Source organism: Curtobacterium sp. ER1/6 (assembly GCF_001742745.1).
GTDB classification, from domain to species: Bacteria; Actinomycetota; Actinomycetes; order Actinomycetales; family Microbacteriaceae; genus Curtobacterium; species Curtobacterium citri.
In genome coordinates this window covers 224274-281789 of record NZ_MJAK01000003.1, presented here as the reverse complement: position 1 = coordinate 281789, position 57516 = coordinate 224274, and the positions used below count along the sequence as shown (strand labels likewise).

General features: G+C 72.0%; 46 protein-coding genes and 1 pseudogene (2 of these 47 running past the window's edge). 17 read left to right on the top strand and 30 right to left on the bottom strand.

Annotated features, from left to right (window positions below; all coding sequences use genetic code 11):
• Positions 1-276, top strand: the end of a protein-coding gene (locus Cus16_RS07555; RefSeq protein WP_189319555.1) for a heparan-alpha-glucosaminide N-acetyltransferase domain-containing protein. 942 nt of this gene lie to the left of the window's left edge; 276 of the gene's 1218 nt are visible here — the last part of the coding sequence; its start codon lies off the left edge, out of view; its stop codon occupies positions 274-276.
• Between the two features lie 101 nt (positions 277-377).
• Here the strand turns inward: Cus16_RS07555 and tatA are convergent, their stop codons facing one another.
• The 3 genes from tatA to Cus16_RS07540 all read right to left on the bottom strand — a co-directional run bounded on the left by tatA (position 378) and on the right by Cus16_RS07540 (position 5181).
• Positions 378-662 (bottom strand): twin-arginine translocase TatA/TatE family subunit, encoded by a 285-nt coding sequence (tatA, locus tag Cus16_RS07550; protein ID WP_069712031.1) that lies wholly within the window; start codon positions 660-662, stop codon positions 378-380.
• A gap of 220 nt (positions 663-882) precedes the next feature.
• Positions 883-2349: a sugar transferase gene (locus Cus16_RS07545; RefSeq protein ID WP_069712030.1), complete on the bottom strand. Its 1467-nt coding sequence runs from the start codon at positions 2347-2349 to the stop codon at positions 883-885.
• Between the two features lie 72 nt (positions 2350-2421).
• Positions 2422-5181: a glycoside hydrolase family 2 protein gene (locus tag Cus16_RS07540; RefSeq protein WP_069712029.1), complete on the bottom strand. Its 2760-nt coding sequence runs from the start codon at positions 5179-5181 to the stop codon at positions 2422-2424.
• 279 nt (positions 5182-5460) lie between these two features.
• On the opposite strand from Cus16_RS07540, the gene Cus16_RS07535 reads away from it, so the two are divergent.
• Positions 5461-5859, top strand: a complete 399-nt coding sequence (locus tag Cus16_RS07535) for a pilus assembly protein CpaE (protein WP_069712028.1) — start codon at positions 5461-5463, stop codon at positions 5857-5859.
• 53 nt (positions 5860-5912) lie between these two features.
• Here Cus16_RS07535 and Cus16_RS16630 read toward each other — a convergent pair whose 3' ends face one another.
• Positions 5913-9932 carry a hypothetical protein gene (locus Cus16_RS16630; protein ID WP_189319554.1) on the bottom strand — a complete coding sequence of 1340 codons (4020 nt, stop codon included), beginning with the start codon at positions 9930-9932 and terminating at the stop codon, positions 5913-5915.
• Positions 9933-10239: 307 nt separating this feature from the next.
• Between Cus16_RS16630 and Cus16_RS07525 the strand changes: the two genes are divergently transcribed.
• Positions 10240-11070 carry an aldo/keto reductase gene (locus Cus16_RS07525; RefSeq protein ID WP_069712026.1) on the top strand — a complete coding sequence of 277 codons (831 nt, stop codon included), beginning with the start codon at positions 10240-10242 and terminating at the stop codon, positions 11068-11070.
• Between the two features lie 194 nt (positions 11071-11264).
• The gene (locus tag Cus16_RS07520) at positions 11265-13232 is read left to right on the top strand and encodes a hypothetical protein (RefSeq protein WP_069712025.1); all 1968 of its coding nucleotides are present in this window, start codon (positions 11265-11267) and stop codon (positions 13230-13232) included.
• 57 nt (positions 13233-13289) lie between these two features.
• Here Cus16_RS07520 and Cus16_RS07515 read toward each other — a convergent pair whose 3' ends face one another.
• Positions 13290-14438 (bottom strand): class I SAM-dependent methyltransferase, encoded by a 1149-nt coding sequence (locus Cus16_RS07515; RefSeq protein ID WP_069712024.1) that lies wholly within the window; start codon positions 14436-14438, stop codon positions 13290-13292.
• A 146-nt stretch (positions 14439-14584) separates the two neighbouring features.
• Here Cus16_RS07515 and Cus16_RS07510 point away from each other — a divergent pair, with 146 nt between their 5' ends.
• Positions 14585-15241: a GntR family transcriptional regulator gene (locus Cus16_RS07510; RefSeq protein WP_189319553.1), complete on the top strand. Its 657-nt coding sequence runs from the start codon at positions 14585-14587 to the stop codon at positions 15239-15241.
• Positions 15242-15496: 255 nt separating this feature from the next.
• Here Cus16_RS07510 and Cus16_RS07505 read toward each other — a convergent pair whose 3' ends face one another.
• From Cus16_RS07505 to dnaK, 5 genes are all read right to left on the bottom strand, one after another.
• Positions 15497-17203 (bottom strand): hypothetical protein, encoded by a 1707-nt coding sequence (locus Cus16_RS07505; RefSeq protein WP_069712022.1) that lies wholly within the window; start codon positions 17201-17203, stop codon positions 15497-15499.
• Between the two features lie 70 nt (positions 17204-17273).
• Complete coding sequence (locus Cus16_RS07500; protein ID WP_069712070.1) at positions 17274-17684, bottom strand: heat shock protein transcriptional repressor HspR; 411 nt, start codon at positions 17682-17684, stop codon at positions 17274-17276.
• 125 nt (positions 17685-17809) lie between these two features.
• Positions 17810-18811 (bottom strand): DnaJ C-terminal domain-containing protein, encoded by a 1002-nt coding sequence (locus Cus16_RS07495; protein ID WP_069712021.1) that lies wholly within the window; start codon positions 18809-18811, stop codon positions 17810-17812.
• A 23-nt stretch (positions 18812-18834) separates the two neighbouring features.
• Positions 18835-19482: a nucleotide exchange factor GrpE gene (locus tag Cus16_RS07490; RefSeq protein WP_141718865.1), complete on the bottom strand. Its 648-nt coding sequence runs from the start codon at positions 19480-19482 to the stop codon at positions 18835-18837.
• Between the two features lie 2 nt (positions 19483-19484).
• The gene (gene dnaK, locus Cus16_RS07485; RefSeq protein ID WP_069712020.1) at positions 19485-21356 is read right to left on the bottom strand and encodes a molecular chaperone DnaK; all 1872 of its coding nucleotides are present in this window, start codon (positions 21354-21356) and stop codon (positions 19485-19487) included.
• Between the two features lie 230 nt (positions 21357-21586).
• Between dnaK and Cus16_RS07480 the strand changes: the two genes are divergently transcribed.
• Both Cus16_RS07480 and Cus16_RS07475 read left to right on the top strand, forming a co-directional pair.
• Positions 21587-23620, top strand: a complete 2034-nt coding sequence (locus Cus16_RS07480) for a hypothetical protein (protein ID WP_069712019.1) — start codon at positions 21587-21589, stop codon at positions 23618-23620.
• Between the two features lie 85 nt (positions 23621-23705).
• Positions 23706-24164, top strand: a complete 459-nt coding sequence (locus Cus16_RS07475; protein ID WP_069712018.1) for a DUF3060 domain-containing protein — start codon at positions 23706-23708, stop codon at positions 24162-24164.
• Between the two features lie 677 nt (positions 24165-24841).
• On the opposite strand, the gene Cus16_RS07470 is transcribed toward Cus16_RS07475, so the two are convergent.
• On the bottom strand, positions 24842-26239 hold the full coding sequence (locus tag Cus16_RS07470) for a polysaccharide biosynthesis tyrosine autokinase (RefSeq protein ID WP_069712017.1): 1398 nt from the start codon (positions 26237-26239) through the stop codon (positions 24842-24844).
• Positions 26240-26310: 71 nt separating this feature from the next.
• On the opposite strand from Cus16_RS07470, the gene Cus16_RS07465 reads away from it, so the two are divergent.
• Together Cus16_RS07465 and Cus16_RS16625 are read left to right on the top strand one after the other, a co-directional pair.
• The gene (locus tag Cus16_RS07465; protein ID WP_069712016.1) at positions 26311-27885 is read left to right on the top strand and encodes a hypothetical protein; all 1575 of its coding nucleotides are present in this window, start codon (positions 26311-26313) and stop codon (positions 27883-27885) included.
• Complete coding sequence (locus Cus16_RS16625; RefSeq protein WP_069712015.1) at positions 27792-28508, top strand: ankyrin repeat domain-containing protein; 717 nt, start codon at positions 27792-27794, stop codon at positions 28506-28508. The genes Cus16_RS07465 and Cus16_RS16625 overlap by 94 nt, the downstream gene beginning before the upstream one ends.
• A 76-nt stretch (positions 28509-28584) precedes the next feature.
• Here Cus16_RS16625 and Cus16_RS07455 read toward each other — a convergent pair whose 3' ends face one another.
• The 7 genes from Cus16_RS07455 to Cus16_RS07425 form a co-directional block, all read right to left on the bottom strand.
• Positions 28585-29781 carry a family 1 glycosylhydrolase gene (locus Cus16_RS07455; RefSeq protein WP_141718873.1) on the bottom strand — a complete coding sequence of 399 codons (1197 nt, stop codon included), beginning with the start codon at positions 29779-29781 and terminating at the stop codon, positions 28585-28587.
• A gap of 8 nt (positions 29782-29789) precedes the next feature.
• A complete protein-coding gene (locus Cus16_RS07450) occupies positions 29790-30665 on the bottom strand; it encodes an alpha/beta fold hydrolase (protein ID WP_069712014.1) in 876 nt (291 codons plus the stop codon).
• Positions 30662-32431: an ABC transporter ATP-binding protein gene (locus Cus16_RS07445; protein WP_083263795.1), complete on the bottom strand. Its 1770-nt coding sequence runs from the start codon at positions 32429-32431 to the stop codon at positions 30662-30664. The genes Cus16_RS07450 and Cus16_RS07445 overlap by 4 nt, the downstream gene beginning before the upstream one ends.
• Positions 32428-33387: an ABC transporter permease gene (locus tag Cus16_RS07440; RefSeq protein WP_069712013.1), complete on the bottom strand. Its 960-nt coding sequence runs from the start codon at positions 33385-33387 to the stop codon at positions 32428-32430. The genes Cus16_RS07445 and Cus16_RS07440 overlap by 4 nt, the downstream gene beginning before the upstream one ends.
• On the bottom strand, positions 33384-34364 hold the full coding sequence (locus Cus16_RS07435; protein WP_066651916.1) for an ABC transporter permease: 981 nt from the start codon (positions 34362-34364) through the stop codon (positions 33384-33386). The genes Cus16_RS07440 and Cus16_RS07435 overlap by 4 nt, the downstream gene beginning before the upstream one ends.
• Positions 34361-36091: an ABC transporter substrate-binding protein gene (locus tag Cus16_RS07430; RefSeq protein WP_223246554.1), complete on the bottom strand. Its 1731-nt coding sequence runs from the start codon at positions 36089-36091 to the stop codon at positions 34361-34363. The genes Cus16_RS07435 and Cus16_RS07430 overlap by 4 nt, the downstream gene beginning before the upstream one ends.
• Positions 36092-36230: 139 nt before the next feature.
• Positions 36231-37334 carry a LacI family DNA-binding transcriptional regulator gene (locus tag Cus16_RS07425; RefSeq protein WP_069712012.1) on the bottom strand — a complete coding sequence of 368 codons (1104 nt, stop codon included), beginning with the start codon at positions 37332-37334 and terminating at the stop codon, positions 36231-36233.
• A 205-nt stretch (positions 37335-37539) separates the two neighbouring features.
• Here Cus16_RS07425 and Cus16_RS16620 point away from each other — a divergent pair, with 205 nt between their 5' ends.
• Entirely contained in the window at positions 37540-37695 is a 156-nt protein-coding gene (locus tag Cus16_RS16620; RefSeq protein WP_189319552.1) for a hypothetical protein, read from the top strand.
• Positions 37696-37771: 76 nt separating this feature from the next.
• Here Cus16_RS16620 and Cus16_RS07420 read toward each other — a convergent pair whose 3' ends face one another.
• Positions 37772-38512, bottom strand: coding sequence for a GntR family transcriptional regulator (locus Cus16_RS07420; protein ID WP_223246553.1), 741 nt, complete (start codon positions 38510-38512; stop codon positions 37772-37774).
• 133 nt (positions 38513-38645) lie between these two features.
• On the opposite strand from Cus16_RS07420, the gene Cus16_RS07415 reads away from it, so the two are divergent.
• On the top strand, positions 38646-39794 hold the full coding sequence (locus Cus16_RS07415) for an MFS transporter (RefSeq protein ID WP_069712064.1): 1149 nt from the start codon (positions 38646-38648) through the stop codon (positions 39792-39794).
• Between the two features lie 153 nt (positions 39795-39947).
• On the opposite strand, the gene Cus16_RS07410 is transcribed toward Cus16_RS07415, so the two are convergent.
• Together Cus16_RS07410 and Cus16_RS07405 are read right to left on the bottom strand one after the other, a co-directional pair.
• Entirely contained in the window at positions 39948-41114 is a 1167-nt protein-coding gene (locus Cus16_RS07410; RefSeq protein WP_069712011.1) for a Vms1/Ankzf1 family peptidyl-tRNA hydrolase, read from the bottom strand.
• Entirely contained in the window at positions 41114-41449 is a 336-nt protein-coding gene (locus tag Cus16_RS07405) for a hypothetical protein (RefSeq protein ID WP_069712010.1), read from the bottom strand. The genes Cus16_RS07410 and Cus16_RS07405 overlap by 1 nt, the downstream gene beginning before the upstream one ends.
• Positions 41450-41711: 262 nt before the next feature.
• Between Cus16_RS07405 and Cus16_RS07400 the strand changes: the two genes are divergently transcribed.
• From Cus16_RS07400 to Cus16_RS07385, 4 genes and pseudogenes are all read left to right on the top strand, one after another.
• Entirely contained in the window at positions 41712-43049 is a 1338-nt protein-coding gene (locus Cus16_RS07400; RefSeq protein WP_141718864.1) for an ABC transporter substrate-binding protein, read from the top strand.
• Positions 43046-43969, top strand: a pseudogene (locus tag Cus16_RS07395) (carbohydrate ABC transporter permease); the annotation flags it as partial. The gene Cus16_RS07400 and the pseudogene Cus16_RS07395, both read left to right, overlap by 4 nt.
• A gap of 188 nt (positions 43970-44157) precedes the next feature.
• Positions 44158-45066: a carbohydrate ABC transporter permease gene (locus tag Cus16_RS07390; protein WP_083263805.1), complete on the top strand. Its 909-nt coding sequence runs from the start codon at positions 44158-44160 to the stop codon at positions 45064-45066.
• On the top strand, positions 45063-48077 hold the full coding sequence (locus Cus16_RS07385) for a glycoside hydrolase family 2 TIM barrel-domain containing protein (RefSeq protein WP_069712007.1): 3015 nt from the start codon (positions 45063-45065) through the stop codon (positions 48075-48077). Before Cus16_RS07390 ends, Cus16_RS07385 begins: the two co-directional genes overlap by 4 nt.
• A 141-nt stretch (positions 48078-48218) precedes the next feature.
• On the opposite strand, the gene Cus16_RS07380 is transcribed toward Cus16_RS07385, so the two are convergent.
• Positions 48219-48644: a DUF3151 domain-containing protein gene (locus Cus16_RS07380; RefSeq protein WP_069712006.1), complete on the bottom strand. Its 426-nt coding sequence runs from the start codon at positions 48642-48644 to the stop codon at positions 48219-48221.
• A 285-nt stretch (positions 48645-48929) separates the two neighbouring features.
• On the opposite strand from Cus16_RS07380, the gene Cus16_RS07375 reads away from it, so the two are divergent.
• Entirely contained in the window at positions 48930-50504 is a 1575-nt protein-coding gene (locus tag Cus16_RS07375) for an ABC-F family ATP-binding cassette domain-containing protein (RefSeq protein ID WP_069712005.1), read from the top strand.
• Positions 50505-50510: 6 nt separating this feature from the next.
• Here the strand turns inward: Cus16_RS07375 and Cus16_RS07370 are convergent, their stop codons facing one another.
• From Cus16_RS07370 to Cus16_RS07360, 3 genes are all read right to left on the bottom strand, one after another.
• Positions 50511-51209, bottom strand: coding sequence for an SDR family oxidoreductase (locus Cus16_RS07370; RefSeq protein ID WP_069712004.1), 699 nt, complete (start codon positions 51207-51209; stop codon positions 50511-50513).
• Between the two features lie 67 nt (positions 51210-51276).
• Positions 51277-52338, bottom strand: coding sequence for a YihY/virulence factor BrkB family protein (locus tag Cus16_RS07365; RefSeq protein ID WP_189319551.1), 1062 nt, complete (start codon positions 52336-52338; stop codon positions 51277-51279).
• Positions 52339-52341: 3 nt separating this feature from the next.
• Positions 52342-52863, bottom strand: a complete 522-nt coding sequence (locus Cus16_RS07360; protein WP_069712002.1) for a hypothetical protein — start codon at positions 52861-52863, stop codon at positions 52342-52344.
• 63 nt (positions 52864-52926) lie between these two features.
• Between Cus16_RS07360 and Cus16_RS07355 the strand changes: the two genes are divergently transcribed.
• Positions 52927-53667, top strand: a complete 741-nt coding sequence (locus tag Cus16_RS07355; RefSeq protein ID WP_083263792.1) for an MBL fold metallo-hydrolase — start codon at positions 52927-52929, stop codon at positions 53665-53667.
• Between the two features lie 392 nt (positions 53668-54059).
• Here the strand turns inward: Cus16_RS07355 and Cus16_RS07350 are convergent, their stop codons facing one another.
• From Cus16_RS07350 to crtI, 5 genes are all read right to left on the bottom strand, one after another.
• Positions 54060-55103: a Gfo/Idh/MocA family protein gene (locus tag Cus16_RS07350; RefSeq protein ID WP_069712001.1), complete on the bottom strand. Its 1044-nt coding sequence runs from the start codon at positions 55101-55103 to the stop codon at positions 54060-54062.
• A gap of 111 nt (positions 55104-55214) precedes the next feature.
• Positions 55215-56141: a prenyltransferase gene (locus Cus16_RS07345; RefSeq protein WP_069712000.1), complete on the bottom strand. Its 927-nt coding sequence runs from the start codon at positions 56139-56141 to the stop codon at positions 55215-55217.
• Positions 56138-56518, bottom strand: a complete 381-nt coding sequence (locus Cus16_RS07340; RefSeq protein WP_069711999.1) for a lycopene cyclase domain-containing protein — start codon at positions 56516-56518, stop codon at positions 56138-56140. Before Cus16_RS07340 ends, Cus16_RS07345 begins: the two co-directional genes overlap by 4 nt.
• Positions 56515-56847, bottom strand: coding sequence for a lycopene cyclase domain-containing protein (locus Cus16_RS07335; RefSeq protein WP_069711998.1), 333 nt, complete (start codon positions 56845-56847; stop codon positions 56515-56517). Before Cus16_RS07335 ends, Cus16_RS07340 begins: the two co-directional genes overlap by 4 nt.
• A 3-nt stretch (positions 56848-56850) precedes the next feature.
• Positions 56851-57516, bottom strand: the end of a protein-coding gene (crtI, locus tag Cus16_RS07330) for a phytoene desaturase family protein (RefSeq protein ID WP_069711997.1). The gene runs 966 nt beyond the window's last position; the window shows 666 of its 1632 coding nt (coding positions 967-1632); its start codon lies beyond the right edge, outside the window; its stop codon occupies positions 56851-56853.

Below are 57516 nucleotides of genomic sequence, written 5' to 3'. Positions count from 1 at the left end.
GTCCGGCTCTCGTCGGTCCTCCTGCCGCTGCGCGCGGTCGGCCGCCTCGCCCTGACGCTGTACTGCGGGCACATCCTGGCGATCGGTGCCTGGTTCGCCGCTGGCAACCCGGACCCGGTGCCCGCGCTGCACGGGTGGTTCCCGTTCACCGTGCTCGCCGTCGTGGCGGTCGTCACCGCGCTGCTCGTGGACCGGTCGGGTCGACGGGGGCCGCTCGAGGCCCTGATCCGCCGCGCGTCCCGAGCGCTCGACGATCCCCGGCCTGCGACCGCCTGACCGCTCCGCACCGACCCCGCGGGGACGGAGCCCCGGCGAACGCCGAAGCCCCCGCGACCGACATGGTCGCGGGGGCTGCCGACAGGACGGGGCTGGGTGTCCTAGTTCTTGGGCTCGGCGCTCGAGTGCGCGTTGGGCTGCACCGAGGGACCGGGGTTGACGACGGGCTGCGCGGTCGGCTGCGCCGTGTGCTGAGCGGCCGGGTCGGTCACGACGGTGTTCACCGTGCCGTCGTCGTTCTTCTTGTCGTCGCCCATCTCCTTCTTGAAGATGTTGATCGACTGGCCGAGGCCCTTGGCGAGCGCCGGGAGCTTGGTCGCACCGAAGAGCAGGATGACGATCCCGAGGATGATCAGCAGGTGGAGCCCTGTGAGGCCTGCGAACATGTTGACTCCTTGTCCTGGTTCTGGCGTCACTCGCCCGATCGTCGTCGATCGGACCAGCGGAAGAGCGTGTCCCGACATGGTAACTCCCCCATCGCTCCGAATCCCAGGCCGGAGCAGGAACGGACACCGTTCACACAGGCAGCACCCCCGGAGGCCGTTGCTCTCCGGGGGTGCGCCGTTCCGGCCGCGGGTCAAGGCACGGCCGGGGTCGGTGGGGCGGCTAGTAGGCGCCGCGGGACCGCAGGACGGACGGGACCGTCCTGGCGAGGATGACGAGGTCGTGGAGGAACGACCAGTTCTCGACGTAGTGCAGGTCGAGCCGGACCCCTTCGGCCCAGTCGAGGTCCGAGCGGCCGCTGACCTGCCACAACCCGGTCATGCCGGGGGTCACGAGCAACCGACGATCGGCGAAGTCCTCGTAGACGGCAACCTCGCTCGGCAGCGCGGGACGGGGACCGACGAGGCTCATCGAACCGGTGAGGACGTTCCACAGCTGCGGGAGCTCGTCGAGCGACGTCCGCCGGAGGAACGCGCCCACCCGGGTCACCCTGGGGTCGCGCTGCAGCTTGAAGAGGGGCCCCGAGCCCTCGTTCCCGGCGGCGAGCTCGGCGATCCGTGCCTCGGCGTCGACGCACATCGTCCGGAACTTGAGGATCGAGAACTCCTGCGCCCCCCGTCCGACGCGGCGCTGCCGGAAGAACACCGGCCCGCCGTCGTCGAGTCGGATGACGAGGGCGATGGCCGCCAGCAGCGGTGCGAGCACGACCAGCCCGGCGGTGGCGCCGACCACGTCGAGCAGCCGCTTGCCCCGGCGGCAGCGGTAGTCGGGGGCCTCGACGTGCATGAGCGGCAACCCGTCGACCGGTCGCTCGTGCACCCGCCCAGCCGCGATGTCGGCGAGCGGCGAGGAGACGACGAGCTCGACGCCCCGCTCCTCGAGCTGCCACCCGAGTCGGCGCAGCCGTTCGTGGCCGCCGCGCACGGCACCGGCCACCACCACGGCCGCAACGCCCGTGTCGGAAGCCACGTCGAGCACGTCGTCGATGCCGCCGACGACCTCGGCCTCGGCCGTGCCGAGGTCGACCCCGGCACCCACCTCGGCGCAGTCGGACACGACCGCGGCGACGCGGTACCCGGCAGCCGGCGTGGCAGCGATCCGCCGCCCGACGTACCGGACGTCGTCGAGGTCGCCGACGAGCAGGACGTCGAGCAGCTGCTGCCCCAGGGCGCGGCGATGGGCGAGGACCGTCCGGACGCCCTTCCGCCCGAGGGCGAGCAGGACGAGGCCGAGCGGGAACGCGATGGCGACGTACCCCCGGGCGATGTCGAGACGTGTGGCGTACGCGACCACGGCGACGGTCGCGCCGGCGACGAGACTCGCGGTGACGAGCCGGCGGTACTCCTCGCTGCCGATCCCGGCGATGCGCGGGTCACGCGTCCGGAAGCCCGAGAGCAGGAGCATCCAGAGCAGCACGACCGCCGGAGCCGTCACGACCTCGGTCCAGCCGGAGCCGGCGGCGGGGCCGGAGACCTCCCACGGGAACCGGAGGGCGTGTGCGACCCCGAACGCGACGATGAGCAGCCCGAGGTCGAGCATGCCGACGGCGAGGGAGAACCCGGACGTGGCGCCGGCGGGAGCGGCTCGTCGCGGCGTGCTCGAGGACGACTGACGCACTGCGAGCGACATCGAGCACCTCCGGACGGTGACCGGCAGGCGGGTTCCGTGCCGGGCCCGGGAGCACCGGACCCGGCCAGTATATCAGTACGGTGTGCGATCTTCCACCGTGTGGAGGACGTCCGCGAGCGACCACAGCACCGGCCCCTCGACCAGGCGCGCGGCCTCCGCGTCGGACAGCCCACGGACCCGGAAGCCGACGCGCTCACCCGGCAGCAGCGTCATGAACCCGCGGTCCACCGTGCCGGTCGGCGCCACGCGGTCGGGCTGCACGAGCAGGTCCCGCACGAGCGACGCCGCCTCGACGACCAGGTCGTGACCGTCGCCGTCTGCAGCCGGTGACACCGTCGTGCGGTACCGCGCCGGCTCCCAGCGCACGTCCTGGTCCGGCGCCGCGGTCCAGACCGCACGGCGCCAGTCCATGTCCGCGACCACGAGCTCGCGGGTCGGGTCGTCGACGACGCCGACGGACTCCGGCAGCGGGACGACGGCGACGCCGGCCTCGGACAGCCGGACGGGCAGCGTCACCTCGGCGAGGATCGTGCCCGAGACGTGCATGCGACGGATCCGGACCACGCTGTCGCGCCCGGCACGCGCGGAGCGGACGGCGACCTCGACGGGCGAACCGCCGAAGGACCCCGGCGACACCCCCAGCGACAGGGTGTCCACCAGGCCGCCGGGCTCGGTGGTCCCGTCCGCGGCGCCGGCGGGTGCGGTCCCGGCCGCCCCGTCGGCGGGAGCCGACGTACCGTCGCGGTCCGCGCCTCCCGACCGGTCGTCGGACGACGTCGGTGCCGCACCGTCGTCGCTGGCCGCACCGTCGTCGGTGGCCGCACGCGCGACGGGACGGATCGCCAGCAGGACGTCGTCGTACAGCCGACGCAGCTCGTGCGCGAGCGGCTTGAGCCGCCCCGCGGAGTCGACCGCCGACCACGACGCCACCGGCCACAGGTCGTTGAGCTGCCAGACGACCACGCCCGTGTTGCGCGGCCAGTGCGTCCGCCAGTGCTCGACGGCGGTCGCGATCGCGCGCGTCTGCTGGAGCTGCGTCAGGTAGTGCCAGCGGTCGAGGTCCGCCGGGTCCACCGTGCCGAACCGCGGCGCGATCCCGCGGGCGAGCTTGCCCATGCCGTCGTCGGCCTTCTGGTGGTGCACGACGCCGGGCGAGTCCACGCGCAGCGGCTCGTCCGTCACGGCCTCGCGCAGGGTGCGCCAGGCGGGCGGCGCCTGCCAGCCGAACTCCGAGACGAAGCGCGGCACCGAGTCGCGGTAGTGGTCGTCGGAGAGGCGGTTCCAGACGTCCCACGAGTGGTGCGTCTCGTGGTCGACGTCGTTGGCGGGCAGGTTCTCGGAACCCGACCAGGGCGACGCGACCGTGTAGAAGCGCGACGGGTCGACGGCGTCGACGATCGTCGGGAGCAGGTCGAGGTAGTAGTCGAGGCCCCAGCCGCGGTCGCCGAGCTCGTCGGCCCAGCCGTCCGCGTCGTGCAGCCAGATGTTCTCGTTGTTGCCGTTCCAGACCACGAGCGACGGGTGGCCGGCCAGGCGTGCGACGTTGTCGCGGGCCTCGGCGACGACCTCGCTGCGGATCGGCTCGATCTCGGGGTAGGCCGCGCACGCGAAGGCGAAGTCCTGCCAGACGAGCAGGCCGGCCTCGTCGCACACGTCGTAGAAGTCGTCGGACTCGTAGACGCCACCGCCCCAGACCCGGACGAGGTTCACGCCGAGGTCCGCGGCGACCCGGAGCCGGTCGGCCACCCGCTGCCGGTCGACCCGGGACACGATGACGTCGTCGGGGATCCAGTTCACCCCGCGCACGTCGATCACGGTGCCGTTCACCACGACGGTGAAGGGCTTGCCGACGGCGTCGTCGGCGGTGTCGATGCGGGCCGAGCGGAAGCCCGTCCTCGCCGTCCGACGGTCGAGGACCTCGCCGTCGACGGTCTGCAGCTCGACGGTCACGTCGTACCGGGGCTGCTCCCCGTAGCCGCGCGGCCACCAGCGCCGCACCTCGGGCACGCGCACCGTGACGACCGTCTCGTCGTCCTTCGGCGTCAGCTGTGCCCGCGAACGCTGCCGGGTCGTCCCGCCGTCGGCCGTGGGGCCGGCGACCGTGACGACGAGCACGAGGTCGTCGTCCTCGCCGTCCTGGTCGAGGTCGTTCATCCCGGAGCGCTCGACGCGGACGTGGGCGTCGAGGACGCCCTCGCCGGCCTCGACGTCGACCAGCGGCTTCACCTCGGCGAGGCGGGCCGTCGACCAGCGCTCGATCGCGACGGGACGCCACGGTCCGCTCGTCACCGCGGTGAGTCCCCAGTCCCAGCCGAAGTTCGACGCCTGCTTGCGGACGTAGGGGAACGGCTCGTCGTACGGCCCGGGCATGGACCCGGCGCGGGCGGCGACACGGCCGGCCTCGCGGTACGGCGACTCGAAGAGCAGCTCGAGCTCGCGGTCGCCCGTGGCACCCGGCACGTCGTTGAGGTCGAACCGGTACCGCCGGTGCATGTTCCGGGTGGTGCCGACGACCACGCCGTCGAGGCTCAGCTCCGCGACGGTGTCCAGGCCCTCGCAGACGAGGTCGACGCGCTCGTGGCCCCGCGGTGCGACGTCCACGCTTCGCCGGTAGACCCAGTCGGCCCGTCCGACCCACTTCGCGCCGTCCTCGTTGCGGTCGAAGGTCGGGTCCGCGACGAGTCCCTCGCGTTCGAGGTCCGTGTGCACCTGCCCCGGCACCGTGGCGGGGATCGTGCGACCCGCGATCCCGGCCGGCGCTCCGGCCGGCACCTGGTCGCCGGCGATCGCCACGGTCCAGTCGTCGCGGAGTTCCTCGCGCTCGAGGGTCATGCGGGTCCTTTGCTGGGCGGACGGGGTGGGGCGGACGGGACCCGGACCGGCTGGTCGCCGACCCGGACCGGGACGCCGGCCGGCGCTCGTGCCCGTGGTCGCGGCAGCGGCCGGGAGGCGCGGCACCGGTCGCCCGGGCATCGTCGCGTCCGCGCGCGCGGACGACTGCTCGCCGCGCGCGGGGGTGCTCGGCGATGCTAGTACGGCGACCTTGCCGACACCTACGCCGCCGCCCGGGTCCGCGCGACGCGCACCGTCGGTGCGTGGCAGGGTGGTGCCGTGATCACCGTCGAACTCGCCCGGTCGCTCCGCGACGCCGGACTCCGCTGGCACCCGGCGACCGGCGACCGCTTCGTCATCGACAAGCCCGGGGTCGACGACGACGTCTACACCGTCTCCGAGATGACGGTGGAGCGGCACGACTACCCGAGCGGCACCGTGCTCGGCTTCAACGGGACGACCGAGTGGGCGCTCGACTCGGTCGAGGCGTCCGAGTCGCTGTGGCTCCCGCGCGAGGACCAGCTGCGCGACCTGCTCGGCCCGGCGTTCGTGTCGCTGACCGCCGGGTTCGTCGTGACGGCGACGATCGGCGGGACGGCCCGGGAGTTCCGGAGCGACGACGCGGCCGAGGCCTACGCCGCCGCACTGCTGGAGTACGTCACCGACGCCCTGGCGTGACCGGTCCGCCCCGCCCGGCCGCGTGGCCGGACGGGGCGGATCCGTCGTGTCCGTCAGGCCTCGGCCGGCCCGTCCCGGTCGACGACCGGACGGCGACGCCGTGACCGGGCGAGGAGCAGGACGCCACCGAGCAGGAGGGCAGCGGCCGCGGGGAGCGCGGCCCGGAGGACCTCGGTCCCCGTGAACGCGAGCGCACCGGGCCGGGCCTCGACCGGCACCTCGTTCGGGACGACCTGCGACAGAACCCGGACCGGCCGCGCCTCGACCGAGGCCGGGCTGTCGACCCCCGGCTCGGCTCCGTCAGCCGTCGCGGCGAGCGGTGTCGCCCCGTGCCCCTCGGTCTGCCCGGTCGTCGCCGACCCCCGGACCTGCTCGGTCGCGCCGTCGGCACGGGTGACCCGGCCCTGGGCCTGCGAGCGGAACAGCACGTGACCGGCGCGCACGTCGGCATCGGTCACCGTGTGGAAGCGCCCCTCGCAGGTCGTCTCCGCACCCGGGGCCAGGGTCGACGCCGCACAGGACACCGGTTGCCCGTCGCCGGTGCGGATGCCGTGCACCTCGAGGTTGCCGGTGTCCTGCAGCGTGCCGCGGACCGCGACGACGTCCCCGACGTGGAACACCTCGTGCGCGCCGGCCGCACGGACCGTGCCCGAGCCGGTGCGGACCACCGGGGACATCCGCAGGTCGAGCCGGTTGGCCGCGAGCAGCCCCACGCGCACCTCGTCGCGGTCGGTTGCCTCGTGGTCGTCGGGCCCGGTGCCGGTGCCGACGAGGACGAACGGGACGACACCCTCCTCGATCTCGCCCTGCGTCAGGACGTGGTCCGTGACGGTGCACACGATCGACTCGCCCGGCGCGAGCGGGTCCGCGGGGCAGTCCACCGCGCCGTCGGCGACCTCGACCATCTCGGCGTGCGGGTCACGCAGCGTGACGTTCCCGGTGTTCCGGAGCGTCGCGGCGAGTTCCACGAGGTCACCCGGTCGCGGGACCTCGTGCTCCGAGGCCGCGAGGTGCGCGGACAGCTCCGCGTCGAGCAGGGCGCGCCGCTCGACGTCCACCCCGGCGGTGGGCGAGGCGGTGGCCTGCCGGTCGTCGGTCCCGGTCGCGGTGACGGCGAAGGCGAAGTCGACCCGTCCGGCGTCGACGTCGTCCTGGGTCAACGGGTACCCGTCGACCTCGCAGGCGGCCTCGTCTCCGGGCGCGACCGGTTCCGCGGGGCAGCGCACCGTGGTGCCGGGTCGGTCGACGACGTGCGCCGAGGTGTCCCGGACCGTGGTGTTGCCCGTGTTCCGGACGACCAGGGTCAGCGCCGTCCCGTCGCCAGCGCGCGGCAGCGCGTGGTCGACGGGGGCGAGGACCGCCGATGCCGACGCGGTGATCGCCGTCGCCCGCGGCAGGGGCAGGTCGATCGGCGCGGTCGCGGTCACCTCGGCGTCCGACGGCGCTGAGCCACGGCCGTCGACGTCGAAGTGGACGGTGCCCGCGTCGATCTCGGCCTGCGTCAGCGCGACGCGGTCCACGGTGCAGGTGGTCCGGTCGCCGGGCGCCAGGTCCTCGTCCGGGCAGTGCACGCGAGTGTCCCCTCGGCCACGGACGACCGCGGTGACGTCGTGCAGGGTGACGTTGCCGGTGTTCTCCACCGTCGTCGTGAGCTGTGCGTCGTCCCCGGCGAACGGCACCTCGTGACCGCTCGGTGCCAGGGCGCTCGTCGCGCCCACCGCGATCGACGGCGCCGCGGCGAGCGGGACGGCCGCACGGTCGTCCGCCTCGACGGACCCGCCGTCCGGAGCGGTCGCGACGACGTGCAGCGCGAAGCCCACCGACCCCTCGTCGATCTCGCGCTGGGTGAGGACGTGGTCCTCGACCGCGCACGCGTGCTCGTTGCCCGGCGGCAGCGCCCCCTTCGGGCACGTCGCCTCGACACCGGTCGGCCGCGGGTCGTGCACGGTGACGTTGCCGACGTTGGTCAGGACCGCCGTGAGCCGCACGTGGTCGCCGGCCCGGGGCGCCCGGTCCTGGTCCGCCCGCGCGGCGGTCAGGGTGGTGGTGATGCGCGCCTCCTGGGCGACCGCGAGCGTCGTCGCGTCCGTCGCCGAGACCGTGGTGCCGTCCGGTGCGACGCCCGTGGACCGCACGTCGAACCGGACCGCGCCGGCGTCGACGTCCTGCTGGGTGAGGGGGTACCCCGACGTCGCACAGTCGACGGAGGCACCCGGTGCCAGCGGGCCGGGCGGACACGTCGCGGTGATGCCCGCGGGACGGGTGAAGGTGCTCGCCGGGTCCGTCAGGGTGACGTTCCCGGTGTTCGTGACGCGCACGGACACGTCGGCGACGGTGCCCGGCGCGGACGCCGCACCGTCGGGCAGGGCGGCCGTCACCCGCGTCCCGACGGCCGGGGCCGGTGCGACCGTCGGCTGGTCGGCCCGTGCGACCCCGCGGACGTCGCCGTCCCGCGGGTCCTTCGCCACGACGGTCGCCGCGAACGGGACACTGCCACGGTCGACGTCCTCCTGGATGACGGTGTACCGCCCGTCGACGGCACAGTCGACCGCGTCACCCGGCGCGAGCGGCCCGTCCGGGCAGTCGACCCGGAAACCGGGGCGGTCGTCGATCGTGGCCGTCGGGTCGTGGAGCGTCACCGTGCCGCTGTTGCGCACGCGCAGGCGGAGTCCGACGGTACCGCCGACGCCCGGCGGTCCGTCGTCGACGACGGTCCGCAGGGTGGCCTCGACGGCCGGGGCGGACTCGGTCGTGTCGACGGACGCCGAGGCCGATCCGGTCACCGTCGCTCCCCCACGCGAGACCGCGGTCGCGTCGACCGTGTCGTCGATCCGCCCCGCGTCGAGGTCCGACTGCGTCACGGCCCGCGCCGGTGACGTGCAGGACGTCGAGGCACCCGGAGCGAGCTCGTCGGCACCGCACGTCACCGTGCCGTTCCGCCCGGTCACCTCGAGGCCGTGGACCGGGACGTCGCCGTCGTTGCGGACGGTGCTCGCGAAGGCCACCTGCTCGCCGAGGTCGGCCACGTCGTCGTCGTTCCCGTCCGTGAGGACCGCCCGGTCGGTGACCGCGAGGGCGTTCCGCTCGGCGCGGAAGGTGACGCTCGCGGGCTCCGGCAGGTCGACACCCACGTGCTCGGTGACGTCGTCCGGGGTGATCGTGTACGTCCCCGCGCGGTCCGCCACGACGTCGAAGGAGACCGTGCAGTCCGCGGCGAGGCGGGCGAGGCTGCCGTTCCGCACGGCGAGCGCGTCGCCACCCGCCGGGGCGGAGACGGTCGCGCCCTGGCACGTCGTCTGCGTCTTCGGGTCGGGGGCGATGTGCAGTCCCTCCGGCAGGTCCTCGGCGAACGACCACCCCGGCTTTGATCCCCGCTCCGCGGTGTTGACGACACGGGCGGTCATGCGCGCGGTGTCCCCGACGAAGGGCTCACCGGCGTAGGCGTTGGCGAGCACCGGGGTGGAGTCGAGCACGGTGACACCGTCGATCGCACCGTCGTTCCCGCTGTACGAACCCTGCTGGTTCCGGAGCCGCCACTGCACGGTGTCGCCGCTGAAGAGCAGCCCGCCGCTCGACGTGAACCTGCCCGCCCGGTAGCTCTGCCCGCCGAACGAGTACGTCGCACTGCCCTGCTCCGTGCAGGGGTCGATCGCGTGGTCGGACACGTTCCGCTCCGTCGTGCCGTCGACCAGGCTGAACGCGAGCTTCGGGTGCGCCCACTCGGGGCCGCACGACCCGGCCGCGGCGACGACGCCGAACGAGATGAAGCGCCCCGACGCGCCGACGTGCGTCGGGGTTGTCGGCTCGACCTGCACCGCGTTCACCGGGACGTTCCGGTCCTCGGTCCAGGCACTCACCGCGTGGTTCGTGCCCGGGTCCGTCCCGCCGGCCTGTCCGAGCACCGAGGCGAGTCCGCGGATCTCGGCGTTCCGCCCGCAGGCGCTCACCGCCGTGCTGCGCGCGCTGGTGACGATGCCGTTGCACTGCTGGGCGTCGATCCACTGCGGCGCCGCCGTGTAGTGCTCGCCGTTCCGCCCGACGAACTGGTTCAGCATCACTGGTCGGGTGCTCATGCCGTTCTCGAAGTCCTCCGAGAACAACACCCGCGGCTGCGCTCCCGGGACGACGTGGACGTCGCCCCGGGACGCGACCGGTGGGAGGGGAGCCGCGGGAGCGCCCTGGGGGGACAGGAGCGCTCCCGAGACGACCGCCACGACCGCACCGACGGCCGCGATGGTCCTGGTCACCGTTCGGCGACAGGCGCCTCGTCGTGATCTTTTGTATGTGAAATGCACAACTCCTTCGTACCGGGTGGGCGTCGACCTGTCCGCCTGGACGTTCCCGGGAAGCACCCTGGGGGCGCTTTGGTTGCATGGGGGCATGACCGTTCCGAACATCACCCTGAACGACGGCAAGACCATCCCGCAGCTCGGCTTCGGTGTCTTCCAGATCGACCCTTCGGACACGAAGGACGCCACCCTCACCGCACTCGAGGTCGGCTACCGCCACATCGACACCGCCGAGATGTACGGCAACGAGAAGGAGGTCGGCGAGGCCATCGAGGCGTCCGGCATCCCGCGCGAGGAGATCTTCGTCACGTCGAAGCTCAACAACGGCTTCCACGACCCGGCGCTCGCCGCCGAGAACGGCAAGAAGTCGGCCGACCTGCTCGGCGGGTACACCGACCTCTTCCTCATCCACTGGCCGCTGCCGACCGTGTCGGACTTCGTCCCCACCTGGAAGGCGATGGAGGAGCTCTACCACGCCGGCACCGCCCGTTCGATCGGCGTGAGCAACTTCCAGGCGCACCACCTCAACCGCCTCGCGGCCGAGACGACGATCACCCCGGCCGTCAACCAGATCGAGGTCCACCCGTACCTCGTGCAGGACGAGCTCCGCGCCTACGGCACCGAGCACGGCATCGCGACCGAGGCGTGGTCGCCGATCGCCCAGGGCCTCGTGCTCGACGACGAGACCATCACCCGCATCGCCGGCGCCACGGGCAAGACCCCGGCACAGGTCGTCCTCCGCTGGCACATCCAGCGCGGCGACATCGTCTTCCCGAAGTCGGTCACGCGCTCGCGCGTCGAGGAGAACTTCGCGATCTTCGACTTCGAGCTCTCGGACGACGACATGACGGCGATCACCTCGCTCGACAAGGGCCACCGCACCGGCCCGGACCCCGACACGTTCGACTACGTCCCGGCCTGAGCGCCGACGGTCGCGGAACGCGACCACACGACGGTCGGGAGGCCCGTGGCTGCGCAGCCACGGGCCTCCCGTCCGTCGTATGGTGCCGCGCCGGACGAGGACGCGTAATGCGCGCGCTCGAAATAGATTCGGTATCCAACATACAACATGGGTCCTCGACCGCGACGTCTCCGATCGCGGACAGGAAGGAACCCATGCGCAAGATCACCCGTGCCGCCGCCGGCGCGGCACTCGGCCTCGTCCTCACGTCCTCCGGCTTCGTGGCGGCGACCGCTGCCCACGCCGACACGGACCTGCCGGCCATCCCCGGCGCGTCCGGCGAGCGTCCGATCGCGGACAGCTTCACCGGCTTCTACGAGATCCAGGGCGCTCCGAGCAACAGCGAGCGCGACGGCCTCGACGTCTTCGAAGCGGACCGTTCACACCCGTCGATCACCGTCACGAGCTCCGTGACGAAGGGTCGCCTCAAGGTCGTCGATCAGCGCGGTCGCCTGCTCTGCAGCGGCAGCAGCGCAGCCGACAACGCCCACCTGTACTCCTGCGACCTCGCCGCGATCCCGTCCGGGCCCCAGGTCGTCACGGCCGCGGTCCTCAAGTCGAACGGACACTTCAGCGAGCCCGACCAGGCGCTGCTCGACGCCTACGCCGCCGCCCCGGTCGTCACCTCGACCGAACGCGAGGGCGACGACCTCGTGCTGCACGGGAACGCCAACCGAGGCATCCGCGTCGAGGGGTCCCTCGACCGCAAGGAGGTCGTCGCGTCCGGCGCCGCCGACGACGACGGACGCTTCGAGGTCCGGGTGCCCGGTGGCGCCTCCGCGAAGCAGGTCGCACTCCGGGCGGTGAACGACGACATCCCGGCGGACACCCCCGACCACGACCACTTCGCCGTCAGCAGCTGGACCGACGTCACGCCGGCGACCGGCGGTGGCGAGCAGCCCGGCGAGGGCGGCGAGCAGCCCGGCGGAGGCGGCGAGCAGCCCGGCGAGGGCCAGTCGCCCGTCGAGGCCGTGACGAACCTGCACGACGGCGACACCGTCCACACCGCGGAGCCGGTGTTCGAGGGCACCGCTCGCCCGAACGGCCGTGTCCGACTCGACACCGGTTCGCTGAGCGGCCTCGCGATCGGCATCGCGACGGCCGACGAGCACGGGAAGTGGTCGACGAAGGCCAGCTTCCTGCGTCCCGGTGACAACTGGATCTCCGTCTCGTACGAGCGTCCGGACGGCACGTGGCGCTGGGCGGAGAACCTCCTCATCCACTACGTCCCGACGGTCGACCACTTCACCGTGCAGACGCCGGCGAGTGGCAGCACCGTGACCGAGGCTCGGCCCGAGGTCACCGGGGCCGGGGCGCACGCGTACTCCGCGGTCTCGCTGCGGACGGCCGACAACGACCGCCCGATGGGTGGCGCGCGGACCGATGCGAGCGGCGAGTTCGTGTTCGACGTCTCCGAGGACCTGAAGCCCGGCGTGAACGAGCTGACCGCGTCCTACCAGGACCTGAACGGCAACTGGAAGACCGAGCCGTACACGCTGATCTACGACGACGGCAAGGGCGGCGAGCAGCCCGGCGACGGCAACGGCGGCGAGCAGCCCGGCGACGGCAACGAGGGCGGCCAGCCCGGCGACGGCGGTACCGAGGAGCCCGGTGACGGCGCGTCCGACACCGCCTTCAGCGCCGACGCGCTCCGTGTGAGCGACCGCCAGGTCGACGTCGGCGTCCACGGCCCGAAGGGCACCGAGGTCACCGTCTCCGCCAACGGCGAGACCAAGAAGGTGACGCTCGGCGACACCGACTACGGCAACACCCTCATCACCGCCCCGAAGAAGCTCACGACGACCGTGACGGTGACCGCCACGATCGCCGGCGAGCAGGTCGAGCGCACGCTGACGATCGGCAACGGCGACCACGCCGCCGATGCGCTCGAGGCCGAGGTCTCGAGCACCAGCGCGCTGCTCGGCTCGGCGAAGATCACCGTCTGGGGCCTGCCCTGGGGCATCGGCGGCCTGCAGGCACGTGAGGGCGACCGCACGCTGGCCACCGGCGCGATCAAGGACGACGGGGAGGGCACCATCTCCGTCTCCGGACTGGCGAAGGGCGACCACGTGATCACCCTCGTCTCCGGCGGCAAGCAGACCCAGGTGTCCGTGCACATCTGACGCTGACCGCGGCACGAGGCCCCCGTCACCACGGTGACGGGGGCCTCGTGCCGTCCCTCAGTCCGAGCGTCGCGACGCGGTCACCGTGAACTTGTCGGTCCGGACCACCTGCCGCGTCGGCCCGACCAGACGCTCCAGCACCGGCCGGTAGCGCAGGTGCGAGTTCCAGACGCACCACAGTTCGCCACCGGTCTGGAGGATCGTGGCCGCGTTCCGGAACATCGCCTCCGCCGCGTCGGTGCTCACCGTGGTGCCCTCGTGGAAGGGCGGGTTGCACAGCACGAGCCCGGCCGAGCCGGCATCGAGCTCGTCCCCCGCATCCGACCGGACGACCCGGACCCGGTCGGCGACGCCGTTCGCCGCAGCCGTCGCCCGCGTCGACGCGACCGCGATCGCGGACACGTCGGTCGCGACGACCCGCACGGACGGGCGCCGGCGGGCCAGCGCGGTCGCGATGACCCCGTTCCCGCACCCGAGGTCGACGGCGACCCGAGCCGACGGCACGGCCTCGTCGACCACGTCGAGCAGCACGCGCGTGCCCTGGTCGAGCGACGTCCCCGCGAACACCCCGCCGTGCGCGACGAGCGTCATCCCGAGCTCGTCGACGTGCACCGAGCGCGGCCAGGGGTTGGTGGCGTCCGCGCGCACCGCCGTCGCGCGGAGGGGGTCCTGCGCCACGAGCAGCCGCGACTTCCCCCGCCCCCGCGAGGCGGTGACCTCCCCGAAGTAGCGGCGGAGCACGTCGTTCTGCGACAGGTTCATGTGCTTCGAGACCCCGCCGCAGAGCAGCACGACGTCGGGTGCCGCCCACCGGGCGACCGCCCGGCCGAGCTCGTCGAGCCGGTCGTTCGACTTCGACAGGCGCAGCAGCACCAGGCGGACGTCGCGGAACGCCTGCTCGAGCGTCTCGGTGAGCACGAAGCCGCTCCGCCCGAACGTCCCGGCGTTGGCCTGGAGTGCGCGCACGCCCACCAGTGAGTCCTGGACGACCCGGACGCCCGAGGCTCCGTGCACCGTCATCGCCCCGAGGGTGAGCACCCCGTACCGGTCGTCGACGACGGCGACCTCGCCGGGCTGCCGGAGCGCATCGCCGTGCACGTGCGGCGCTTCGTCGAGCAGGAAGCGGTCGGTGCCGTCGATGGCCACGAGGTCGGGCTCCTCGCTGGCCGGGGAGCGCCGGAAGTGGTCGGCGAAGTCGAATGGCACCGCCCCAGGGTACCCAGCGCCACCCGCACGCCCGCGCGCCGACGGGACCCGGCGGTATATCACCGGGGTCACTGGTATCCCAGCGTCGTACGCTCGGAGGAGACCGCCGGACGGACGACCAGCGGCACGACGAGCGAGAGGGGCCGATGTTCGCTTCGCCAGACGCCGTCCTCCGTCCCCGCCTGCGGGACCAGGCACGGGAACGACTGCGTACCGAGATCATGAGCGGTGTCCTCGCCCCGGGCACCCTGCTCGACGACGAGCAGCTCGCCCTGCGGCTCCGGTGCTCCCGGACGCCTGTCCGCGAAGCACTGTCGGACCTCGGGCACCTCGGACTCGTCGAGTTCCGGCCGAACCGGTACACCCGCGTCACGGTGCCCCGTCGTGACGAGCTCGTGCCGACCCTGCAGGCGCTGGGTCTGCTCTTCGGCGGCGTCGTGCGGACCACCATCGGCGACATGGAGGACCGAGACCGCGCAGCGCTCTTCCGCCGTGTCGGCCTCGTGCTCGACTGCATGGCGATGCCCACGTGGCAGTGGGGCGCCGACGCGATCACCCCGGTCTACCGGACGTTCATCACAGCGTGCGACAACCCGCTGCTGGCCTCGACCCTGAGCGGCGCCCTCGACGGCCTGACGTACCGCCTCCGGCACGACGACATCCGCACCGCGCTGCCGTGGGAGCACATCCGCAACGGGCTCGTGGCGCTGCGGGTCGCCATCGACTGCCGCGACGGGCGTCTGGCGGAACGGGCGACCTGGACGGTGCACCTGCTGCAGGACCCCGACCGCGGACGGGTCTGACGTGTGCGGTGACTGCCTCCGAGCCCTGATCGCCGACGTGCGGTCCCGCCGGACGGCGCGCTGCCTGCCCGAGGACGAACGACCGGCACCGCGCCGGTGCCCGGTGGTCGATGCCACCCTCGACGACGTCCGTTCGGACCCGGAGCCCTGACGCTCACCCTCCCCGGGCCGGGCGATGGGGGCGCGGACGAGGACGGGCCCGGGAACGCACCGCTCGGTGCGCTCCCGGGCCCGTGTCGACGGCCGGGTCCTCGATCAGGACGCCGCCACGACGAGCACCCGGTCGGTCGTCGTGTTCGCGCCCTTCGAGAGCGCGGTGGCGACGAGCCGGTGCTCCTCGATGGTGAGCGGTGTCGTCGTGATCGCCCACCTGCCGTCCGCGTCGGCGGTCACCGTCCCGTACCGGTCCGCGTCGCCGCCCTCACCGAGGCTGACCCGCGCACCGGGCTCCGCCGTGCCGCTGACCCGGACCGTGTCCCAGATCGGGGTGATCTGGAACCCGTCGGCGGGCGAGGAGATGCGCACACCGTTGCCGTAGTCCACCGGGACCTCGACCGAACCGGTCGGCTGTCCCGCGGTCGTCTGCGTGACCGTCAGGGTCTTCGCCCCCGACGCGTCCGGCGCAGGGATCGCCGCCGACCACGTGCCGTCGGACGCCACCGTCACCGGCTGGGGCACGAACCACGCTCCGCCGATCGAGACGGTGGATCCCGCCTGCCCCGTCCCCGAGAGCGTCGCACGCTGGGCGACGTCCTCCGGGAAGTGCACGGCGGCGGCGAACGGCCTGCCGACCACGGTCGTCGTGGTGCGCGCCGTCGTGTCGAAGGTCGCGTTCGTGAAGCCCCCGGCGAGCGTGCCGGTCATCGCACCCGAGGTGGTGGCGACGTCCGCCGGCGTCTCGACCCGGAAGGTGAACCGGAACTGCTGACCCGCCGCAACGTCCCAGTTGCGGCTCCCCAGCTGGTACTCGTACCGGGTCCCGTCGGTGGAGCGCTCGCCACCGACGATCGAGTTCCCGCCGAAGCGGCGCCACGTGTCGCCGTCGCGGTACTCGCCGCGCTGCTGGTCCTGCCCGGGTGCCAACGTCGTCCCCGCCGGCGCCTGCACCGTCAGCCGGCCGTTCGGCGTCGTGAACGCGGACTTGGCCGTGTAGGTCACGGAGACGTCCGACGTCCCACCCCGCGTGAGCTCGGCCGTACCCGTCTCCCCGACGATCTGGTCCGTCTTGACCGGGTCGACGATCGTCACCGTCGCGCGCTGCTCGTCCACGAACTGGTCACCGACGTACTGCTGGATCGTCCGCGTGTTCGATCCGAGCGACAGGCCGCCGATCGTCGCCGCCCAGAGCCCGTTGCCGTCCGCCCTCGTCAGCTCACCACCACCCGCGAGCCGGATGGAGGCGTGCTTCGTCGCCTGACCGGCGACGGTCATGGTGCGGGCCGCGTCGTCCTTGGTCGTCGAGTTGATCCGCAGCGGAGCGGTCTCGTACGGCCGGGTCACGGTGCCGAGCCGGGCACCCTTGTTCGAGTTCCAGTACCAGAAGAAGCCGTCGTACACCGAGCTGTACACGGTCCCGGCATCCCGGGTCTCGCCCTCCGCCCACGACGACGGCCACGGCACGAAGTACCCGCCCGTCGTGTCGACCCGGTTCGCGATGCGCTCGCCGTCACGGTCGATCAGGCTCTTGACGTTCCAGCACGCCCCGGTGCACTGCGGCTTGGCGTAGACGTAGTAGCCCGAGGCCGCGGGCCGGACGCTCACGCCGGACGGCGTCTGTGCGAACGCGAACTCACGCGGCTGCACGTGGTGATCCGCCGACGCCCGGGCGCCGGTCGCGGCGTCGAACAGCTGCTCGGACGACGCGTCGGGCGCCGCCGACGCGCCCGTGGCAGGGCTGACGAGTACGAGGGCGAGTACGGCGCAGGTGATCGCGGCCAGACGCCGCAGGGACGGTGTTCGCAAGGGTCCTCCTGGTGGTCGGTGGGGTCCGGATCGGACACCTCCACTGAACCAGAAGGTGGAATACCGTGTTTCAGCGCTGCGGTCGGTAGAGCACCACCGCAGTGTTCCGCTGGGGGCGCATGCCGGCCCGCAACGGCACGGCACCGCCGGTCGTCGTCGCCGCGAAGACGCGAGCGCCCGGGCGCGCGATGAGCTGGTCGGCCAGCGCCCGCTCGAGCTCGCGGACCCGGTCGCGCAGCAGCTGGTTCTCGTTCTCGAGGTCGAGCACCCGCCGGATCCCCTCCAACGACACCCCCTCGGAACCGAGCCGCGCGATCTCGCGCAGCTGCGCGACGTCGCGCATGGAGTAGCGGCGGGAACCGCCGCGCGTGCGGCCCGGCACGACCAGGCCGAGCCGGTCGTACTGCCGCAGCGTCTGCGGGTGCATCTCCGCGAGCTCCGCCGCCACCGCGATCGCGAAGACGGGCGAGTTCTCGTCCATGTCGGTCATGGTTCGTTCCTTTCCGTCGTCCGCGTGGTCCGGAAACCAGTCTGGAGGCCCGGTGACGGTTCCTGACGGAGCCGCACCGAGCCTCCAGACCGGTTGCTTGCTGTGGTTGCGCAGCGCTAGCTGCGCGCCTTGGCGAGGAGGTCCTCGCGGGGGTCCTCGTCGGGCAGTGCGGCGCGGAGGGCCTCGACGGCCTCGCGCTGCTTGTCCGACAGGTGCGACGGCACCGCGACCTGCACGGTCGCGAGGAGGTCGCCGGTGCCGCTCTTCGTCGTGACCCCGCGTCCCTTGACGCGGAGGACACGACCCGACGGCGTGCCGGGGGCGACCTTGAGCTTGACGGGCTCGCCGCCGAGCGTCGGCACCTGGATCGTGGCGCCGAGCGCTGCCTCGATGAACGTCACGGGGACGTCCACGCGCAGGTGCTGCCCGTCGCGCTCGAACACCGGGTGCTTCCGGACGGCGACGCTGACGACCAGGTCGCCGGCCTCTCCCCCGTCCGGGCTCGGCTCGCCGCGCCCGCGCAGGCGGATCTTCTGTCCGTCGGCGACGCCCGCGGGGATGCGGACGTTGACCGGCCGGCCGTTGCCCTGCGAGAGCTTGACGGTGTCGCCGGCGATCGCGGTGGTGAAGTCGAGCGTCGTCGACGCCGTGACGTCCCGGCCCTTGGTCGGACCACCGAAGCCGCGGAAGCCGCCGGAGTTCTGCCCGAAGCCGCCGCCACCGAACATGCCGCCGAGGATGTCCTCGAAGCCGCCGGCACCGCCGCCGCCCTGGCCGAAGCGGACGCGCTGCCCGCCACCGCCCTGCTGCCCGAACACGCCACCGAAGACGTCCTCGAAGCCGCCCTGGGCGCCCGGGCCGCCCGCGGTGAAGCGGGCGCCCGAGCCCATGGCGCGGACCTGGTCGTACTCGGCGCGCTGCTCCTTGTCGGAGAGCACCGAGTAGGCCTCGCTGATCTCCTTGAAGCGGGACTCGGCCGCAGCGTCACCCGGGTTGGAGTCCGGGTGGTACTGCCGGGCGAGCTTCCGGTAGGTCTTCTTCAGCTCAGCGTCGCTCGCCGTCTTGTCGACGCCGAGGACCTTGTAGAAGTCCTTGTCGAACCAGTCCTGACTGGCCATGAATCCCTACCTCCTCCCGGGTGTCAGGCCGGGACTGCGACGGCGACCTTGGCCGCACGGAGCACGCGGTCGCCGAGCTTGTAGCCCGGCTCCACGACGTCCGCGACGGTCTGGTCCGTCGCACCCGGCGTCGGCAGCTGCACGATCGCCTCGTGCACGTTCGGGTCGAAGGGCTCGCCCTTCTCGCCGATCTGCACCAGCTTGAACTTCTCGAAGCCGCCGCGGATCTTCTGGCCGATGACCTGCATCGGGCCCTCGGTCAGGTCACCGTGCGCCTCGGCGCGGGTGAGGTCGTCGAGGGCCGGCAGCAGGGCGCGGACGACCTCGGCGATGACGGCGTCGCGGTTCGCCTCCCGGTCGCGCTCGACGCGCTTCCGGAAGTTCACGAGCTCCGCCTGCGCCCGGAGCATGTCCGTGCGCATGTCGGCGACGAGGTCGCGGTCGGACTGGGAGAGCTTGTCCTCCTCGATGCCCCGGGCCGCGTCGTCGAGCAGGGCCTGGTCCTCCGGCGACAGGTCGTTGTCCGGCCCGCCGGCGGCGGGGGCGTCCGTCGGTACTTCGACGTCCGGCCCCTCCGCCTCGACGAGGTCCTCGGGCTCCTGCGCGTTGGTGGCGTCGCCCTCGACCTGGGGCTCGCCGTCCTCGGGCACGTTCTCCTTGGGATCCGTCATCGTTACTTCTTGTCCTTGTCGTCCTCGTCGTCCACGACCTCGGCGTCGACGATGTCCTCGTCGTCCGCCTGCTGCTGGCCCTGGTCACCGGCGGCCTGCTCGCCACCGGCCGCGGCACCCGCGTCCTGCTGGCTGTAGATGGCCTGGCCGAGCTTGCCCTGCGACTCGTTGAGCTTGTCGAAGGCGCTCTTCACGGCCTCGTCGTCGTCACCCGCGAGCGCGGACTTGAGGGCGTCGACGTCGCCCTGCACCTCGGACTTGACGTCCGCGGGGAGCTTCTCGTCGTTCTCCTTGATGAGCTTCTCGATCGAGTAGACGAGCTGCTCGGCCTGGTTGCGACGCTCGTTCGCCTCGCGGCGGGCCTTGTCCTCGGCGGCGTGCTCCTCGGCCTCGCGGACCATGCGCTCGATGTCCTCCTTCGGCAGCGACGAGCCGCCGGAGATGACCATCGACTGCTCCTTGCCGGTGCCCTTGTCCTTCGCGGACACGTGCACGATGCCGTTGGCGTCGATGTCGAACGTGACCTCGACCTGCGGGACGCCACGCGGGGCCGGCGCGATGCCGGTGAGCTCGAAGGTGCCGAGCGGCTTGTTGTCTCGGGTGAACTCGCGCTCACCCTGGAAGACCTGGATCGCGACGGACGGCTGGTTGTCGTCGGCGGTCGTGAAGGTCTCGCTCCGCTTGGTCGGGATCGCGGTGTTGCGGTCGATGAGCTTCGTCATCAGCCCGCCCTTGGTCTCGATGCCGAGCGACAGCGGCGTGACGTCGATGAGCAGGACGTCCTTGCGCTCGCCCTTCAGCACACCGGCCTGCAGTGCGGCGCCGACGGCGACGACCTCGTCCGGGTTGACGCCCTGGTTCGGCTGCTTGCCGCCGGTCAGGCTCTTGACAACCTCGGCCACGGCGGGCATGCGGGTCGAGCCGCCGACGAGCACCACGTGCGCGATGTCGTTGACGCTGACACCGGCCTCCTTGATGACGTCGTTGAAGGGCTTCTTCGTGCGGTCGAGCAGGTCGGAGGTCATCTGCTCGAACTGCGCGCGCGAGATGGTCTCGTCGAGGTTGAGGGGGCCGTCGGCGGTGAGCGTCAGGTACGGGAGCTGGATGTTCGCCGACATCTGCGACGAGAGCTCCTTCTTGGCCTGCTCCGCCGCTTCCTTCAGGCGCTGCTTCGCGATCTTGTCGGTCGACAGGTCGACGCCGTGCTCGCTCTTGAACTTCTTGACCAGGTGGTCGACGATGCGCTGGTCCCAGTCGTCGCCACCGAGGCGGTTGTCGCCGGAGGTCGCGCGGACCTGGATCGTGGAGAAGTCGTCGTCCTTGCCCACCTCGAGCAGGGAGACGTCGAACGTGCCGCCACCGAGGTCGAAGACCAGGATGAGCTCGTCTTCCTTGCCCTTGTCGAGGCCGTAGGCGAGCGCCGCGGCGGTCGGCTCGTTGATGATGCGGAGGACGTTGAGTCCGGCGATCTCACCGGCGTCCTTCGTGGCCTGGCGCTCGGCGTCGTTGAAGTACGCCGGGACGGTGATGACCGCGTCCGTGACGTCCTCGCCGAGGTACTGCTCGGCGTCGCGCTTGAGCTTGCCGAGGGTGCGGGCCGAGATCTCCTGCGGCGTGTAGCTCTTGCCGTCGATGTCGACCTTCCAGTCGGTACCGATGTGGCGCTTGACGCTCGCGATGGTGCGGTCGACGTTCGTGACGGCCTGGCGCTTCGCGGTCTCGCCGACCAGGACCTCGCCGTCCTTCGTGAAGGCGACGATCGACGGCGTGGTGCGGAGGCCCTCGGCGTTCGCGATGACGGTGGGTTCGCCGCCCTCGAGCACGCTGACGACCGAGTTGGTGGTTCCGAGGTCGATGCCTACTGCACGTCCCATGTGTTGACTCCTCGCGTAGGGGCAGGTTGTTGGACTTGCGTCCGATTGGCTCAAGTCTACCCGGGCCGCAGGCTGCGTCAAGGGGTGCGACAGCAAGTTGCGTCGATCCAGCGCAAGTCTGCGCGGAGCGCCTACCGCCCTTCGAGCCCGACTGCCGCACGCTGGGGAGGTGATATTCTGTATATGCATTCACCGCCTAAGCGGTCTGACAAGAAGGACATCCTCCTCCCATGAAGTCATTCATCCGAGCGGCGACCGCGACCGGCGTCGCCGCTGCTTCACTCGCGGCATCGATCTCGTTCGGTCCGGTTGCCGTTGCGTCGCCGACGACCACCGGTACGGCCGGGAACGCCGCGCAATCCAACCCAAGTGAACTGTCCGCCCCGGAGGTCGTCGCCGCGAACAAGTACATCACCCCCGACGGCACCACCGCCTACCTGTACCAGCTACGCGGCCCCAAGGGCGCGACTGTCCAGCACGGCCGGAGCAGCCACGCCCTGTGGTACACAGACGGCACCTTCGACGACCGTGGGATGTACTTCCTCACCTCCACCCTGGACCCTGCCAGCGGCATGGATTTCAGATACAAGGTCGGAGACACCACCTCGGCGAAGACCCGTATCCCCGCGGCCCAGATCGTCGAAGCCTTGCCCGCACCGGTGGTCGTCGCCGCGAACAAGTACACCACCGCCGACGGCACCACCGCCTACCTGTACCAGCTGCGCGGACCCAAGGGCGCGACCGTCCAGCACGGCGCACACACCGGAACGTGGAACACGGCCGGCACCTTCGACGACCGTGGCATGTACTTCCTCACCTCCACCATCGTCCCTGACGGCGGCTACGACTTCCGATCCAAGATCGGGAACACCACGTCGGCGAGGACCACGATCCCCGCATCCCAGATCGTCGAGGCCCTGCCCGCACCGGAGGTCATCACGGCGAACAAGTACACCAACGCCGACGGCACCACCGCCTACCTGTACCAGCTGCGCGGACCCAAGGGCGCGACCGTCCAGCACGGCGCACACACCGGAACGTGGAACACGGCCGGCACCTTCGACGACCATGGCATGTACTTCCTCACCTCCACCATCGTCCCTGACGGCGGCTACGACTTCCGATCCAAAATCGGGAACACCACGTCGGCGAAGACGACGATCCCGGCGTCGAACATCACCAACGGCGTCGTCGCACCCATCGACGCCTCTGCGTCGTTCTCACCGGTCCTCGCCGAGAACGCCACGATCGGTGGCACCGCGACGGCGGGGGCCACGATCACGATCTCGAACGGTGAAGAGCTCGCGCACGCCGAAGCTGATGACGCCGGGCGGTGGTCGACGCAGGTCAACGCTCCGAACAAGAGCGGTGTCGCAGCCTTGACGGTCGCGCAGTCCGTCGGGCCCGTCGAGCTGTCGTCCCGCTCGATCTCCGTCGACTACGGGCCGGGTATCGTCATCAACGATCTCGACGACGATGTCGCTCCCGGCGATCCGATCACCATCTCGGGTACAGCGCAGGCAGGCGTGGAGATCCGGGTCTTCGAGAAGGGCGCGAACGATCCTCTGAAGAGTGCCCAGGCCGACGAGCACGGCGCCTGGCACGTCGCCGACCTGGAGCTCGAGGACCGGGAGTACCAGCTGGTTGCCGAGGGCGTATCGAAGGGATACAACCGCACCTCCGCTGAGATCACGGTCAAGCCCCGCAAGTCCCCGGTCCCCGCGCCGGTGTCGGTGAAGGGTGAGTTCCCGACCGACGTGCACCAGTGGGCCCACATCAAGGGCTCGGGCATCGCCCAGGGCGCAACCGTCACCATCAAGCAGGGCGACAACCTCATCGCCGAAGGCCCCGCGAACGGCACCAACTTCGACTTCCAGATCGACCCGTCCAAGGTCGGCTGGGGCACCCAGCACTTCACCGTCACCCAGACCGTGAACGAGAACACCTCCGCCGCCGCGAACGTCTCCCTGGACTACGCCCAGAACACGCCCCCGGTGATCACCAGCCCCGCGAAGTTCGGCAAGATCTCGCCCACCAACCAAGTCTTCGAAGGCACCGGCGTCGACGGAGCCGAACTCGGCATCCGCCGCGCCGCAGTCGACGGCTACATCGCCGAGACCAATCTCGAGGGCTCCGACAAGTGGACGATGACCGTCAACGACGGCATCACCCTCGACGACGGCTGGTACCAGTTCTACATCCACCAGTTCACCAAGGGCGGCAAGTTCAACCAGAACGACACCTCCCTCCAGGTCGGTTCCTGACCTGCACCCTCCTCGGTCGGGTAGGGCACCCGTGGTTGCCCTGCCCGACCCCCTTTCCTCACCACCAGACTCAGGGAGAACACCCGTGAACCGCCTGCTCCTGCTGCCCGCACTCGTCCTGACCGCCAGCGCAGCCCTCGCCGGATGCGCCAGCACCGATGGATCCCTGCACTCCGACTCCACCGCGAAGTCCAGCTCCGCACCGACGTCGAAGCCGGAATCGAAGGCGGTCACCACCGCCCCTCCCGTCCAGCTCGAGAAGGCAACGGTCCCCTGCACGGACGGGGTTGCGCACGTGAAGGACCTCAACAACAAGGAGGTCACCGTTGCGGACTGCGACACCGTGGACGTCTCGACGTCCAGTGCCCGGATCATCCTCGGCAAGACCTCGCACCTCCGCGTTTCGGGAACGGTGAACGGCATCACCGCCGCTGATCTCTCCGACGTCACCATCACCGGCGACGGGAACCAGATCACCTCCTCCTCGAAGCCGAAGGTGCACGACACCGGGAAGAAGAACACCGTGCACGACGGGAAGCGCTGACCCGCACGGGAACACGAGCCAGGTCCGGACCATCAAGGTGGTCCGGGCCTGGCTCGTTGCGTTGCGGGTGGCTCCCTCGACCCGGCGCGGACGACCGCTGCTCGACCATGGCTGCTCGACGCTGGTACCCACTCGCTCGCTGCTGGCGCGAAGTCGACGAACTCCCCACACGGTCGCCTCTCTCCGCGCCCTTCCGGGCACGCCAGAGGCACCACCGCTGCACTTCAGACGCGCAACGACCCAGCGCGGGGCCGACTGGACCGACCGAGCGGACCGTGTCCACGCCGCAGTGCTGCGGGGCTGGTCAGGCCGAAGGAGCCATCGACGGTCTGAAGGCGACGATGCGGCCCAATGCCGCGCGCTCCGGTCGACCGCGAGGAACAGCGGGGCCACAGGGCGCAACGCTGCGTCAGCCGTCCGCGCCAGGTCGGCGAAGTCACTCGGGTCGCCGCCTGTCGGATCAGCGATGTCCTCCGGCATGCCGACCGTCAGTCGGTGCAGTTGGACGAGCGCTGCCGGGCTCATGCCCGGATCGAGCCGGAATCCGCCGGCCTGGACGGCATCACCGACCCGCGCGAGCTCGTCGAGGGTGCACGTGCTCCGCAGCATCGCCGGAGCCACCGCGAGCGCAGCACTGCGCTGCGCGCGCTCCCGCGGCGTGATCGGTCGTCGCGACGTCAGCCGAACGACGCGCGCCGAGTACGGCGGCGGCTCTCCTTGATCGGTTCCGCGGAGGAGTAGTCGTAGTAACTGGCCGGCTTCCGACCGGCACGGACCCGGTTCGCGACCAGACCGACGACACGGGCGCCGACCGCGTCGATCGTCTCCAGGGACTGCTCGAGCTCGCGGACCGTCGTGTGACCGTCGGTGGCCGAGACCACGAGGACGCCGGTGGCGAGGGCACCGAGGACGGCTGGGTCGGTCACCGGGAGGGCGGGCGGCGCGTCGATGATGACGTAGTCGAAGGCGGCAGCGGCCGAGTCGACGATGAAACGCATCTGCCGTGAGCTGAGCAGCTCGCTCGGGTTCGGTGGGACCTGCCCGGAGGCCAGCACGTGGAGCCCGTCCCGACCGACCACCTGGACCGCCTCCTCGAGCTCCACCTGGTGCGCCAGGACCGTCGAGAGCCCGACGCTGCCCTCGAGGTCCAGCGCATCGGCGACGGTGGGTCGGCGGAGATCGCCGTCGATCAGGAGCGTGCGGTGGCCGTTCTGCGCGAGCATGAACGCCAGGTTGAGCGCCGTGGAGGACTTGCCCTCACCGGCGACGGCGCTCGTCACCACGATGACCTGGCACGCTCCGTCGAGGTTCGTGAAGGTCAGGTGGGTGCGGAGCTGCCGGTACGACTCTGCGAGTTCCGAGAACTTCGTCCCCACCTCGGGGCGCCGGAGTGCTACGACATCGTCGGCGACGGGGATCTCGGCCAGGACGCTGCGCTCGGTGGCGCGTCGGAGGTCGTCGACGGTCCGGATCCGGGAGTCGAGGGCCTCGCGCACCATCGCAGCGATGATCGCGAGGATGAGTCCGAGGAACGCCCCGACGACGACGTTCGTGGTGACACGGGGAGACGAGGGGGCCGACGGGGTCTCGGCGTGCTGGTAGACGCTGAGCTTCACGAGCGATTCGCCGGCCGAGTCGGTCTTCTCGATCTCCCCGACGAGTTCGACCGTCTTCTCGGCGATGGCGTCGGCGAACGCTGCTGCGCGCTGAGGGTCGGGATCGGTAGCGGTGATGGTGAGGATCACCGTCTCGAGGCTGGAAGCCACCCGGACCTGACGTGACAGCTGCTCGATCGTTCCCTCGACGTGCGCTGCCGCTGCTGCTGCGCGGAGGACGGACGGGGATGCGGCGAGTTCGGCGTAGGAGGCGACCCGCGACTCGGAGAAGGAACCGCCCTGGCTCAGGTCGCTCGCCGTCGGTCCCGCGTCGACGGAAACGAACACCTGCGCTTGCGCGCGGAACATCGGCGTCATCACGAGGGTGAGGGTCGCGCCCACGCCGATCCCGACGAGTGTCAGGACGACGAGCGACGACCACCGTCGACGGAGGACAGCGGCGAACTGGACGAGCGTCATGGAGGATCTTCCCTGGCTTGATCGGGCGGTATATCTGATGCATGATACATCTGTCGACCGGAAGGGGAAAGATGACGGTACTCGGTGCACTCTTCGTCGGAGTGGCCCTCGTCGGCCTCCTCCTCCGGCGTGATCGTGTGGTCGCCGTCGCCCTCGGTGCCGCTGCCGCGTTCCCGCAGAGCGCCGGCGTCGCGCTGGGCTCGGTCGCACCGGTCCCGGTCTTCGTGTGCGTGGCCGCGGTCGCGGCCGTGGGCGGGCTGCTGACGAGGGATCCACGCCGCTTCCCCAGCGGCTTCGGGCTGCTCGTCGTCTTCGCCCTGTTCGCCTGGACCTGGACCGTCCTCGGCCCGTGGGTCTTCGAGGGCGCGCTCGTCCTGGGCCCGCGGGGCGGACTGAACAACCCCGAGCGCGTGCTCGTCCCGCTCGGCTGGTCCGAGACGAACCTGACGCAGTCCGTCATCCTGCTCGCCGCCCTCTGCGCGGTCTTCTTCCTGGCCAGGACGGGGACCGCACTGTTCACCCTCGAGGTGTCGGTGTGGACGTGCGTCGCGGCCAGCTTCGTCCGCGAGCCGCTCCGCCTCGCCGGCGCAGACGTGCTGGCTCCGTACATCGACACCCTGAACGCCTGGTACGCCGTCTACGAGGTCCGGTGGCGGGGCGTGTTCAGCGAACCGAGCCTGCTCGCCGGCTTCGCCACCGCGGTCGTCGTGTTCAGCGCTGCGCGAGCGCTCACCACCGGGAGCGCACGGACCAGGGTGGCGTCCGTCGTGCTCGCCGCAGCCGCAGCGGTCCTGCTCGTCGGCGCCGGTGCCGGCACCGGTGCGGTCGCGATGATCGTGATCGCGCCGACAGCCGGCGTCCTGCTGGTCGTCCGGTTCGTGCGGTCGGGAGGGAAGGGCGCGCCGTGGTACGTCCTCGGGGCGCTCGTGGCGGTCCTCGCCGCGCTGACCGTCGGGAGCACGGCCGTGTCCGGCGTGGTCGAGGTCGTCACGGCGAAGGTCGGCACGAACTCCCAGGTGTCGCGGGGCGGCTCCGACACGATCGGGCTGGACCTGCTCCTGCACACCGTGGGGCTCGGCGTCGGCCTCGGTGGGAACCGGTCGTCGTCGTTCGCCGTGTCCCTGCTGTCGACCGTGGGTGTCGTCGGTTCGGTGCTGTTCATCGCCGTCGTCGTCGCAGCGGTCCGTGGTGCGCACCGGGAGCCGACCCGGGTCGCCGCGGCTGCCGGGCTGCTCGCACTGCTCGTCGCGAAGGCGGTCGCGCTCCCCGACCTGGGTGATCCGCTCCTCTGGCTCCTGCTGGCGGCCTCGTGGCCCGGCCGAGGATCGGTAGGCTCGGACCCGTGCGATGGAGTCGAGTGGGCTGGCCCGGCGTCGGCTACGTCTCCCTCGAGGACGTCGAGGGCTACGCCGAGCACCTCGCCCGCCTGGTCACCGACGCACCCCCGTCCGTCGCCGCACTCGCGTCCGTCACCTGGAACGAGGCCCGCATCGCCGCGTGGCACGTCACCGAGACGCCGAGCGGCGACACCGCGGGCATCGACGCAACGCCCGTGCTCACCGTGCGGACGACCGTCGTGGTGCGGACCGACGAGGTCCTCGACACCCCGGACGGCCTGTGGCGCCGGTGGAACCACGCCCGTGTGACGCTCGAGTTCCACCGCGCCGTCCTCGAGCCCGCGGACACCGGTCCGCTCGCGGTCCTCGCCGGCGACGTCCAGGTCTCCCGCGGGGAGATCGCGCACGTGGACGCCGACGTCTGGGAGCTCCGCCTGCTGCTCTCCCCCACCGGCGAACTCGCCGTGCACTTCCGCGACGTCGTCGTCGAGGTCCGCCCCGTCGCGGAGTCGGCGTGGTCCGGCCTGGAGGCACGCCCCACCCACGGCTGGTACGGCCCGGTGCCGGACGGCTGGCTCGAGTGGGCCGCTCCCGCGGTGCGCGCCGCGGGTCACGGGGACGTCGGTGGGCTCTCCCTGGAGCTCGACGGGTACGGCGCGGACCCGACCGGTGTCGACGAGGTCGACCCGCGCTGGGGCTTCGCCCCGCTGCACGCCGCCGCGTGGTTCGACCGCCGCGGCACGACCGAGGCGCTCATCGAACGCGGCGCGGACGTCTCCGTGCTCGACGCCGAGGGGCGGACGGCGCTCGACCTCGCCCGCGAGCGCGGCTCGCGGAAGGCCGAGGAGGTCCTGCTCGCCTGGTTCGACGCGCACGCCGTCGGTGAGGCGTACGTCGCCGACGATCCGTCGAGCGACGAGGCGACCCGCTGATCGCGGTCTGACCAGGAGACGGACGGGAGGCTCGTGGCGGCGCCGCCACGAGCCTCCCGTCCGCAAGGGGGACGCGTCAGTCGCGACGCGTCTCGAGCGCGTTCGCCTGCGCGACCTTCCCGTACCAGCGCGCCGAGTCCTTGGGCGTGCGCGCGAAGGTCTCGCGGTCCCAGGCGACGAGCCCGAAGGTCGGCCGGTACCCGGAGGCCCACTCGTAGTTGTCGAGGAGCGACCAGTGCTGGTAGCCCAGCACCTCGATGCCGTCCTCGATGCAGCGGTGGATGCCCTCGAGGGCGCCCTGCGTGTAGGCGATCCGGCGGGAGTCGTCGGCGGTGGCGATGCCGTTCTCGGTGATCATCAGCGGGACGTGGCCGGACAGCTCCCACGCGCTGCGGAGTCCGTCGGCCGAGGCCTCCGGGTAGAACTCCCACCCGGTCAGGGTCGTCTCGCTCGTCTCCACGACCGGCACCGGACCGGTGGCGCCGATGAACGTGCGCGTGTAGGCCTGCACGCCGAGGAAGTCGTCACCGGCGGCCTGCTCGAGGTACCAGTCGTCGCGCGGGTAGCCGTACTCGCGGAGCATCTCCTCGGAGCCCGGCTCACCGTTCGCGCGGAACGCCTGCGTCGCGATGGTCCAGCCGGACTGCAGGCCGGAGACCTGCGACAGGACCTCGCGGGAGCGCCGGTGCGACGCGAGCAGCTGGTCCGCCACGTGCAGGTCGGGGTTCGGCAGGCCGTACGCCACGAGGTTCGACGCGTCCTCTCCCCCGGCGAGCATCGCGGCGATGTTCGGCTCGTTGATCGTGCAGACGTAGCGGACGCCGTCCTGCACGACCGGCAGCGCGGCCTCGGTGTAGCGGGCGAACAGGTCGGCGGCGTCGGGGGCGCGCCAGAAGCCGTCGCGCTCGAACCAGCGCGGCACGGTGAAGTGCATGAGCGTGACGATCGGTTCGACGCCGGCCTCGTGGCAGGCCTCGACCATGCGGCGGTAGTGGTCGATCTCGGCGCGGGAGACGAAGCCGCGCTCGGGCTCGATGCGCGCCCACTCGATGCTGAACCGGTAGGAGTTCAGGCCGAGGTCGGCGGCGATGCGGATGTCCTCGCGGTACCGGTGGTAGCTGTCCGCGGCGTCGCCGGAGGGTTCGACGATGGTGGTGTCGGGCTCGTGCTCGTGCACCCACCAGTTGCTGTTGACGTTGTTGCCCTCGATCTGGTGCGCGGCGGTGGCGGCACCCCAGAGGAAGCCGTCGGGGAACTGCAGCGTGGTGATGATGGTGCCTTTCAGGTGCGAGCCGGTGTGTGCCGGCCGAGGAAGTCGTCGAAGAGCGCGATGGTCGCGGCCGGGTTCTCGACGTGGGGGCCGTGGTAGCTGGTCGGGACGACCTCGTAGCGGGCGCCGGTGTCCTCCGCCATCTGCCGCTGCCACGGGATCGGCCAGGCGCCGTCCCACTCGCCGTGCGCCACGAGGACGGGGAGCCCGGTCGCCCGGAGCTCGGCGGACGAGTCGGTGTGGTCCTCGAGGATGTGCCCGCCGGCGACGACGCTCAGCGGGCTCGTCGCGTCGAAGCGGTCGCGGACCATCCGGACGTCGTCGGGGAGCTCCTCGTCGGGGCGGTACGCCCACAGGGGGTTCGTCGAGTCGAACAGCTGCCGGTTGTTCCCGCCGGTGTCGTGCAGGATCGTCAGCTCGGTGACCTTGCGGTACGGCCAGCCGTACGGGCCGGAGCAGAACTGGACCACTGACCGGAACGACTGCGGGGACGCGATCGCGGCTTCGCGGGCGATGACCCCGCCGAGCGAGTGCCCGATCAGGTGCACGGGCGCGCCGTCGTCGAGCAGCGCCGCGACCCGGACGACGTCGGCCGCCTCCTCGTCGAGGGAGTAGTCGGACGGCGAGGTCGGCGCGACCGAGTCGGCCTGGCCGCGGCGGCTGATCGCGACCGCGGTCCAGCCGGCCTCCCGGAGGAGCGGCATGAAGGTGCGCCAGTCCTCCTTCGACCCGGTGTACCCGGGGACGATCAGGACGGTGCCCTTCGAGGATCCGGCCGGCACGACCCGGTAGGCGGTGAGCCGACCGACGGGCAGGTCGATGCCGACGACGTCGACACCCTCGGGTGTGGGGAGGTGGCCGAAGGGAGCAAGAGCGGGGAACGTCATGCGAGCAGTGTCCGCCGCGGGTTCGGCACCGCGTCCAGCAGCGCGACCGTGTAGTCGTCCTGTGGGTGCTGCAGCACCTCGGCCGTGCGGCCCCGCTCGACCACGGCGCCGTCGTGCAGCACCATGACGTCGTCGGTGATGAGCCGGGCGCTCAGCAGGTCGTGCGTGATGTAGAGGAGCGAGACGCCCCACTGCTCGCGCAGGTCCTCGAGCAGCGCGAGCACGCCGGCGCGCAGCGTGACGTCGAGCATCGACACCGGCTCGTCCGCGATGATCACCTGCGGGTCGCTCGCGAGCGCCCGGGCGATGACCACGCGCTGCCGCTGCCCGCCGGAGAGCTGGTGCGGGAGCTTCTGCGCGAACTGCTCGACGGGCGTCAGGCCCACGGTCTCGAGGATCGCGAGCATCCGGCGTCGGGCATCGCGCCCGCGGAGTCCGGTGTAGTTCGCGATCGGTCGGGACAGGATGTACTCCACCGTGTGCAGCGGGTTGAGCGCCGCGTACGGGTCCTGGAACACCATCTGCACCTCGGAGCGGAGGTCCTGCAGGCCGCGCCTCCCGAGCTTCGTCACGTCGGTGTCGCCGAACCGGACGGTCCCGCTCGTCGGCTGCTCGACGCCGGTGAGCATCTTCGCGATGGTCGACTTGCCCGAGCCGGACTGGCCGACCAGGGCGAGCGACTGCCCGGGCTCGAGGGTGAACGACACGTCGCGGACGGCCTGCACGGGCTGCTCACCGCGACGGGGTGCCGGGTACGTCTTGACGAGGTGGTCGACGACGATCGGGTTCTTCGCGGCGCTGCGCTCACGCGACCCGACCGTGCTGAACGACGACGTCGTCTCCTGCCGGGTCTGGTCCGTGCCGCGCAGCGACCGGTCCGGGAACCCCGGCAGGCTCACGACCTCCGCACGAGGGTCGGCGTAGTGCGACAGCAGCATCTTCGTGTAGTCGTCCTGCGGGTCACGGAGGACCTCGAGCGAGCGGCCGTCCTCGACGATCCGCCCCTCGTGCATGACGAGCACGCGCTCGGTGGCCTCGAGGACGATGCCGAGGTCGTGGCTGATCAGGATCGCCGTGAAGCCCTCGGAGCGCTGCAACTCGATGATCGTGTCCATCACGGCGTGCTGCACGAGGACGTCGAGGGCCGTGGTCGGCTCGTCGAACACCATGAGCTGCGGCTCGAGCGACAGCGCGATCGCGATCGAGACGCGCTGCCGCATGCCGCCGGAGAGCTCCCCGGGGTAGCGCGCGAGCATCGACTCGGGCAGCTTCACCTTGCCGATGAGCTCCCGCATCCGGGCGTCCCACCGCTCGCGTGGAACGTGCCCGTGCGCCCGGAAGACGTCGACGAAGTGGTTGCGGATCGTGCGCACCGGGTTGAGCGCGTTCATGCCGGACTGCAGGACCATCGCGAAGCCGCCCTGGCGCTGCTGGCGCAGGGCCTCGTCGTCGAGGTCGCGGATGTCCGCTCCACCGAAGACGATGCTGCCCCCGTTGGTGCGCGCCGGCGGCTTCTGCAGCCGGGTCAGCGCGTAGCCGAGGGTCGACTTGCCCGAGCCGGACTCGCCGACCAGGCCGACGAACTCGCCCTTGCGCAGCTGGAAGGAGACGTGGTCGACGGCCTGGACGGCCGTCTGGCCGGCCGATTCGTAGACGACCGACAGGTCGCGGACGTCGAGCAGGACGTCCTGCTGCTGCGTGTCGGACGGGAGGCGCGTGGCGGCGCCGTCCCGCGCCTCCAGGCCGTCGGTGGTTGCGCCGCTCATGCGGTGACCTCCTTGCGCTTGCGGCGCGCGCCCTCGCGCAACCGCGGGTTGGACACGGCGTCGACGCCGAAGTTGATGAGGGTGAGGCTCATCGCCAGGAGAGCGATGCAGAGACCGGGGGCGAACAGCAGGATCCACTGGCCGGTGAGCAGCGCGTTCGAGTTCTGCGCCCAGTAGAGGATCGTGCCCCAGCTGACGATGGACGAGTCGCCGAGTCCGAGGAACTCGAGGCCCGCCTCGGCGAGGATCGCGCTCGTCGCGGCACCGAAGAAGCTGCCGACGATCAGGCTCGTCATGTTCGGCAGGATCTCGCGGAACACGATGCGCGTCGCACCGTCGCCGGAGAACTGCGCCGCGGTGACGAAGTCGCGGCTGCGGAGGGACTGCGTCTGGCTGCGGAGGACGCGCGCGCCCCAGGCCCAGCCGGTGACGACGATCACAGCGATGATCACCGCGATGCCGCCGTTCTGCAGGTACGCCGCGATGACGATCATGAGCGGCAGGCCCGGGATGACGAGGAACAGGTTCACGATGAACCCGACGACCTCGGCGACCCAGCCGCGGATGTAGCCCCAGCTCAGGCCGATCGCGACGGCGACGAGGGTGGACAGGAAGCCCGCCACTGCGCCGACGAGCACGGAGACCCGGGCGCCGTAGATGAGTTGGGAGAGGACGTCCTCGCCGGCGGCGGTGGTGCCCATCCAGTGCGCCCAGGTGGCGTCGGCGTTGCGCGCGAAGCCGTTCTGGCTGGCGCCGTAGGGGGCGAGGAGCGGGGCGGCGATCGCCACGAGGACGAAGAAGGCGAGGATGCAGAGGCCGATGCGGGCCTTGGTGTTGCTCCAGACGACGCCGAACTGGCGTGCGGCTGCTCTGAGCTTGGAGGGTGCTTGCTGTTCTTGCTGGGTGTCCTGCGTCCGGACGGCAACTGTTGCGTCGGGTGCCTTCGTGTTGGTCATCGGCGCGTCCTCGGGTCCAGGACGCCGTAGAGGACGTCCACGATGAAGTTGGCGATGAGCACCGACACGGTGATCATCAGGAAGAGGGCCTGCATGAGCGGGTAGTCCTGCCCGATCACGGCGTTGAACAGCAGGTAGCCGATGCCCGGGTAGCCGAACACCTGCTCGACCAGCACCGAGCCGCCGACCACGCCGCCGAGTGCCAGGCCGAAGCCGGTCAGGTTCGGCAGGATCGCGTTGCGCGCGGCGTACCGGACGGCGACCGTGCGACCGCGGAGGCCGTTCGCCTCGGCGAAGGTGACGTAGTCGTCACCGAGGGTGTTGATCATCGCGTTGCGCATGCCGATGATCCAGCCGCCCAGGCTCGTCACGAGGATCGTCACGGCCGGCAGGACCGCGTGCCGCAGGACGTCGCCGATGTAGGTGCCGTTCCAGCCCGGGACGCTCGTCGCGGACGACGCCCCGGTGGTCGGGAACCAGTGCAGGACGTAGCCGAGGAAGAACAGCAGCAGGAGTGCCGTCCAGAAGTACGGGAACGTCGACATGAACGAGCCCGACAGGGTCGGGAGCGAGTCGAGCCAGGTGCCGCGCTTCCACGCGGCCGCGACGCCGATGAGCGTGCCGATCACGAACGCGAGGACCGTGACCGTCCCGACGAGCACGAGCGTGTAGGGCAGGGCGCGACCGACCAGGTCACCGACGGGCTGCGGGTAGAACGTGTAGCTCGTGCCGAAGTCGAGGGTGACGACCTGGTGCAGGTAGCTGACGTACTGGTCCCAGAGGTTCCCGCTGGGGACGCCGAGCTGGGCCTCGATGGCCTTCTTCGTGGCGTCGGTGACCGGGCCGTTCTGGCTGAGCTTCGCGAGCGCCGCGTCGGACGGGCTGCCCGGCATGAGGCGCGGGAGCACGAAGTTCAGCGTGACCGCGGCCCAGAGGGTCAGGACGAAGAGGACGAGTTTCTGGAGGATGTACTTCACTTGCCTGCCTCCTTCTGCTGGTGCTTCGTCTCTTCGAGGATCGCCTTGCCTGCGGCGCTGTCACGGAGTCGGAGCTTCGTGAAGATGAGCAGCGGAGCCGAGTCGTAGTTCTGCGGCGCCATGTACGGGTCCTCAGCGCTCGGCCACCCGACGAACTTGCCGGTGTTGAACAGCCCCCAGAGGCCGCCGTAGTACACGCCGATCACGGGCAGGTCGTCGTACACGACGGCCTGCAGCTGGTTCAGGATGCGCTGCTGCTCGGACTTGTCCGTCGTCGCCTTGTACGCGTCGAGCAGCTGCTGCGTGTCGGCGTTCCGGTACCGCTCGAAGTTGTTCACCGTCGACTTGCCGACCGGCTGGTAGAAGTCGCTCGACAGCAGCGAGTTGTAGGCCTGGAACACGTCGCCGTTCCCCATGCCGCCCATCGCCATGTCGAACGTGCCGTTGTTGATGTTCTGCTGGTAGCCGGCGGGCTGCGGTGCCTGGATCTGCACCTTCACGCCGATCTTCCCGAGGTCACGCTGCACCTGCTGTGCGGCACGGAGCCAGTCCGAGTAGCCGTTCGCGGTCATCAGGTTGATCTCGAGCTGCTTGCCGTCCTTGACGAGCTTGCCGCCCTGCTGCTCGTAGCCGGACTTCGCGAACTCGGCGAGGGCCCGGCTGGTGTCCTGCGTGATCAAGCCCTTGTCCGGGATCGACGGGTCGAGGTACTGCTCCTGGTTCGGCAGGATCAGCCCGGTCTGGCCCGCTGCGCTGAGGTTGCCCTCGGAGGCGGTCTCGGCGATGCCGTCGCGGTCGAGTGCGTAGGAGATGCCCTTGCGCACGTTGACGTCGTCGTACGGCGCCTTCGTCAGGTTCGGGATGAGGCCGATCACGCCGCCGGCCGGGAACCACCACTTGTTGTCGGGTGACGCGGCACCCCACGTGCCCTTGACGTCGGAGATGAACGAGTACGCCCAGTCGTAGCCACGGGTGACGGTGTCGAGCTGCGTGTTCGTCGCGGGGAGCACGAGGTGCTGGATCGCGATCTCGTCGGCCTGCCAGTACCTCGGGTTCTTGTCCATCGAGTACTGCTGGTCGGAGTAGTTGCCGAGCACGAACGGGCCCGTACCGACCGGGTTCGGATCGCGCCACGTGACGGGGTCCTTCACCCCGCCGTAGTGGTGCTCGGGGAGGATGTACGTCGCGCCGATGATGTTGAGGCTCGGCACGTCCTCGCTCTTCAGGTGGAAGACCAGGTGGTCGCCGTTCCGCTCGATCCGGTCGATGTGCTGCCAGGCGCCCTTGACGTCCATCGCGGGGAACTTCTTGAGCAGGTCGAAGGTGAAGAGGACGTCCTCCGGGGTGAACCGGGTGCCGTCGGACCACTCGACGCCCTTCCGGATCGTCATGTCGATGGTCTTCGCGTCCGGCAGGTCCCACGAGCTCGCGAGCCACGGGGTGCCCGCGCCGTCGAGCGGGTTGATCTCGATGAGGGGCTCGTACATCCACTTGCTCGCGGTGCGGGCGTTCGGGATGTACGGGTTGAAGTTGCGGTCGAACAGCGGGTTGCCGCGGTCCGCGTTGATGAGCATCGTGTCCTTGCCGATGCTCGGGTCCGGCTCCGAGCGGACCTGGATGCTGCAGCCGGTGGCGGCGAGGGCCACGACGGCGATGCCGGCGAGCGCGGTCAGCAGCCGGCCGCGGCGGCGCGGGCCGTGCTGCGTGCGCTGTGGGGGAAGCGTCATTGCTCGGTCGACCTCCGTGTCGAGTGGGTGCTGCGCCCCAATGTATGCGCTTACATCGCAGCGCGCAACATGCGGTGCCCGTTCCGAGGCGGCGGGTGGTCGGCCTGTCGGCGACCGGCGGACGAGCTGCGCACCGCCGTCAGAGCGCCGGCGGGCAGCTCTCCCGCAGCAGCACCTCGACCGGCAGCCGCACGGCACGCGGCGCTCCCTCCGGGCGCTCGAAGCGGTCGACGATCGCCCGGACCGCCGCGCGCCCGAGCTCCCCCATCGGCTGGTGCACGGTGGTCAGCGGCGGCGCCGAGAACCGCCCCGCGTCGATGCCGTCGAAGCCGGTGACGACGACGTCCTCCGGGACGCGGAGCCCGCGGGCACCGGCGGCGTCGAGCACGCCGAGCGCTGACTGGTCGTTCGAGCAGATCACGGCGCGCGGGAGCTCGGGTCCGTCGAAGAGCGCCGCGGCGAGCTCGCGTGCGCGGACCCGACCGAAGTCGCCGTGCACGGTCCGGACCGCGGACGAGGGCACCTCGTGGTCCGCCAGCGCCCGACGGAACCCCGCCGAGCGCTCGATGTCGTCCGGGGAGTCGATCGGCCCCGCGACGTACGCCAGCGACCGGATGCCGAGCCGCCCGATCACGTGCGACGCGAGGGTCCGCATGCCGGCGGCGTTGTCCACGCTCACGGAGTCGAACCCGTGCGAGCGCCGGTCGTCGGCGAGGACCACGACCGGGATGCGCCGGGCCACGTGCTCGAGCAGGTCGTCGGGCACGGTCTGCGCGAGCACCGCGAGGCCGTCCACCCGACCGGCGACGTCGTTCACGATGACGTCGCGTGAGGACCCTCGACCGGCGGCGACCATGAGCGCGAGGCCGCGCTGCCACGCCTCGGTCTCCGCGCCGCGGAGGACCTCGTCGAAGTACAGGTTCGACGAGAACGGCTGGGTGACGTGCCGGCGGTCGTCGACCACGCGGACGCCGCCGTCGGTCACGAGGTCGGGCCGCTCGTCCGGCACGACGTCGAACCCGGGCAGCAGGAGTCCGACCACGCCGGTGCGCTTGCCGGCGAGGGCCCTGGCGTTGCCGGACGGCACGTAGCCGAGGGTCCGGATCGCCGCCTGGACGCGGTCGCGGGTGCCCTCGCGGACGGCGTCCGGCGTGCGGAGCACGCGGGAGACGGTGGCGATCGAGACGCCGGCCTCGGAGGCGACGTCGTAGACCGTGGGCGGTGCGGTGCGCTGCCCGCTCATGCCGCGCCTCCCCTCCGACGTCCGTCCGGCCGCCACACCCGTGCGCGGCCGGACCATCCTAGGCACGGCCCCGGGACCGGTCGCTCCACAGGTCGGCGGAGGTGCTTGCGCGCGCCGGGCGGGCGGGCGCACACTGGGGCGACCTCAGAACGTCCCGTGAGGAAGCGCATCACCACCCGATGCCCACGCACACAGGAGGAACACGATGTCCCAGTCGACGCGGTCCGGCAGCAAGCACGCCATCCGACTCACCACCGACGAGGCCGAGGTGCGCGACGCACTCCTCGACCACACCCGGCACGGGGCGGTCGACGCCGCCCAGGACATCGACGGGTCCGAGGAACCGACGACGAGGGGCTGATCCCGCGGGAGTGGGCGCCGGCCGCCTTCGGCCTGTGGCGGTCAGCGAGCGGTCAGCGAGCGGTCAGGCGGAGCGGTCAGCGTCCGACGGGTCCGGCCTGCTCCGCCTCGGCGAACAGTCCGGTGCTCCCGACGATCGCCATGCCCGCCCCACGGAGGCGTCGGCGCTCCTGCCCGATCCACGCGAGCAGGCGGTCGTTCGTGCCCGCGACGTGCGCCGCGAGCAGTTCAGCGGCCCGGTCGGCGTCGCCGGCGCGGACGGCGTCGAGGACGGCGCTGTGCTCCTCCCACGCGGCCTCGCGGGCCGCAGCGGTGCGCACCTCGATCCACCGGGTGCGCTCGAGGCGGGTCAGGGCGTCGGCGATGGCATCGGTGACGAACCGGTTCCCGCCGAGCGCGGCCAGGTCGAGGTGGAACGTCGACCCCATCCGGATGCCCGTCTCGCGGTCGGGGCTCCCCCGCAGACCGTCGAGGTGCGCCCGGACCTCGTCGAGCTGCTCGGCGGACGCGCGCTGGACGGCGAGCCGTGCCGCGGCGGGCTCGAGCACGCCGCGGAGCTCCGCGAGCGACGCGATCTCGTCGAGGTCGATCGGCGTGACCGTCCACGAGCGCCCCTCGTGCAGGATGAGCCCCTCGCGCTCGAGGCGCGACAGCGCTGCCCGGACGGGCGTGCGCGACGCGTGGAAGCGACCCTCGAGGCCGCGCTCGGAGATCCGCTCGCCGGGCGCGATGTCGAGGGTCAGGATCGCCTCGCGCAGGTTGTCGTAGAGCTGGCTCGTCTGCGACACGGGCACGGCGTTCTCGGTCGTCTCGGTCACGGCGGACCAGCATAGTGCGGCCGCGTGACGGTTGGTATACCGTCGTGGTACACCAACCGCACCCAGGACGGGACCCGTGCCGCCGACCATCGCTGCTACCGCCGCGACGACCGTCCCGCGGCGCGCGTGGACGATGCTCGGCCTCGGGGTGGCCGCGCAGGCCGCCGGCACGCTGGTCGTCTCCGCTCCGGCGCTGCTCATCCCGCACCTGCTCGCCGGGGGCATGCCCTTCGCATCGGCCGGACTGTTCGCCGCTGCGCCGACGATCGGCCTCGTCCTGACGCTCATCGCCTGGGGCGCGGTCACCGACCGGGTCGGCGAGCACGTCGTCATCGCGGGCGGTCTGGCGCTCACCACCCTCGCGGTCGTGGCGGCCTGGGTGAGCGCCGGCGACCCGCTGCTGCTCGGGATCGCCTTCCTCGCCGCGGGCATGACGAGCGCCTCGACGAACGCCGCGAGCGGACGGGTCGTGGTCGGCTGGTTCCCGAAGGAACGCCGCGGGCTGGCGATGGGCATCCGGCAGATGTCGCAGCCGCTCGGGGTGACGCTCGCGGCGGTCACGGTCCCGGTGCTCACCGAGACGCACGGCATCCGCACCGCGCTCGTACTGCCCTTCGTGCTCTGCGCCGTGCTCACCGTGCTGTGCGCCGTCGGCATCACCGATCCCCCGCGAGCAGCGCGATCCGAGGGCACGAGCACCGTCCGGGCCGCGAACCCGTACCGGACGTCCGGCTTCCTCTGGCGGGTCCACGCGGTGTCCGTGCTGCTCGTGGTCCCGCAGTTCACGCTCTCGACCTACGGACTCGTGTGGCTCGTCGGCCTCGGCTGGTCGACACCCGCGGCGGGCCTCCTGGTCGGGGCGTCGCAGTTCGTCGGTGCCGTCGGGCGGATCCTGGTCGGCGCGTGGAGCGACCGCGCCGGGTCCCGCGTCGGACCGCTCCGGCTGGTGGCGGTCGCCGCGGCGGTGGTGATGGGCGTGCTCGCACTCGTCGACGTGTCGCACTGGGGAGCGGCGGCGGTGTTCCTCGTCGTCGCGACGAGCGTCACGGTGGCGGACAACGGGTTGGCGTACACCTCGGTGGCTGAGGCCGCCGGGCCATCGTGGTCGGGGCGGGCGCTCGGGACCCAGAACACCGGGCAGTTCCTCGCGGCGAGCGCCGTCGGACCGGGCGTCGGTGCCCTCGTCGGGGTGCTCGGGTTCGCGGCGTCGTTCGCGATCGTGGCGGCGCTGCCCCTGCTCGCGCTGCCGATCGTCCCGCACGCCGACCGCTCCCACGACTGACTCCCGCCCGTTCGTTCCCAGAACGGCCGCGGTGGAAGGCGGGAACGGGCGTACCTGGTCGTTCGGGACGACCAGGTACGCCCGAACTGGCCAGGTACGCCCGGGGAGGCCGGGCACGCCGGCGCCCGCCGGGCGGAGGGTCCCCGCGGCAGGTCAGGCGGGGACGGCGGGGCCGACCGGCCAGCGCAGGAGCGCGGACGCCGGCGCACCGCTCGGCAGCGACGCCGCGTTCACCAGGACGAGCTCGGCGTCGGTGAGCACCACCGCGCGCACGAGTGCGCACACGGCGGGCACCGGCCCGAGGACCGTCGCCCCAGCGGCCTGCTCGGGCGCGGTCGCCACCCACGGCGCGGCGTCGAGCGCCAGGAGCGTGCGGTCGCCGAGCGCGCCGGCGTCGAGCGCGACCACGGCCGCCTGCGCCTGCTGCAGCGCCGACACCACCGCGCCGAGCCCGCTGACGCTCTCGTTGTCGCCGCGGCCCTCGTGCGTCCGGAGCAGGTCCTGCACGTCGTGCCGGTGCGACGCCAGGATCCGCGCCAGGGCCAGGTCGACGTGCTGCACGAGCGCCTTCTCGGACGCGTCGTCGGCGCGGGGGTCGACCGCGACCTCGGTGACGAGCGCGCGGGTGGACGTCGAGAGCTCGCCGCGCAGCAGTTCCCGGGCCCGGATGTCCCCCGCGACGACGACGAGTCGCGGCGACGTCGCGCGGACGGCCTCCTCGATCGACGCGGCGACCTCGCCCGCGGTCTGCTTCCAGATCTCCTCGGCGTGCTGGTGCCAGTGCGGCTGCTTCCACCCGGCGCCGGACTTCGCCTTGTGCAGCGTGTCGGTCCGGCCCTGGATGCGCTGCTCGTCCTCGGCCGCACCGGTCGGGGCGTGCCCGAGGCGGTAGCTGCGGAAGCCGCCGCCCTCGCGGCCGACGGTGACGACCAGGAAGGGCAGGTCGAACGGACGGTGGGCGAGCAGGGGCAGCAGGTCCGGCACCGCTCCGGTGCCGACCGACTCCTGGCCGTGCAGGTGACCCGGCAGCACCTCGCTGAGCACGAGCTCGTCGTCGCGGACGAGGACGTAGCGCGCGACCGGTGCCGGGGCGCCGGGCTGCTCGGCGAGCTCGTCCTCGACGACCTGGACCGCCCGGTCGGACGTCCCCTGCTCGCGGAGCGCGTCCGAGACGGTCCGGCGCTGGAGTGCGGCGAGGCGGCGGGGGTCCTCGCGGTTGCCGGAGGCGTCGACGTACGCCCACGTCCAGGTGCCCGGGGCCTGCAGCGCCCGGACGACCTCGGGGTGCAGGGCGCTGGCCTCGCGGGTCGTCTGGGCCATCAGCGGCCCCCGTCCGCGTCGGTCCCGCTCGGCGGGACGTCGGCCGCGTCGGTCCCGCTCGGCGGGACGTCGTCCGCGTCGGTCTCGCTCGTGAAGACGGCGTCGGACCCGCCGTCGAGGACGGACCCGTCGTCCTGCAACGAGCCCTCGACCTCGCCGTCGTACCCGGATGCGGCGAGCGTCTCGGCGTCGTCGGTGTCGTCGGGCACCGCCTCGGCCTGCCGGAACTCCTCGACGTGGGCGTTGCTGCCGTGCCCCTGGACGATGCTCTGCGCCTCGTGCGCGAGCTCGTCGTCGATGCGGGGTCCGTTCGTGCTGCTGCCGCGATCGGTCATGGTCGGTCCTCCCGTTCGTGCCGCCGACGGCGCTGTCGGGCCGCTCGCGGCTTCGGTGTTCTGCGTGGGACCCACGCTGCGCGCCCGGCGCTGGTGGCGCTCGGAGGTCGGAGCGAACACGCAGGCACGGGCGTCGACACGCGCCGCCGTGAAACCTTCGTGAATGCACAGCATCGCTCGGTTTCGTGCTCTACTGGCAGGGAACCCGATCCGACGACGAACCGGAGCGCAGGCGATGACGCCGACACCATCCCGACGTGTGATGACGAGAAGGAACCTGCTGGGCCTCGGGCTCGGCACGGCCGCGGCGGGGTTGCTCGCCGGGTGCGCCGTCCCGGGTTCCACCAACGTGAACAAGGCACCCCTGGTGCCGGCCGCCGCCGGGGGCGGAACCGTCCAGATGACCTACTGGGCGTGGCTCAAGGACCTGCAGAAGGTCTGCGACGTGTGGAACGCGAAGAACCCCCGCATCCAGGTCACCGCGAACTGGATCCCCGGTGGCAACGCCGGCGGGTACCAGAAGATGTACTCGGCGCTCGCGGCCGGGGGTGGCCCGGACATCGGCCAGGTCGAGTTCCGGCAGATCCCGGAGTTCATGCTCGCGAACGGGCTCGTCGACCTCGCGCGCTACGGGGCGAAGGACGTGCAGTCGAAGTACGACGAGGCCGCGTGGTCGCAGGTGCAGTTCGTCGACGGCGTGTACGGCATCCCGCAGGACACCGGCCCGATGGGCTTCTACTACCAGACCGCGGTCCTCGAGCAGGCCGGCGGCGAACCCCCGACGACCTGGGACGAGTGGCGCGACCTGGCGGACAAGGTCCGGAGCACCGGCAACGGCAACTACCTCGAGGTCTTCCCGGTCGCCGACGCCTCGCCGTTCGCCGCGTACGTGCAGCAGGCCGGCGCCCGGTGGTTCCGCACCGACGGCGACGAGTGGGTCGTGGACATGACCGACGACAAGACGATGATGGTCGCCGAGTTCTTCGACGGCGTCATCGACGCGAAGCTCGTCGACACCAGCGCCGGGGCGTACACCCCGGGCTGGTACGCCGCCGCCGCGAGCGGGAAGATCGCCGCCGTCACGAGCGCGAGCTGGGGTGACGCGCTCATCCAGTCGGTGCAGGGCGGCGAGGGCAAGTGGAAGGTCGCGCCGATGCAGACCTGGGGTGACACGGGCTACGGCTCGAGCTCGATCGGCGGCTCGACGGCCGCGGTCCTGGCGAACGCGAAGCACCCGCGGGAGGCGCTCGAGTTCATCACGTGGATGACCACCTCGAAGGAGGGCGTCGACGCGATGATCAAGTACTGCGGCATCGGCTGGTCACCCGCCGCCGACTACATCGGCGCGGCCCGCCAGGAGCCGTCGGCGTGGTTCTCCGGGCAGAACTACAACGAGGACGTCTTCGTGCCGTCGGCGCAGGAGCAGAACCTCGACTGGTCGTGGTCGCCCGTCACGCAGTCGGCCTTCACGAGCCTGCAGAACCAGTTCCGCCGCAAGCTCACCGGCGGGCTGAAGCTCACCGACGCCGTCGAGCTGGCGCAGCGGGAGATCGTCCAGTCCTTCAAGGACAAGGGCCTGAGCGTGAGGACGGCACGATGAGCACCACCACCCGCGACCGCACGACCGGCTTCCGCACGTCGACCAAGGCCACGAGCGCCCAGAAGCGCGCGCCGTGGATCCTGCTCGCCCCGTTCCTCGCACTGTTCGTGCTGACCTTCGTCATCCCGATCATCAGCGCGCTGTTCCAGAGCTTCACCACCGTCGACCGCGAGGGCCTGTTCGGCGAGGACGGCGTCACCGGGCGGTTCGCCGGCTTCGACAACTACGCGATCGCCCTGCAGGACTCCGGCTTCGTCGCGTCGATCGGCCGGATGCTGCTGTTCGGCATCGTGCAGGTGCCGGTCATGATCATCGCGTGCACGATCCTCGCGCTGCTGCTCGAGTCCGCAAGCGCCCGGTGGCCGGCGTTCTTCCGAGCGGTGTACTTCATGCCGTACGGCGTCCCGGGCGTCATCGCGACGATCCTCTGGTCGTTCCTCTACGTGCCCGGGCTGTCGCCGATCGTGGCGCTGCTGCAGTCGATGGGGTTGCAGCCGGACTTCCTCGGCGCGAACAGCGTGCTGTGGTCGATCGCGAACATCGTCACGTGGACCTACACGGGCTACAACATGCTCATCATCGTGGCGCAGCTGAAGTCGATCCCCGGCGAGGTCTACGAGGCCGCGAAGATGGACGGCGCCGGCCCCTTCCAGGTCGCGTGGCGCATCCAGATCCCGCTCATCGCGCCGGCCCTGGTGCTCACGACGGTCTTCTCGATCATCGGTACGCTGCAGCTCTTCGCCGAGCCGCAGATCCTGTCGACGGTCGCGCCCGCGATCGACACCGAGTACACGCCGAACTACGCCGCGTACACGAACGCCTTCGCGTTCAACGAGTACGGGGTCGCGAGCGCGCAGGCCGTGATCATCGCGCTGGCCGCGTTCGTCCTGTCGTTCGTGTTCCTCGCACTGACGAACCGTCCGCCGAAGGACGAGCGGGACCGCCGGAAGCGGGCGAAGCGCGACGGCCTGGAGGCGCGGCGCGCGCTCCAGGGGCGTGCATCCGCCCGACTGGTGGTCACCACCCAGGCCGACCACGGCCTCCAGTCCGGTCGCGTCGCGACGACGGAAGGAACGGACCGATGACCAGTGAAGCCATCGAGGCGCCGGTGACGAAGCGGGCCGCCGAGCCCGTCGACACCACGTCGATCACGGCGCACCAGCGTCGCAAGCTCGACCGCTCACCCCGCTCGCAGATCGTCGTGACGGCGATCCTCGTCGTCGTCGCGGTCTACTTCCTCGTGCCGCTCTACTGGGTCGTCATCGCGGCGACGAAGACCACCGGCGCACTGTTCAGCACGAACGGGTTCTGGTTCGGCGGCGAGTTCGCCCTGCTCAGCAACATCCAGCAGGTCTTCTCGTACGACGGCGGCATCTTCGTCCGGTGGATCGCCAACAGCGTCCTGTACTCGGGCGTCGGTGCGGTCCTCGCGACCTACTTCGCGGCGGCCGGCGGCTACGCGCTCGCGAAGTACGAGTTCCGGGGGCGCCAGCTCGTGTTCGGCACGATCCTCGGCGGCGTGCTCGTGCCGGGGACCGCGACGGCGCTGCCGCTGTTCCTGCTGTTCTCGACGATGGGCCTGACCGACACGTACTGGAGCGTGCTCATCCCGAGCCTCGTCTCCCCGTTCGGGCTGTTCCTCTGCCGGGTGTACGCCGCCGCCTCGGTCGACACGGCGCTCCTCGAACAGGCCCGCATCGACGGCGCCGGCGAGCTGCGGATCTTCCACACCATCGTGCTCCGGCAGTTGACCCCGGCCCTGGTGACGGTGTTCCTGTTCCAGGTCGTCGGCATCTGGAACAACTTCTTCCTGCCGCTCATCATGCTGGCCGACCAGAAGCTGTACCCGATCACGCTCGGCCTCAACAACTGGCGAGCACAGGTCGATCGTCTGCCAGAGTTCTACCAGCTCACCACCGGCGGCGTGCTCGTCTCGGTCATCCCGCTGGTGATCGCGATCATCGTCCTGCAGCGCTTCTGGCGCGGGGGCCTCACGGAAGGATCGGTCAAGGGTTGACCATCGCTGCACTCGCCTCCACCACCCCCGGCTCCGGTTCGCGGCTCGCCCCGCGGGCCTCGCTGCACACGGACGCCCCGAGCGCGTCGCTGAACGGCGACTGGGACTTCCGGTGGTCGCCGGTCGCCGACGTGCCGCTGCCCGGGGCCGACGACACGTGGGGCAGCATCCCGGTGCCGTCGCACTGGGTCCTGCACGGGCACGGCGCGCCGAGCTACACGAACCTGCAGTACCCGTTCCCGATCGACCCGCCGCACCCGCCGGAGGAGAACCCGACCGGTGACCACCGGCGCACGTTCTCGCTGCCCGCGTCGTTCGACGGTGCCGCCCGGGTGCTGCTGCGCTTCGACGGCGTGGAGTCGCACTTCCGGGTGTGGCTGAACGGCACCGAGGTGGGGTGGTCGACCGGGTCCCGGCTCGCCACCGAGTTCGACGTCACCCCGCTGCTCGTGCCCGGCACGAACGAGCTGCTCGTCCGCGTGCACCAGTGGAGCGCCGCCTCGTACCTCGAGGACCAGGACCAGTGGTGGCTGCCCGGCATCTTCCGCGACGTCACCCTGCTCGCCCGCCCGACGGCACCGATCGACGACGTCTTCGTGCGCGCCGGCTGGACCGCGACCCTCGGTGACGCCGCGACCGCCGGCACCGCCGCCTCGGGACGACCGGGCACCGGCACGGGGACCATCACGTTCCCGACGCTCGACGCCGCGTTCCCGGTGCGGTTCGCCGTGCCGGACCTGGGCGTCGACGTGACCTGGCAGTCGGCCGACGACGTCGCGCCGATCACCGTCGAGGGCGTCGAACCGTGGAGTGCCGAGGTCCCGAGGCTGTACGACGCCACCGTCGCCACCGGCACGGACGCCGGCGGCCGCGACGGCGGCGAGACCGTGTCGCTGCGGCTCGGCTTCCGCACCGTGGCGATCGAGGGTGACCGGTTCCTCGTGAACGGCGAGCGCGTGGTGTTCCACGGCGTCAACCGGCACGAGACCCACCCCGTGCGCGGCCGGGTCTTCGACGAGGAGCACGCCCGCGCGGACATGGTGCTCATGAAGCGGAACAACGTCAACGCGATCCGCACCTCGCACTACCCGCCGCACCCGCGCGTGCTCGACCTGGCCGACGAGCTGGGGTTCTGGGTGGTGCTGGAGTGCGACCTCGAGACCCACGGGTTCCTCTTCACCGACTGGGTCGGGAACCCCTCCGACGACCCGGCCTGGCGGGACGCCTACCTCGACCGGATCGCACGCACCGTCGAGCGCGACAAGAACCACGCGTCGATCGTCATGTGGTCGCTCGGCAACGAGTCCGGCACCGGGCGCAACCTGGCGGCGATGTCGCAGTGGGTGCACGACCGCGACGACGAGCGCCCCGTGCACTACGAGGGCGACTACACCGGCGCCTACACGGACGTGTACTCGCGGATGTACCCGACGCTGCAGGAGACCGAGTCGATCGGCGGCGGTCCGGAGACCCCGCTGCTCGGGTGCGGTCCGGCCGAGGCGGCACGGCAGCGCTCGAAGCCGTTCCTGCACTGCGAGTACGTGCACGCGATGGGCAACGGTCCCGGGCAGATCGCCGAGTACGAGGCGCTGGTCGACCGGTACCCGCGGCTGCACGGCAGCTTCGTGTGGGAGTGGCGGGACCACGGCCTGCTCGCGCAGACCGCCGACGGTCAGGACTACTTCGCGTACGGCGGTGACTTCGGCGAGGTCGTGCACGACGGCAACTTCGTGATGGACGGCCTCGTGCTGCCCGACGACACCCCGACCCCGGGCCTGGCGGAGTTCGCGGCCGTCGTCGCCCCGGTCCGGGTCGCGCTCGGCGACCGCACCGTGCTCGTGGAGAACCGGTACCACTCCGCCTCCACCGCGGGACTGCGGTTCTGCTGGACCCTCTCGCGCAACGGCGTCGTCGAGTCGTCCGGCCGGTTCGCCCCCGGCGTGGTCGCCGCACGGCAGTCGGCCACGGTGCCCGTGCCGGACGAGGTGCTCGCCGCCGCGACGGCCGAGCTCGCACCCGCGGACGAGCTGTGGTTCGAGGTCACGGTGGAACTGGCGGGGCCGACCGCGTGGGCGGACACCGGCCACGTCGTGGCACGCAGCCAGCGGCTCGTCGCGTCGCGCGCTGCGGACGTGCCCCGCGCCTCCCGGCAGGGCTGGGACGGTGACGTGCTCGGGGACGGGACCTTCAGCGCCCGGGGCGACCTGGTGTCCTGGAAGGGGCACGAGGTGGCCGGGCCGCGCCTGGAGCTGTGGCGTGCACCGACGGACAACGACAGCCTCGCCTCGCAGGGCGGCTACGAGACCGCCGACCCGGTGCTGACGAAGGGTGTCGGCGACCCGTCCGCTCCGGCGTCGGCGGTCCGCTGGCGCGAGCGCGGGCTCGACCGGTTGACGCACCGGCTCGTCGCGGTGACGCGGAACGAGCACGGACTGGTCCAGCGGGTCCGGGTCGCCGCGGCGAACAGCGGATGGGGCGTCGACGTCACGCACCGCTGGACGCTGTCCGGCGACGGGCTGCTCCTGCAGACCGACGCGGTGCCCTTCGGCGCCTGGGACGTCACGTGGCCGCGGGTCGGCGTGCGCTTCGACCTGCCGGCGTCGTTGCTCGACGGCGAGGCCTCGTGGTTCGGCACCGGGCCGGCGGAGTCGTACGCGGACTCGTCGCACGCGGCCCGGGTCGATCGGTTCACCGCCCCCGTGCGCGACCTCACCGTCGACTACTCGATGCCGCAGGAGACCGGGCACCGGCCCGGGCTGCGAGCGCTGTCGGTGGGCCCGTTCACGGTGTCGACCGTCGGGACGCACCGGGCGGGGTTCACGCTCACGCCCTGGACCGCGCAGCAGGTCGGGCGAGCGATGCACCCGTACGAGCTGCCGACGCCGGACCACACGTACCTGTACCTCGACGCGTCGCAGCACGGGCTCGGGTCGCGGGCCTGCGGGCTCGACGTGCTGCCGGAGCACCAGCTGTGGCCGCAGGCGTTCTCGTGGAGCGTGGTGCTCGGGTAACGAGGGGGGCGGCCGGGCGCTCGCATCGGCCGCCCGCGTCGGCCGCCCGCTCGGGTCGAACCACGGAACCGACATCGAACCAGCCCCTGAGCCGCGTTCGATGTCGGTTCCGTGGTTCGGTGGCGGGCGCCCCGCCCCGCGCTACTCCCCGGCGGTGAGGGCGCGGAGCGCCTCGGGGTCCGACGCGTCGAGGAAGTCCGTCAGCCGCTCGGGCTCGCCCGGCTCGTCGATCGCCTCGGCCGCGCGGCGCAGGGCGAACAGCGCCCGGAGCACCCCGCGGTTCGGCTCGTGCGACCACGGCACCGGACCGGCGCCGCGCCAACCGGCCCTCCGCAGCGCGTCGAGGCCGCGGTGGTACCCGACGCGGGCGTAGGCGTACGACTCGAGGGTGGCGCCGCGTTCCCAGGCCTCGTCGGCGAGCAGTGCCCACGCCAGGCTCGAGGACGGGTGCGACACGACGACGCTCGACACGGGGGCGTCGGCGGCGAGCGCGGCGGTCACCTCCGGCTCCTCGGGCAGCAGGGTCGCGGGGTTCGCGGTCGGGTTCGGCAGCAGGTTCTCCGGCATGCGTCCAGCCTGTCACCTCTTGCCCCCGGCCGGGTCCGGTCGTACCGTGGATGACACCTCGTCGTCACCGCGGGGCCGCCGGGGCGGGAGACCGACCGGCAGCACGGGTGGCGGTCACGGGGGTCCCCGACGGAACGAGCAGCCTTGCAGTCGATCACCGGTACCGCGCAGTCCTCGCGCTGACACCGTGATCGTCGCGCCCCGTCGGGCGCTCCGCGCGCCGACCCCTCCGGTCGCCGCGGGTCCGGTGTCGTGCGCCCAGCTCACGATCCGGGAGGCACACCCATGCCCGCAACACCGTCCGTCGTCCTCGACGACCTCATCTTCACCTGGCCCGACGGCTCCGTCGCGCTCGACCACCTCACCACCGCCTTCGGCCGTGGCCGCACCGGCCTGGTCGGGAGGAACGGGGCCGGCAAGTCCACGCTGGTCCGGCTCGTCACGGGGCGGCTCCACCCCACGTCCGGCTCGATCCGAACCTCCGGTCCGGTGGACCACCTGCCCCAGCGGCTGCACGCCCGCCCCGGGGACACCGTGGCGGACCTGCTCGGCGTCCGAGCGACCCTGACCGCGCTCCGGGCGGTCCTCGGCGGCGATGCCTCGCCGGACCACTTCGACGCGATCGGCGACGACTGGGACGTCGAGGAGCGGGCCGCCGCCGCGCTCGCGCACGTGCCCGGGCTCGGCGGCGCCGACCTCGACCGGCCCGTCGGGACGCTGTCCGGCGGCCAGGCGGTCCTGACGGCCGTCGCCGGCATCCGGTTGCGCGGCCGGCCGATCGCGCTGCTCGACGAGCCCACGAACAACCTCGACCGACGGGCCCGCGCCGCGCTGCTCGACCTGGTCGACGGGTGGAACGGCACGCTCGTCGTCGTCAGCCACGACCGCGAGTTGCTCGAGCACGTCGACGAGACCGTCGAGCTGCGTTCGGGATCGGCCACGGTGTTCGGCGGGACGTTCAGCGCCTACGAGGAGCACCTCGCCGTGCAGCAGGCCGCCGTCGAGCGCGAGGTCCGGGTCGCCGAGCAACGGCACCGTGCCGAGCAGCGGCAGCGCATCGAGGCGGAGACGAAGATCGCCCGCCGGGCCCGGGCCGGCCGCGAGGCCGCGCGCTCGATGCCGAAGATCCTGGCGAACGAGCAGCGTAAGCAGGCCGAGCAGACCGCCGGTCGGTTGCGTGCGGCACACGGCTCGGCAGAGGCGCAGGCACGGTCCGCGGTGCAGGAGGCCGAGCTGCGACTCCGCGACGACGAGTCGCTGCACGTCACGCTGCCCGACCCGCGGGTCCCCGCGTCACGGCGCATCGCGACCGTCACCGTGCGTGGCCGGTCGGTCGTCGTGCAGGGGCCCGAGCGCGTCGCGGTCACCGGGGCGAACGGTGTCGGCAAGACGACGTTGCTCGAGCAGCTCGTGGGGCTGCCGGGCGCGCGCGAGCACCCGCTCCCGGACACCGCCGCGGCCCCGCACGTCGAGCCGATCGGGTACCTGCCGCAGCGGCGGGACGCCCTCGACGACGGCGCGACCGTGCTCGAGAACGTCCGTCGGGCGGCGAGCCACGTCCCCGATGCCGAGCTCCGCAACCAGCTGGCGCGACTCCTGGTGCGCGGGGACACCGTGGACCGCCCGGTGGCGACCGTGTCGGGCGGCGAGCGCTTCCGGGTGGCGTTGGCGACCCTGGTGCTCGCGGACCCGCCTCCGCAGCTCCTGGTGCTCGACGAGCCGACGAACGACCTCGACCTGACGAGCGTCGACCAGCTCGTCGACGCGCTCCGGGCGTACCGAGGAGCCCTCGTCGTGGTCAGCCACGACGAGGTGTTCCTCGACCGGCTCGACCTGACGGCGCGGCTCGAGCTCGTGTAGCCCGGGTCAGCGCTTCCGGGTCGGCCGGATCGCCAGGGACTCGATCGTGCCGCGCTCGGGCAGGTCGACCACGGTGCGGACGGCTGCCGCCACGTCCTCCGGCGCCAGGTAGTAGGCGGTGTCGTAGTCCTCGCCGAGCTTCTCGGTCAGGGCCCGCTGCATGTCGGAGTCCGTCCGGCCCGGGTGCACGCTCGACACCCGGACGCCGTTCGCCCGTTCCTCCTCGCGCAGCGCGTCGGCGAACGCGCGGAGGGCGAACTTCGACGCCGCGTACACGCCCCCACCGGGACCGGCGACGAAGCCCGACCCGCTGTTGACCGGCACGACGATGCCGCGCGCCGCCCGGAGCGCGGGGAGCGCCAGCCGGGTGAGCTCGGCGACCGCGAAGACGTTCGTCGCGAAGACCTGCTCCCACACGTCACGCGGGGTGTCCGCGATCCGGGTCCCCTGCTCGACGCCGGCGCTGTGCACGAGGACGTCGAGCCGGTCCGGCAGCGCGGGGACGTCGCCGGCACCGAGGTCGCCGACGAACGGCGCCGCGCTCGGCAGCTCGGCCACCAGGGCGTCGACCGCGGATGCCGTCCGGCCACCGACCAACACGTGGTGCGTGCGCCCGAGCTCGATCGCGATCGCGCGGCCGATCCCCCGGGTCGCCCCGGTGACGAGTGCGGTCGGACGGGTGACGGGAGGCGCGGTGTCGGTCATGCAACCCACCCTACGGAGGGAGGCGTGGCGGACCCGCACCGCGCCTCCAGGCCGTGGCGGGGGTGCGTCAGTCCTTCGAGCGTCCCGCGCTCTCGCGGATGCGGATGCCCTCGAGGACGTCCTGGGCGTGCTTCTCGTCCTGCTTCTCGATCTGGCGCGTGTCGCGCTCGGGGAGCTGGATGTCCTCCTCGGCGCGGATGCCGGCCTGCAGCTGGCGGCCACGCTCGAGCTCGGCGTCGAACTCGGCGCCGAAGAGCAACGCGTTGTTCGTGATCCAGATCCACAGCAGGAAGACGATCACGCCACCGAGCGACCCGTACGTGGCGTTGTAGTTCGAGAAGTTCCCGACGTAGAAGCCGAAGCCGACACTGGCGATGATCCAGATGCCGATGCCGACGAGGGCACCGCCGCTGACCCACTTGAACTTCGACTGGCGGACGTTCGGCGCCCAGTAGTACAGGACCGCGACGACGACGATCATCACCGCGAGCAGGATCGGCCACTGCACGATCGACACCACGAGCGCGGCGGCGTCACCGAGGCCGATGACGTCGCCGAACGTCCGGGCGAGCGGTCCGGAGACGAGCACGAGCAGGCCGACGACGAGGAGCACGACGGTGAAGACCGTGACGCCGAGCATGGTCGGGCGGAGCTTCCAGATCGGCCGGCCCTCGCGCACGTTGTAGATGCGGTTCATCGCGCGGCCGAAGGCGCCGACGTAGCCGGAGGCCGACCACAGGGCGCCGAGCACACCGACGATGAACGTGATCGGGGCGGCGGGCGAGCGGACGAGACCCTCGACCGGGCTCCGGAGCAGGTCGGCGACCTGCCCGCCGCCGACGTTCGTGATGACCTCGAGCAGGCTGTCGATCGTGTCCTTCGGGTTCGACACGAGCCCGAGGATCGACACCACCGCCAGCAGTCCGGGGAAGAGCGCGAGCACCGTGTAGTACGTCAGGCTCGCGGCGAGGTCGGTGCACTGGTCGCTCGAGAACTCGCGGAGCGTCTTCTTCAGCGTGTACGTGAACGACGGCTTGGTGAGGTCCGTCGGGCTGTCCGGCTTCCGGGGGTCGTCCGGCGCCGGCTTGTGCTGCATGTCCTGCTGCAGGTCGTGGTCCTTACGCGCCATGGTCTAGCCCCTCGCCTTCGCCGCGGCCTTCGCCGCCGCCTTGGACCGCTTCGCGGCCTGCTTGCGGTTCTTGGTGGCCCGGCGCTGCACCGCGGCGATGCCCGCGCGCTGCTTGACCCGGTTCTTGTGCACCGGGTCGCGCTCGAGGGACTCCTCGGCGGCCTTCCGGCGGGCCTTCCTGCCCTTGCGGCCGTCCTTCGTCTGGTCGGCGTCGAGCTCGCCGCGCGGGCCGAACGGCAGCAGCGCGGTGAACGCCGTCGAGGCCGCGGGACGGTCGAGGTGCCCCGCGTCGGTCCGGCCGATGCGCGTCCCGAGGACGATCGCCGCGAGGCCGGCCGCCGCGGTGACCCCCATCGCCACGAGCGGGGTGGGGTCGCGGTGCCAGCGCTGCCGTGCCTTCGCGACCGCGAGCCGGGTGCGCGCGGGCACGTCCGAGCGCCGCCGGATCTCGGTGACGCTGTCCGTCAGACGCTCACGCGTGCGCACGTTCGCGAGTTCCAGCTCGGGGATGCTGTCCTTGGCCATGCATCGTGCCTACCAGGCGGGGGCCGGACCCGCCTCCAGCGGCCGCGGTCTACGGTGCAGGCCATGCTGTTCCGGGACGTCGCCGAGGGGATCCACCGCCTCGAGATCGCGCACACCAACACCTACCTCGTCGAGACCGGCGACCGGTTGCTCGTCGTCGACGCGGGGCTCCCCGCCGCGTGGCCGCACCTGCTCCTCGCCGTGCACGACCTCGGCTACACCGCGGCGCGGGTCGAGGCGCTGCTGCTCACGCACGGGCACTTCGACCACGTGGGGACCGCGGCCCGGATGCACCGGGAGTGGGGCACGCCGGTGTACGTGCACCCGGGCGACCGGGACCTCGCGGCGCACCCGTACTCGTACCGCCCGCAGACGAACCGGTTCGGCTTCGTCGCGGTGCACCCCGGCGGGCTCGCGCCCCTCGGCCGGATGCTGCTCGCCGGGGCGGCCACCGTCGACGGGATCGACGACACCGAGCCGATGGTGTCCCGCGCGGACGTCCCCGGCAACCCGTGGATCATCGAGACGCCCGGCCACACCGACGGCCACGTCGCGCTGCACTTCGCCGACCGCGACGCGGTGATCGCGGGCGACGCCCTCGTCACGCTCGACCCGTACACGGGCGGGATCGGTCCGCGGATCGTCGCGCCGGCCGCGACGGTCGACGTGGACACCGCGGTCGCGTCGCTGTCCCGCCTCGAGGACACCGAGGCCCGGTACGTGCTGCCCGGCCACGGCCCCGTGTTCTCGCGCGGTGTGCGTGCGGCGGTCGCGCAGGCGCGTCGCGCCGCCGGCGCCGCGTAGCGCGCGGGTCAGGCCGAGTCTCGGGCCCAGCGACGGTCCTCGCGCTCGCACGCACGAGGACCGTCGCACACCGCGAGTCTCGTGCCCCCATGTCGGACGGGAGGCGCGGTGCGGGCCCGCCCCGCGCCTCCCGTCCGTCGGGTGGGACGTCCGTGCTGCGGGTGCGCGCGCTGGTCGGCGCGCCCGCGCGGCCCGCGCCCTACTCGGCGCGCCCGTTCCTTCCCAGGACGGCCGCGATGGCAGGTGCGATCGGGCGTACCTGGCGCGACCGTCCGACGAGGTACGCCCGATCCGACCAGGTACGCCCGATCCGCCCCGGTACGCCCGATCCGACCCGGCGCACTCGGGAGCGCGCGCCCGAGCGGCCCGGCTCGGCCCGCGCGGCCCGCGCCCTACTCGGGCAGGACGACGTCCTCGGGGACGCCGGACACGGCGGAGCGCCCCGCTGCCTCCATCACCGCGAGGCTCCGCAGGTTGTCGCGCCCGCTCGTCTCCGGCGCGGGCCCACCCTCGACCGAGCGCGCGAAGGCCTGCAGCCCGCCCTGCCGGTCCGTGTGCTCGAGCGTCGGCAGCTCGACGGCCTCGGCCTCGGCGTCCTGGTCGGCCCGCAGCGTCACCCGGTCGCCCGCGATCTCGCTCGGCGACCCGTCGCGGCTCGTGAACCAGAGCTCGCCGTCCTCGCCCTGGATGCTCCACTCCCCCGCCCACGCGGTCCGGGGTGCGCGCGAGAGCCAGCTGCCGCGGTAGCTCACGACGAGGCCGCCCTCGAGCTCGATGATCATCGACGTGACGGCCTCGTCCTGGTACTTGCTGTGCTCCGGGTACGAGGCGCGGGCGTACACGCGGACGGCCTCGAGCCCGGTCACCATCCGGATCAGGTCGAAGTGGTGGATCGCCATGTCGTTGATCATCGGGTGCGGGAACCGGTAGTGCGGGTAGGTCTCCACCGGGGCGTCGTTGTCCCACTGCCGGAAGTCGATGCTGATCGCGGAGAGCTCGCCGAGCGTCCGTGCCGCGAGCAGGTCCTTGACCGCCCGGGGCGCCGGGTACCAGCGGTAGTTCTGGCTGACCTGCAGCACGAGGCCGAGCTCCTCGGCACGGCGGACGGCCTGCAGGGCTTCGTCGGTGGAGTTCGCGAAGGGCTTCTCGACGAGCACGTGCTTGCCCGCATCGAGGGCCTCGAGCGCGAGCGGCACGTGCGTGACCGCCGGTGCGGTGATGACGACGGCGTCGGCCTCGACCCCGGCGAGCGCCTCGGTGAGCGAGGCGAAGGCGGCGGTCGCGGGCAGCCCGAGGTCCGTGCGGACGGCCTCGAGCGTCGCGGGGACCGGGTCGACGAGCCCGACCACCTCCACTTCGGTGACCTGCGGGATGGCGGTGCGGGCCCAGTTGCCGCCCCACCCTCCGAGACCGACGTGGATGATGCGGACCGTCATGCGTGCACTCCTTCGTGACCGGCGCACCACGGCTCCCGTGGCGCGTCCCTCCAGTCTGTCAGGGGCGTCGGACGCCGCACGCAGGCCCGGCGGGCGCGGCGCGGACGGCCGTCAGTGCGTGAAGGCGTACCCGATGAGCGCCATCGTGACGACGGCGCCCGCGACGTAGTTGATCCACAGGAAGCGCTTCCAGCCCGCGTTCGCCGACTCCGCGCGCTCGTCGGTGACGTTCCACCACGGCAGCACGTTCAGCGCGTAGGGCACGACGACGACCGCCGCGATCGGCCCCGGGAACGCCGAGAACAGCAGCGCGACCCCCGCGACGAGGTACGCCACGAACGCCAGGCGGACGGTCGCCCGCGCACCGATGACGGTCGCGACGGAGCCGATGCCGCCCGCGCGGTCGGCGAGCACGTCCTGCACGGCACCGAACGCGTGCGAGGCCACCCCCCACAGGAAGAACGCCACGCACACCGCGACGAGCTGTCCGGTCCAGTGGGGTCCGGCGAGCGCGAGACCGAACACCGCGGGCGACACGAAGTGCGTCGACGAGGTGAGGGAGTCGAGGAACGGCCGCTCCTTGAACCGCAGGCCCGGTGCCGAGTACGCGACGACCGCGAAGACGCTGATCGCCAGGACGGCCCACGACCACGGACCGTTGCCGCTCAGCGCGCCGAGCACGACGAGTGCGACGAGGAACGGCACGTTCGTGACGACGACCGCCCACAGCGTGGCGCGGTGCACGCTCTTGTCGAGCAGGGCCCCCTCGACGCCGCCCTTCCGCGGGTTCCGCAGGTCCGACTCGTAGTCGAAGACGTCGTTGATGCCGTACATCGCGAGGTTGTACGGCACGAGAAAGTACACGACCCCGACGATGAACGCGGCGAGCGAGAACCCGCCACCACCGTCGAGGCCGACCCCGCTGCCGAGCAGGTACGCGGCACCGAACGGGTACGCGGTGTTCACCCAGCTGATCGGCCGCGACGACACGAACAGTGCGCGCAGGGTCGACGGTCGGGAGGCACGGCTCACGGTCACGGGGTCTCCTCCGGTCGGTGGGTGGGCTGGCCCGGGCGCTCCGACCGTACCGGGCGCTCGAGCAGCACCCAGCAGCTCGGCAGCAGCAGGGCGGCCCCGACCGAGTAGGCGAGGTCCTCCACGGGGAACAGCCCGATCCGCGCCCCCGAGACGAGCGCGGGGTCGTACGCGACGATCCCGAGCCCGACGATCACGTTGTTGAACACGCCCGTCATGACGAGCAGGACGGCCCCGGCGACCACGGCGCTGACGATCCCGACCCGACGTCCGCCGGCACCGCGACGACGGGCGGCGACCGCACCGGCGGCCACCGCGACGAGCGCCGCGACGCCGAGGAACGGCACCGCGAGCAGCGCGTACGTCGCCGACCCCGTCACGACCGGCTCCGGTCGAGCCGCCGCGCGACGACGGGACGCAGGGCGCCGAAGAGGTCCATCGTCGTCCAGCACAGGAGCACGAGGAAGAAGACCTCCTCGAGCGGCACCTCGGGGGCGAGCAGCACCCCGGTGAGCAGGTCGTTCCGGCCGATGAAGAAGACGCCGAGGTGCACGCCGGCGACGTCCCACACGAGGAAGAAGACGAGCCCGACGACCATCACGGCCGCCGCCCGCAGGGGACTCCGCCAGAAGAACAGTCGGTACCGGGCGTCGAGCACCGCGATGCCGGCGATCGACACCACGAGTCCGATCAGGTAGACGCCCGGCATCGGCTACGCGACCGGCGCGGCCGCCGGCGCCGGCAGCGGCGTCGGGAGCGGCTCGGTCGAGGTGTCGCCGTGGATGCGCTTGAGCAGCACCTCGGCGCTGATCAGGCACATCGGCAGACCGATGCCCGGCGTGGTCGAGGCACCGGCGTAGTAGAGCCCCTCCACCTTGCGGGAGACGTTCGCCTCGCGGAAGAACGCGCTCTGCGCCAGGGTGTGCGCCGGCCCGAGCATCGAGCCGCTCCACGCGTTGTAGTCGTCCGCGAAGTCCTGCGGGCCGATCGTGCGGCGGACGCGGATGCGGTCGCGCAGGTCGGTCACACCCGAGCGCTCCGCGATGACCTCGATCGCCCGGTCGGCGATCCGCTCGACCTCGGCGTCGCCGGCACCGTCGATGCCGCCCTTCCCGATGGACAGGTCGGCGGGCAGCGGCACGAGGACGAACAGGTTGCTCGACCCCTCGGGCGCGACGGAGTCGTCGGTGAGCGAGGGCGCGCAGACGTAGATCGACGCGGGGTCCGGCACGTGCCGGTCCTTCCCGAAGATCGCGCCGAAGTTGGCTTCCCAGTCGGCGGTGAACACGAGCGTGTGGTGGAGCAGCCCCGGCACCTCGCCCTCGACGCCGAGGTAGACGAGCACGGCGCTCGGCCCCGGGTCGCGCTTCCGCCAGTG

Excerpts from the sequence above, each read along its gene's own strand:
- Cus16_RS07495 (WP_069712021.1), bottom strand. The coding sequence starts at position 18,811 with ATGGCCAGTCAGGACTGGTTCGACAAGGACTTCTACAAGGTCCTCGGC.
- Cus16_RS07480 (WP_069712019.1), top strand. The coding sequence starts at position 21,587 with ATGAAGTCATTCATCCGAGCGGCGACCGCGACCGGCGTCGCCGCTGCT.
- dnaK (WP_069712020.1), bottom strand. The coding sequence starts at position 21,356 with ATGGGACGTGCAGTAGGCATCGACCTCGGAACCACCAACTCGGTCGTC.
- Cus16_RS07520 (WP_069712025.1), top strand. The coding sequence starts at position 11,265 with ATGCGCAAGATCACCCGTGCCGCCGCCGGCGCGGCACTCGGCCTCGTC.
- Cus16_RS07355 (WP_083263792.1), top strand. The coding sequence starts at position 52,927 with ATGCTGTTCCGGGACGTCGCCGAGGGGATCCACCGCCTCGAGATCGCG.
- Cus16_RS07510 (WP_189319553.1), top strand. The coding sequence starts at position 14,585 with ATGTTCGCTTCGCCAGACGCCGTCCTCCGTCCCCGCCTGCGGGACCAG.
- Cus16_RS07375 (WP_069712005.1), top strand. The coding sequence starts at position 48,930 with ATGCCCGCAACACCGTCCGTCGTCCTCGACGACCTCATCTTCACCTGG.
- Cus16_RS07415 (WP_069712064.1), top strand. The coding sequence starts at position 38,646 with ATGCTCGGCCTCGGGGTGGCCGCGCAGGCCGCCGGCACGCTGGTCGTC.
- Cus16_RS16620 (WP_189319552.1), top strand. The coding sequence starts at position 37,540 with ATGTCCCAGTCGACGCGGTCCGGCAGCAAGCACGCCATCCGACTCACC.
- Cus16_RS07430 (WP_223246554.1), bottom strand. The coding sequence starts at position 36,091 with ATGACGCTTCCCCCACAGCGCACGCAGCACGGCCCGCGCCGCCGCGGC.
- Cus16_RS07360 (WP_069712002.1), bottom strand. The coding sequence starts at position 52,863 with ATGGCCAAGGACAGCATCCCCGAGCTGGAACTCGCGAACGTGCGCACG.
- Cus16_RS07440 (WP_069712013.1), bottom strand. The coding sequence starts at position 33,387 with ATGACCAACACGAAGGCACCCGACGCAACAGTTGCCGTCCGGACGCAG.
- Cus16_RS07445 (WP_083263795.1), bottom strand. The coding sequence starts at position 32,431 with ATGAGCGGCGCAACCACCGACGGCCTGGAGGCGCGGGACGGCGCCGCC.
- Cus16_RS07365 (WP_189319551.1), bottom strand. The coding sequence starts at position 52,338 with ATGGCGCGTAAGGACCACGACCTGCAGCAGGACATGCAGCACAAGCCG.
- Cus16_RS07425 (WP_069712012.1), bottom strand. The coding sequence starts at position 37,334 with ATGAGCGGGCAGCGCACCGCACCGCCCACGGTCTACGACGTCGCCTCC.
- Cus16_RS07525 (WP_069712026.1), top strand. The coding sequence starts at position 10,240 with ATGACCGTTCCGAACATCACCCTGAACGACGGCAAGACCATCCCGCAG.
- Cus16_RS07500 (WP_069712070.1), bottom strand. The coding sequence starts at position 17,684 with ATGGACGAGAACTCGCCCGTCTTCGCGATCGCGGTGGCGGCGGAGCTC.
- Cus16_RS07380 (WP_069712006.1), bottom strand. The coding sequence starts at position 48,644 with ATGCCGGAGAACCTGCTGCCGAACCCGACCGCGAACCCCGCGACCCTG.
- tatA (WP_069712031.1), bottom strand. The coding sequence starts at position 662 with ATGTTCGCAGGCCTCACAGGGCTCCACCTGCTGATCATCCTCGGGATC.
- Cus16_RS07405 (WP_069712010.1), bottom strand. The coding sequence starts at position 41,449 with ATGACCGATCGCGGCAGCAGCACGAACGGACCCCGCATCGACGACGAG.
- Cus16_RS07400 (WP_141718864.1), top strand. The coding sequence starts at position 41,712 with ATGACGAGAAGGAACCTGCTGGGCCTCGGGCTCGGCACGGCCGCGGCG.
- Cus16_RS07450 (WP_069712014.1), bottom strand. The coding sequence starts at position 30,665 with ATGACGTTCCCCGCTCTTGCTCCCTTCGGCCACCTCCCCACACCCGAG.
- Cus16_RS07470 (WP_069712017.1), bottom strand. The coding sequence starts at position 26,239 with ATGACGCTCGTCCAGTTCGCCGCTGTCCTCCGTCGACGGTGGTCGTCG.
- Cus16_RS07335 (WP_069711998.1), bottom strand. The coding sequence starts at position 56,847 with ATGCCGGGCGTCTACCTGATCGGACTCGTGGTGTCGATCGCCGGCATC.
- Cus16_RS07490 (WP_141718865.1), bottom strand. The coding sequence starts at position 19,482 with ATGACGGATCCCAAGGAGAACGTGCCCGAGGACGGCGAGCCCCAGGTC.
- Cus16_RS07545 (WP_069712030.1), bottom strand. The coding sequence starts at position 2,349 with ATGTCGCTCGCAGTGCGTCAGTCGTCCTCGAGCACGCCGCGACGAGCC.
- Cus16_RS16630 (WP_189319554.1), bottom strand. The coding sequence starts at position 9,932 with ATGAGCACCCGACCAGTGATGCTGAACCAGTTCGTCGGGCGGAACGGC.
- Cus16_RS07350 (WP_069712001.1), bottom strand. The coding sequence starts at position 55,103 with ATGACGGTCCGCATCATCCACGTCGGTCTCGGAGGGTGGGGCGGCAAC.
- Cus16_RS07410 (WP_069712011.1), bottom strand. The coding sequence starts at position 41,114 with ATGGCCCAGACGACCCGCGAGGCCAGCGCCCTGCACCCCGAGGTCGTC.
- Cus16_RS07540 (WP_069712029.1), bottom strand. The coding sequence starts at position 5,181 with ATGACCCTCGAGCGCGAGGAACTCCGCGACGACTGGACCGTGGCGATC.
- Cus16_RS07465 (WP_069712016.1), top strand. The coding sequence starts at position 26,311 with ATGACGGTACTCGGTGCACTCTTCGTCGGAGTGGCCCTCGTCGGCCTC.
- Cus16_RS07370 (WP_069712004.1), bottom strand. The coding sequence starts at position 51,209 with ATGACCGACACCGCGCCTCCCGTCACCCGTCCGACCGCACTCGTCACC.